Raw genomic sequence first — 55,791 nt, 5'->3', positions numbered from 1 at the left:
GGGCAGGTCGAGCACCTGGAGCGTTCGGGGGTACGGACCGCTGCCGTCCGGAGCAGGACGGGTGAGCACATGGTCGATCTGGGTGGCCAGCCAGCGGGGGGCGGCGCTGTTCCAGGTGCCGACGAGCGAACCGCCGGTCGCCGTGCCCGCATCGGTGCACCCCGCCGTGCCGGCACGGAAGGCGGAGTGGTCGGGCGAGGCGTTCAGGTCGCCCACCACCATCGCCGGGCCCGGTGCGGCGCACCAGCGCTGCAGCATCGCCAGCTCCCCGGGCCAGTACGCGATCCACTGCGGGACCGGCGACACCAGGTGCACCGCGACGAGCCTCGTGGCACCGAGGAGGCCGCCGGTCACCTCCGCCCACGGGTAGCGGGTGTCGCCGTCGAGGCGCCGCGCGGTGACGTCGCCCGCCCGCGGGGAGCTCGCGACGACGATCCCGCGGACCTCGGCCGCGGACGCCGGCACGTTGGTCCAGGTCCGCCAGCCCGGGAGCAGCCCGGACAACGCCCGCCGCATCCGGTCGCCGGCCTCGGGCAGCACCACGAGGTCGGCGCCCGCACCGAGCGCGGCGGCCGCGATCGCGCGCGGGTCGGCGTGCCCCTCGAAGGAGTTGAGCTCCAGGACGGTGAGGTCCGCACCGCCCGGCGGCGGCCCCGGGTCCGGGATCGCGCGCGGGATCACGACCGCCACCGCCAGCACCGCGACCGCGAGCACCGGGGTGAGCAGCGGCCACCAGCGCGGCCGCAGGGCCAGCAGCCCCACCCCGACGACCCACGTCGCGACGGCGAGCGGCAGGCGCAGCGCCGCGAACACGGCGAAGGGCAGCACGCGGTCGATCCCGAGCAGGTCGGGCAGGAGCACGAGCACGGCCAGGACGAGGGCGACGGCGGCGCCGAGCAGGTGACGGGTGCGGCCGGTCCGGGTGCCGCCGCCGGACGGGTCCGCGGAACCGGGGGACCGCCCGGGCAGGGGCGGTCGCTCGGTCGTGGACATCGAGGAGGATCCTAGGGGGGAGACGTCGGCGGGCCGTGAGACGACGCGACCGTCCGGAATGTGGTGATCCCGCCGCACGAATGGGTAATGCTGGACTCTCGGCAGGGAGGGGGAGCGACACGGTGGGCGATCGACGAGCGGCGGAGAAGGTGTTCCCCCTGCCCGCCGGCATCGACTGGCGCGGCGTGGTGGGCAGCGACGCCGACTCCGTGGAGCTCAAGATGCTGCTCGCCGTGGACGGCGAGCCGGTCCCCACCGAGACCGGCCGACGCCGTCGCGGCGCCCGCCGGATCTACCTGCTCGACACCCCCGAGCTCGACCTCTGTGCCGCGGGCGTGCACGTCCGGGTCCGCCGTCGCGGGCCGCGCCGCTACGACCTCGTGGTCCGGGTCCGCGACCGGGACCGGGTCACCGGACGGCGCGGTCCCGAGGAGGCCCGCGTCGAACTCGACGTGCTGCCGGGGAACCTGCTGCGTACCACCGAGCTGCGGCGCACCCTCGACCCGGACGTCGTGGCGGGCTGCTTCGACTCCGGCGATCCGCCGGGATGCCTGCTCTCGGGAGCTCAGCGGCGCTGGCTCGAGACGCTGCTGCCCGAGGGACTCTCGAGGGCCCTGCTCGACGACCTCGTCCTGCACGGACCGCTCACCACCCACCGCTACCGCGTGCCGCGGTCGCGGTTCGACGTCGGGCGGGCGTTCCTGGAGCACTGCCGCTACCCGAGCGGGCTGGAGCTGCGCGAGCTGTCGGTCAAGTGCCGACCGGCCGACGCACCCCGGGCGGCCGTCGCCCTGGCGCGGTTCCTCGCCGACCACAGCATCGAGGTCGCCCGGGGGCACCGCACGAAGACCGCGCTGTGGATCGAGGAGATCCGCGAGGGCGTCGAGTCGGCCTGATCGCGCGCCGCCGACCACTCGGCGATCGGCGGACCGCATCCTGAGAGGTCGACGGACCCGTGGCACGCCCCCACGGCGGAGCCGTTGCTCCGGACGGCCGAGGGTCGTGACCGGTGGGCGCGCGACGAGCGCCCGTGGTCGCCACGGTCTCGCCGTGCTCTCAGGTTGGCCACGGAACCGTCACGGGCACCCCTACCTTTCCGCCCCGTGACGACGACCGACGGTGCTGCGCTCCCCCTGGCCCCGGTGACCCGACAGGGTCTGCTGCGGGTCGGCCTGCACGTGCTGCTCGCCGCGTTGCCCCTGCTGGCGATCTCGGCGCACGTGTTCGGCCTCATCACGATGAACTGGTCGGCGGCGCTGCTGGTGATCCCGCTGGCCACGACGATCCTCGCGTTGTCGATCTTCGACCCGCACCCCGAGGACCGCGTCATCCTGCACGGTTTCGTCTGGGGGATCGTCGCCTGCGCGCTCTACGACGTGTTCCGGCTCGACACCGTCTACATGCTGGGCTGGTGGGCCGACTTCATCCCCACGATGGGCACCTGGATCGTCGGGCCCGGCGCGTCGACGACGACCGGCGCGTGGGTCGGCTACCTCTGGCGCTACCTCGGTGACGGCGGCGGCATCGGCGTCACCTTCTTCGTCCTCGCGGCCTTCCTCGGCCTGCACCGGCGGCCCGCGGGCGTCGTCGTCGCGGCGTCGGTCGCCTTCGCCGTGTTCCCGGTGTGGGCCGGCCTGATCGGCACGGTGTGGCTCGCCCCGCGCGGCCAGACGATGATGTTCCCGCTCACCCCGGTCACCATCACCCTCTCGCTGATCGGCCACCTGATCTTCGGCCTGATCATGGGCCTCGGGTTCGTCAAGACGCGTTCCGCGCACCGGTACTGGCCGTGGACGCCGGTCGTCGACTGGTTCGTCCCGGCCGAGGGCTCCGCCGAGGGCACGCTGCGGGTGTCCCACCCGTTCCCGACGTCGGGTCCGGTCCGGTCCGCCGCCCGGCCGGCGGTCCGGGCGGCGGCTCCCGCCCCGGCCCCGCAGCCGGAGCGGCCGCACGTGGTGCCGCCGCCCCCGCTGCCGGCCGGTCACCCCTCGGCGCCGATCCCGCGGCAGCACCCGTCGGGCCCGCTGCCGGTGGCCGGCCCGACGACGGGGTCGCACCCGCGCACCGGCTCCGGCCCGCTGCCGGTGGCCGGCCCGACGACGGGGTCGCACCCGCGCACCGGCTCCGGCCCGCTGCCGGTGGCCGCGTCGACGACGGGATCGCACCCGCGTACCGGCTCCGGCCCGCTGCCGGGCGGGGCGTCCTCGTCCCGGTCGTCGTCGGCCACCCGGTCGGGCTCGGGGTCCACGACCGGCGCGACCCGCACCGCCTCGTCGTCGGGAACGGGTGACACGGGCAACCACACGCTCGACCCGGAGACCTGGGCCCTGTGGCAGCGCCAGCTCGCGACCACCGTGAAGGGCCGGCGCACCCACCGCTGGCGCTGACCCTCTGTCGCGGGCCCCGGGAGGGCCCCACGACCCACCTCGGAGCCCATGCACCCCCACCGGCCACGATGGGACCCGTGACCCGCCGCGTGCTCCCCGTGCTGCTGCTCGTCGCCCTGCTCGCCGGGTGCGGGAGCGGCGGCCCCGTCAGCCCGGCGACCGTGGTGCGGGCGGCGATCGTGGCCACGGCCGCCGCCGGCCCGTCGCGCGTCACCGTGGAGGGCCGCACGGCGGTGGCCGGCCAGCAGATCCCGCTGCAGGGCGCGGGCGTGCTCGATCCGCGCGCCCAGGCCGCCGACCTCACGCTCCAGGTGCCGTCCCTCGGCGACGTCCGGGTCGTGTTCGCGGGCGGACGCCTCGACGCGCAGCTGCCGCCGGCGGCGTCCGGCCTGATCGGGCTCGTCGCGGGCGGGAAGCCGTGGGTGTCGGTGGACGCCGACCGGCTCGCCCGCTCCCGCTACGGCGCCCCGCTCGGCGCGCTGGGCGTCGGGACCTCGCAGAACCCGGCCCGCCAGCTCGCGTGGCTCGACGCGATCCGTGACGACGTCCGCGAGGTCGGGCCCGAGCAGGTCGCCGGGCGGGACGCCACGCACTACGCGGGCGTCGTCGACCTCGACCGCGTGCCCGGCGCGCAGGACCCGTCGACGCGGCCGGCGCTCGACCTGCTGAAGCAGCAGCTCGGCGGCTCGACCCTGCCGGTCGACCTCTGGGTCGCGGACGGCCGGCTGATCAAGGTCGCCCAGACCGTCACGGTGCCCGCGCAGGGGACCGGCGCGCCCGGCTCCACCACCACGAGCCTGACCTTCACCGAGGTCGGCGGCGCCCCCGAGGTCGTCCCGCCGCCCGCCGACCAGGTCGCCGACCTGAGCGGGCTCCTGCCCGTCGGCTAGACCCTCACCCCGGGACGCGGACGGTCGCGAGCACCCCGCGGTGGTCGGTCCCCGGCACCTCGACCACGTCGAACCCCTCCACCGCGGCCCCGCCGCCGACGAGCACGTGGTCGAGCTGTGCGCCCAGCCAGCGCGGCAGCCCGGCCGGCCACGTCGCGAGCAGTCCCTTCCCGGCGGCGTCCCCGGCGTCGGTGCACCCCGTGGTGCCGGCCCGGAAGGCGCGGATGTCCTCGGTCGCGTTCAGGTCGCCCAGCACCACGGCGGGACCGGTCCCGGGGGCGCACCACCGCGCGAGGGAGGTGAGCTCACCCGGCCACACCCCGATCAGGCCCGGCACCGGCGACGCCAGGTGTGCGCCGACCAGGCGCGTCGGGCCCAGCGCGCCGCCGGTGAGCTCCAGCCAGGGGAAGCGGGCCGGGACCGGCGTCGCCCGCACGTCCCCGAGCGACGGCCCGGCGAGGATCGCGGTCCCCATCGCGTCGGGCTCGGTCGCCGGGACCGACGACCACGACCGGTAGCCCAGCTCCGGGATCGCCGCCGCGAGGCGCTCGCGGAACGGCTCGCCGGCCTCGGGGAGCACCAGCACGTCCGGCCGGCGCTCGCGCAGCAGGGCCGCGAGGGCGGGCACGTCGGCGCTGCCGCGGTCGACGTTCTGCACCATCACGACGAGGTCGGGGCCGGGGTCGGGCGCCGGGTCGTCCGGGATCAGACGGGGGACCAGGGCGACCACCGACACGGCGCCGATCGCGAGCACCGGCACCACCGTCGGCCACCAGCGCGCCCGGATCGCGAGCGCCAGCAGGCCCAGCACCACGACCGCGAGCGTCGCCGGGGCCCGCACCAGCACGAAGCCGACGAAGGGCAGGACGCCGTCGAGCCCGAGGAGGTCCGGGACGAGCAGGAGCGCGACCACCACCACGACGACGAGGCCGGCCACGGCCCGGGAGGGCCGCGGGAGACGCCCGGACCAGCGTCGGCGGGGAACGGTGATCGGCCCGGTGGCCGCCTCGACCCCGGTGTCGGAACCGGTCACGCGCGTCCCACGACGAGCGTCGCCGTCCCCGCGTTGCCGCGGTAGCCGAGCCACGAGTCGTTCGCGTACGCGTACAGATAGCCGGGCCGCGGCAGCTCGACGACCGGGGTCCCGACGACCGCGGTGGTCCCGCGGGTCAGCGCCCCGTCCGGGTCGAGCCGGGCGTTCGCGACCGCCGCGACCATCGCCATCCGCCGCGCGTCCCCGTCCCGCGGCGCTCCGGGCGCCTCGGCCAGGCGCGTCGTGAGGCGGCGCACCACGCGGCGGTAGCCGTCGAGCACCGCGCCGGACGCGTAGTCCGGCCACGCCCGCAGCGGCCACCGGACGAAGCCCGACGGCGGGGTCGACGCGCCGTGGTCGGACCAGGAGCCGCTCGCGGCCAGCGTCCACCGGCCCGCCTCGAGGTAGAGCCCCGTCCCGGCCCACGGGTCGTCGGCGGGCACCACCGCCGAGACCGCGGATCCTGCGGGCACGAGCCGACCGGGGCGGTAGGTCGTCGCCGCGCGGCGGGCGACCGCGGAGGGGTGCACGTCCGGGGCGCCCTCGACCACGCGGGGCACCGACCGGGGCTGCGGGGAGAGCACCGACCAGAGCCCCCGGGGCCCGGGGTCCAGCGGCCCGAGCGGATCACCCGTCGTCGTGATCGGGCGGTCCCAGGTGAGCCCGACCGCGGCGGTGGCCTCGTCGGCCATCCAGCGCAGCGTGATGTCGGAGAGGGCGCGCGGACGGTCGTGCGACCCGCCGACGTCGCCGTGGGTGCCGACGAACCACTGCTGGTCGAACGAGACGTGCTCGCCCGGCGCCGGGTCGACCCACACCGCGGGCACGAACGGCCCGCGGCGCTCGTCGAGGGCCAGCGCCTGGCGGGCGTGGCGGACGTCGGGGGCGAGCGTCAGGTCGTGGAAGCCCTGCACCCGGCGGGAGACGAGGGTGGAGAGCAGCCCGAAGGTGCGGGGGACCCCGAGCGCGCCGACGGTGTCGAAGACGCCGAGGAAGGCGATCGGCGCGGTGTCGTCCGGGCCGAAGCCGGGCGCGTAGGCGAGTCCGTCGAGGCGCTCGCCGCGCTGGTAGCCGTCCAGGAACAGGCGCCGCACGACCCGGTTGCGCTCCCGGCGGGAGGCGCCCGGCGCGAACGCGACGAGTCCCGTCGCGGCGAGCATGCCGGCCAGGCTGCGCACGGTGAAGGCGCCGCGGCTGAAGCCGAGCAGCACGATCTCGTCGCCGGGCCGCCAGGTCTCCGCGAGCCAGGAGTAGGCCTCCCGCACCCGGCGGTTCAGGCCCAGCCCGAGGGCGCCCTCGAGGACGCGCGAGACCGGGTCGCCGTCGGCGCCGACCCCCGGGAAGTACTGCACGAGCTGGGAGGCGTCGGTGCGCAGCGCATCGGCGAGCAGGGAGACGTTCGTCCGGTCGGACGGGGTGTCCCAGGTGCCGTCACAGCAGACGACCAGGCGTCGTGCCGGTGGTTCCGTGGCGGCCATCGGGGCCGGAGGTTAGCGCCTCCCGCCCGCCGCCCCGGCCCGACCCGCGACTCACCAGGCCAGCGGGGAGCGGCGCGGCAGGTCGTCGGCGGAGCGCTGCTCGGGGATGGCGGCGATCGCGGCGCGCACCTGGGCCTCCCGCACGCGGGCCCGCCGGACGGCGGCGCGGTGCCGGGCCTCGGCGTCGGTCGGGTCGAACCGGGCCTCGCCGCGGATGGCGGCGATCTGTCGCTCGTCGAGGCTGCCCCGGCGGCGCAGGGTGACCATCGGGACGGCGAGCCAGGCACCCAGCGCTGCGGCGGCTGCGGCGGCGGCTCCGGTGGCGGGCTTCGACATGCGTGGTACCTCCAGGTGACGACGGACTCACCCGGGATGTCGAGCCACGCTCCATGACTGTTAGGCCACTCGGAGTATTGTCACCCGAGAGTGTGATGAGGCTCGGGGCGCCGACCCGGCGGTCGACGGTCGGCGGACCTCCGTAGGGTGCTCGGGCATGGACGCCGAGGTCGCCGACGAGGTCGCTGCCCGGGCGGTGCCGGTCGACTCCCTCGGGCTCGCCTCGTGGCGCCCCGCGCTGCGCGGGGTGCGGGTGCTGGGCGTCGGCGCCGCTGCCTACGGCGCCCGCGAGCTGCTCGAGATGGGCCGACGGATCGTCGAGTTCGCGGTCGACGAGCTCGGGGTGCGCCTGCTGGTGCTGGGGGCGAGCGAGGCCGGGGCGACGGGGCTCGACGCCGCGGCCCGCGGGATCGGGTCGCCCAGCGACGCCGTCGCCGCCCTCGGCGGCTGGGAGTACGACACCCGCGAGATGGTCGGGGTGGTGTCCTGGCTGCGGGACCGCAACGAGATGTCCGACCCCGACGACCGGGTGCGGGTCGTCGGCGCGGACCCCGTGCGCCCCGCCCGTTCGGTGAAGGTCCTCGGCTCGTACCTGCGCGACGCGGCCCCCGAGCTGCTGCCGCCGGCCCGCGACGGGCTGGCCGAGCTGCTCGACCGGGAGCCCGACGAGCGCCCGCTCAAGGCGCCGTTCCGGGACGCGGTGGTCGGCCTGCACGGCGAGATCGCGGCGGCCGAGGGCCGGCTGGTGGCCGAGACGTCGCCCTCGCGGTACGCCGAGGCCCTCGACCACGCGTGGATCCTGGCGCGGGCCGCGGAGGTCGCCGCGGCACCGCGGGGCACGCCCTTCCCGACGGCGGAGCAGGCCGAGCAGCTGGACACCACGAGCGCCCCGGTGCTGCGCGCCCGGATGGTCGCCGAGGCCGTGACGCGGGCGGCCGGGTCGGCGACGGGCACGCCCGCCGCGCTGTTCTGGGGTCACGACGAGCTGGTCCGCGTCGGCGACCCCACGACGGCGGGTCGGCACCTGCGCTCCGCGCTCGGCGACGCCTACTACGTCGTGGGCGGCTGGTTCGCCGAGGGCAGCGCGTCGGCGGTGCGCCGCCGACTGCTCCGGCCGCTGCGGCCCCGGCCGTCGTCGCACAAGCTGCCCGCGCTCGGTGGCACCGCGGAGTCCGAGCTGCGCAGCGCGCTCGGGGGGACCGACGACCTCCTCGTGGACCTGCGCGGCGCCCGCGGCGGCCTCGCCGACTGGGCGGCGAGCCCGACGACGACCCGCCGGATCGGCAGCGTCGTCGACTCCGGGCAGCTCAAGGAGCGCATCCCCGTGGTGCCGGTCCGCGAGTACGACGCGGTGGCGCTGGTCCCGCGGGTGCACCCGGCCTGGATCCGCTGACCGGACCCGGTCGGGAGTCGCCGGGTGCCGACGTCACGAGCCGTCGTCAGGACGGGGCGGCCTGCGACGGCGGGACCACGTCGTCGCCGTGGTCGGCGAGCTCGTCGCCGAAGCGCAGCGGCGGGATGTCCGGCTCCACGTCCACCCCGCTGGGGTCGCCCGCGCCGTGGGTCTGGCTCGAGCCGCGGTCGATGCCCGCCGCCCCGTCGCGCCGTACCCGGTTGGCCAAGGTTCCGTCGTCCTCCACCGAGCAGGCGTTCCCGCGACGATCACGTTCAACCCCGTGCGTGGACACACGTCGGCCACACGGTCGGGCTACGGTCGGCGCGGCACTCGATCCGCCGGGAGGCTCCGTTGCCCGACCGCAACTCCGACATCGCCTACCCCGGTCCCGGCTCCCGGCCGTTCCGCCGGGACCTCGACCCGATCGCCCCGCACGTCATCGTGCTGTTCGGCTGCACCGGTGACCTGGCCAAGCGCAAGCTGCTGCCGGGTCTGGCCTACCTCGCCGAGTCCGAGCTCGCGCCCGACATCCGGATCGTCGGCTCCGCGATGGAGGACCTGACCACCGACCAGTTCCGGGCGCTGGCCCACGACGCGGTGCAGAACTTCGGCATGCACAAGCTCGCGGAGTCCGACTGGGACGACTTCGCGACGAAGCTGACCTACGTCGGGCAGGGGGAGGGCCCCGAGGCGCTGGCGTCCGCGGTCAAGGAGGCGGGCGCGCAGCTCGGCGACCACGTCCGGCTGCTGCACTACCTGTCGGTGCCGCCGAAGGCCGCGCAGGCGGTCGTCGGGATGTTGCGCGACGCCGACCTCGTGGCGGACGCGCGCGTGGTCATGGAGAAGCCGTTCGGGTTCGACCTGCCCTCGGCGATTCAGCTGAACGACTTCGTCCACGAGGTCCTCGACGAGTCCCAGGTGTTCCGGATCGACCACTTCCTGGGCAAGGAGGCCGCGCAGAACGTCCTGGCCTTCCGGTTCGCGAACGGCCTGTTCGAGCCGATCTGGAACCGCAACTTCATCGACCACGTGCAGATCGACGTCCCGGAGGCGCTCGGGCTCGACCAGCGCGCGAGCTTCTACGAGGCGACCGGCGCGTACAAGGACATGGTGGTCACCCACCTGATGCAGGTGATGGCGTTCGTGGCGATGGAGCCGCCGACGGCACTGGAACCGCGGTCGATCAGCGAGGAGAAGAACAAGGTCTTCCGCTCGCTGCTGCCGATCCACCCCGGCGACGTGGTCCGGGGCCAGTACGGCGGCTACCGCGAGGAGCCGGGCGTCGCGCGCGACTCCGACACCGAGACGTTCATCGCGCTGCGCGTGGGCCTGGACAACTGGCGCTGGGCCGGCGTGCCGTTCTACCTGCGCACCGGCAAGCGGCTGGCCGAGGGACAGCGCATCGTCTCGATCGCGTTCAAGGAGGCCCCGCGGACGATGTTCCCGCAGGGCTCCGGCGTCGGCACCCAGGGCCCGGACCACCTGACGTTCGACCTCGCGGACTCCTCGCGGGTGTCGCTGTCGTTCTACGGCAAGCGGCCCGGCCCCGGGATGCGGCTGCAGAAGCTCTCCATGCAGTTCTCCACGCAGGAGACCGAGGAGGCCTCCGACGTGCTGGAGGCCTACGAGCGGCTGATCCTCGACGCCATGCGGGGCGACCACACGCTGTTCACCACCGCCGAGGGCATCGAGTCGCTCTGGGACCGCTCGCAGCCGCTGCTGGCGGACCCGCCGCCGGTCAAGCCCTACCCGCAGGGCTCCTGGGGGCCGAACGCGATCCACCAGCTGATCGCGCCGAACGCCTGGCGGCTGCCCTTCGAGCGGGCGTGGCGGGAGAGCAGGGGCTGAGTTCCCGACGACGTCCGGGGCCGGGTGGGCCGGCTCAGTCGGTCGACTCGGCGGCGGCCTCGGCCGTGCCCTGGTCCTCGGGCTCGAGGTCGACGTCGAACGCCGGGTCGGCCTCGTCGCCGGGCCCCGGGTGTGGCGGGTCGGCGGGGGCGTCGTCGGGCTCGAGGTCCGGGTCGCGGTCGGTGCGGTCGGTGGGGTTGCCGGGATCGGTCACCGGACCCGGCTACCCGTCCCGGCCGGGTCTCACCGCACGCCGACGGCGGCCTCGGGCCGACGCCGGTGGGCGGGCAGCGGTGCGGACGGGGACCGGCGGGCGTCGGGCAGGCCGGGAGCCGCCGGGAACGGCCTGGTCAGCGGGTCACGCCGGGCGACGGTGTTGTCGATGACGACCTTCGCGGGTGCGCCGCTGCGCTGCGCGGGCGTGCCGTCGATCGGGGTGGTGGCGCCGACCTGCTCGGCACGCCGGCGGGCGCGCTCCACCCGCGCCTGGCGCCGGCGCGTCTCGTCGCGCTCCCGCTGCAGGGAGGAGTGGTGGTGACGACCGCTGTGGCGGGACAAGAGCGATCACGTCCTGGGGGTCGGGGACCGGCTGGGGAACCCTCATGGGGCTCACCTTGGTCATCGCCCACGACACGGCCGAGCTGGTTCCGCCGTTCGGTGTCACCTTCGGTCACGCTCGCCGCTCACCCGGGGTGACCCGGGCGGGGAGCGCGTGCCGGACGGGTGTCCTCAGGCGTGGCGGGCCGGGGCGTCGTACCCGGACTGCGGGCGCTCGTCGAGCTGCGGCAGCGGGATCGGGCCGGTCTCGTCCTTCCACGAGGCGAGCGTGCGCTGGTCGGTGGTCCCGTGGACGGCGGCACTGACCAGCGGCGCGGTGAGCCACGCGGCCACGGAGGAACCGGCGGCGAGGAGGGCGTTGCTGGCGAAGGACATCGGGGACTCCTCGGTGGGGGAGCGGGTCGGTGGGGGAGCGGGTCGGCCGGGGCGTCGTCAGCCGGTGCCGCGGGTGGCGGACCGGTCGGAGGGGGTGCGACCGCGGGGGAGCAGGTCGTCCGCGGCGGGGCGCGGGGTGGGCACGGCCCGCAGCGGCAGCACGGGCGCGAGGGGGGCCGGGTCGGCGCCCTCCCGTGCCCAGGCCGCGCGGGTCCGGTCGTCGATCGAGCCGTGCCGGACCAGGGCGGCCAGCGGCGCCGCGAGCCAGAGCGCGGACGCCCCCGCCAGCGTCGTCAGGGCAGCTCGGCCTGCACGCATCTCGTCCCCCCGGATGTCGTCGACCGGTCGCACGCGATCCGATCGGTGTGGGAACAAGATAAGGGCTACCTGCCGGTCTTCACTAGCCCGTTCGTGTGAGAGCAGGCCGGGTTGCGGCGCGTCAGATCACGATTCGGTCACGGCGACACGGCGGAGATCCCTCGTCCTGGGCGGTCAGTATGTGCCGAACGGGGGATGCGGGTCGCGATCTCGTAACGACCAGGTCGCGACGGACGACGCACCCGTCACAGGCAGTGGCGGCAACGGGGCCGCCGGGGTCGGGGCGAGGGGGCAGGTCATGGGGATCGTCGCAGCGGGTGTCGTCGCGGTCGTGGTGCTGGTCGGGATCGCGGTCGTGCTCCGCGCCGGAGCCGGTGCCGAGCAGCTCGCGCCGCGCCTCTCGCCGGGCTACGCGCCCACCCTGCTCGCCCGGGCGGGCTTCCCCGCCACGGCGCACAACGTCGCCGTGCTGCACGACCACCTCGGGTCGGCCTTCCTCGACGCCGCCCGCGCGACGCTCTCCGCCGAGGCCTTCGTGGCGCTGCGCGGGCGCTGCCTCGCGGCCCGCGGGGGCGTTCCGGTGCCCGGCGGGTCCGCCCGCTCCTGGCCGCAGCGCGTGCTCGACGAGATGGCGGCCGACGGTGCCGACGTCACGGCCCTCCCGCGGCGCACGCAGGACACGCTGCTCGCCACCGCCGGCACCGGACGCGGCCTGTTCGGCGGCTCGGTCTTCGCGCCGCTGCCCGCTCTCGCCGGGGCGCCGACCGTCGTGGCCGTGCCGCGGCCGCGGACCGCGGGCCCGGTCGTCGCGCCCGTCGCCTGAGCCGGGACCCACACCCCACGACGAGCGAACGGCACTCTCGCGCACCTAGATGCTGCGAGGGTGCCGTTCGCTCGTTCGGGGGTCGGAGCGGGCCGCCGGAATCAGCCCTGCGGGCTCGGCGTCCGGTGCGGCCCGGTCGGACGGTCGTCCGGGCCCGTGACGTCGCCGGCCGGCTCGTCGTCGGGACCACGACGCGGCCGCGGCGGCCCGGCGGGGACACTGCGCTGCTCGGGCAGGGGTTCGGGCACGAACGCGTCGGCCCCGTCCGCCCCGGCCTCGCGGTCCTCGGCGTCCAGCTCCGCCAACGCCCGCGCGGCGGCCAGGCCGGCGGGCTCGTCCGGCCCGACCAGGGCGAGCACGCGGTCGTAGCCCGTCCGCGCCTCGTCGGTGCGGCCGCTGCGTCGGTCCAGGTGGGCGAGGTCCAGGGTGGCCTCGGCCTCCCGGCCCGTGTCGGCGGCCGTCCGCGCCGCGGCCACCGCCGCCCGCAGGCACCCGCGCTGGGCGTCGAAGCGGCCGGCGTCGCGCTCCAGGCCCGCCAGCAGCAGCCCGGCGTCGGAGGCGTCGCGCGGCGGCCCGTCCCGCACGACCAGTTCGAGGTGGCGGCGCCGCTCGGCCGGGTCCGCGTCGCGGTCGAGGCCGAGCCAGAAGGCCGCGCGTGACCGCAGCTCGCGCCGCGACCCGTCGTCGGGTGCGGCGGCGAGGACGGCGGCGAACCAGCGGCGGGCCTCCGCGGCCCGTCCGGCCTGCAGGGACGCGACGCCGAGCCGGTAGTACTCGGTGGCCGCGAGCGCGCGGGGCCCGTCCGCGACGGGCGGCGGGCGCAGCAGGGCGGCGGCGAGGTCGTCGAAGCCACGGGCCACGGCGAGCACGCCCACGGTGCGGCGGTCCTCGCGGTCGGCGGCGGTGCCGAGCAGGTCCCCGACCACCTCCCGCAGCCGCTCCGGGGGCTCCCACCCGTCCCGGTCGAGACGGTCGGCGGCCACCGTCAGCAGCGGGTCGGGGACGTGGTGCACGCCGTCGGGCAGACGCAGGCGACGCAGCGGGCGGGCGATCCCGCGCAGCCCGCGGCCGGTGGTGCCCGCCGCGACCAGGTCCTCCACGGCGCGCGTCAGGTCCTCGACGCCGGCGGTGGGCGCGTCGTCGGGCAGATCACGGGCGTAGGCGAGGGCGAGCCGGGCGAGCAGCGGCGTCGGGAGGGCGTGCGGGACGCCGAGCCGGGCCCAGTCCACGGCCGCCCGCAGCACGGCGGCGCGGGCCGGCGCCACCGCCCGTCGGCCGGGCCGGGCGAGCCGGGTCGCGGCGCCCCCGCGCCCGAGGAGCAGGTCGCGCGCCGGGGCGAGGTCGACGGCCGTCGCCGGCGCCCGCGAGCCCGCCCGCTCGAGCTCGGCCCGGCCGGGCCCGGAGCCGAGCCGGATGAGCGTGACCCCGGGCGCCGGCTCGGCCGCCGTCACGTCGGGGTGCAACAGGGCGTCGTCCACGGTGGCGAGCACCCGGGCGCCCTCCGGGGGGCGGGCGGCGAGCAGCGCGGCCAACAGGGCCGGTCCGATCCCGTCGAGCCAGATCACCAGCCCGTCGGCCGGGCGGTCGCGCAGGGCCTCGACCAGCGTCGGGTCGGCGGGGCCGGACAGCGGGGCGGACCCGCCGAGCGCGGCCGGGTCGGGGCGGACCACGCGGTGGTCGCCGAGGAGCAGGCGCGCCGCGCGGGCCAGGGAGAGGGTGGCGCCGCCGAGGCGGGGCGCGGCCACCACGACCACGGGGTCGTCGCCGCCCACGGCGGCCTCGATGCGGTGGTCGGCGTCGCGCTCGACGGGAGGTGCCGGCACCGGGGGATGGACGCCGAGGGCGACGAGGTCGAGCTCGCGCAGGCGGGGGAGCGGCCCGTCGTCGGGCTCAGCCCCCGAACGCCACCTCCCGGTCGCGGTCATCGCACTCCCACCCGTCGTCCTCGACACCCACACGGGTCGTCGACGAATGGGTGTTCTACCGGGCGCCGTGGCGGCGGGGAAGCCTCCTCGCGGCGTGGCCGCCGGAGTTCCGCCGGTCGGTCGACATGGCCGATCTCACCACGGCGGCCCGGCGGGGAGGGGCTATCGCGCGCGGGGGAGATCCATCGGGGTCACGCGCTGCACGGGGACGAGCGCGGCGACGAGGTGCCGGACGCGCGCGGCGTCGGAGAGGCGCTGCTCGCCCGCGGAGTCCCGGCCCACCTGCGCGGGGAGTCGGGGGGAACCGTAGTCAGCCATGCCCGGCTCGTCGTCGGCGGCGCCCACAACGTTTCAGCCCGGGCGGGCGAACCGCACCCGCGTCACCCGGACGCGCGGCGTGTCGGACCGGGGATCAGGCGGCGCGGCGGGGTAGGTGCAGCCGCACGATGCGGACCGTCACGTCGTGGAGCCCCTCGCCGTCGAGCGAGGACCGGAGCGAGTCGGCGGCGACGGCGGCGTCCGGACCGCCGTAGGGCCCGTGCGCGTCGACCTCGGCGGTCTGCGGATCGATCATGAGCACCACGTAGCCGTCGCAGTCGTCGAGCGCGGCCAGCGCCTCGACCCAGTCCGGCCCCTCGGTGCCGGCCTCCTCCCGGACCGGGCGCAGCGAGCGCTCGAGGTCGGTGCAGGGGTGGCTGGCGAACCGGTCGCCCATGACGTCCAGCTCCTTCCGTGCTACGGCCAGTGACTGGGTGGGTGACCCTCCGTGTTCCGAAGGGGTGTTGTTCCTGGCCTCGTCACCTGGAGTGACCCGGATCGGCAAGGTTCCTGACAGGAATCGGCTCGGATTCACTCGATCGTGGCAGCGGCGCGGCCGCGTCACCCGCCACCATCACCCTGACTACGCTCACGCCGTGGATCGGACCCAGGGCGCCCGGACGGTTCGCCGGGGTCCGCTCGCCCGGGAGCACGCCGAGCCGTTCGGCACCGCCGCGGTCGTGGTCATGCCCGATCGCGGCGTCGGTCCGCTGATCGCCCTCGTCCGTCGGCTCGCGCTCGCGATCGGGGCGCTCGCGGCCGCGGCGCTCATCGTCTACCTGCAGCGCGACGGCTACGTCGACAACAACACCGACGGACCGATCGGGCTGATCGACGCCTTCTACTACGCCACCGTCTCGCTCTCGACGACCGGCTACGGCGACATCGCCCCGGTCACGGACTCGGCGCGGCTGTGGACGATCCTCGCCATCACGCCGCTGCGCGTCCTGTTCCTCATCGTCCTGGTCGGCACCACCGTCGAGCTGCTCACCGAGCGCTCCCGCCAGGCGTTCCGCATCCGTCGTTGGAGGTCCCGCGTGCGCGACCACGTGGTCGTCGTCGGCTTCGGCACGAAGGGCAAGGCGGCGGTCGACACGCTGCTCGGCGACGACGCCCGCCCGGAGCGCATCGTCGTCGTCGACACCGACCGGGGCCGGCTGGACGCCGCCTCGGCGATGGGACTGGTGACGGTGCGCGGGGACGCCGCGCAGTCGTCGGTGCTGCGCACGGCCGGGCTGCCGCACGCGGCCTCGCTCATCGTCGCCACCAACCGCGACGACACGGCCGTGCTCGTCACCCTCACCGCCCGCGAGCTCGCACCGCGGATCACGATCACCGCCGCGGTCCGCGAGACCGAGAACGTGCACCTGCTGCGCCAGTCCGGCGCCGACTCGGTGGTGGTGTCGGCGGAGACGGCCGGGCGCCTGCTCGGGACCGCGACGACGAGCCCCAACGTCGTGGCGGTGGTCGAGGACCTCCTGACCCCGGACGCCGGCATGAGCCTCTCCGAGCGCGACGTCGAGGCCTCCGAGCTCGGCGGCTCGCCACGTCACCTGCGCGACATCGTGCTCGGCGTCGTGCGGGGCGGGGAGATCCACCAGATCGACTCGCCGGAGGTCGACGCCCTCGAGCGGGGCGACCGCCTCCTGTTCGTCAAGCGGGTCAGCCCCGCCAAGACCCCGAAGCCGTGAGGCGGCACTCCGGGCAGTCGGCCTGATCCGCCGTCAGGCCCGGCACCACCTGCTCCACCGGCGCCCCGCAACGCGCCCGCAGCCCGGTCGGGTCGCCGGCCTCGCCGAGGGTCACGTCGACGACGTGCCGGCGGCGGTCCTCGGTGCCCACGGCCACGAACGCCCGTTCGTGACGACGGGTCGGGTCGTCCGGGCGGCCGGGCGCGGCCGGGTCGGGGATGTCGTCGGGGAGCTCGTGCGGCGGCAGGTCGCCAGGGAACGGCGACCGCGGTCGGCGCGCGGGCATCGGGTCCATGCCCGACGTCGGGCGGGACGGGTCGGGGACGGTCATCGCGCCCTCCTCTCACCGGCCCCCACTGTCCCCGCGCGGGTCGGTGGGCGCCACCGCGTGTCGGCGGCGTGCCACCGCTGACACCGGGTGGGAGCCGTGGGGTCAGCGCCGCCGGGGCAGCGGGACCGCGGGCGCCCCGGACACCGGGGCCGCCTCGTCGTCGTGACCGCGGCGCTCCTGTTCGGGCAGCGAGCGCAGGCCCTCGAGCACCCGCGTCAGCACGTCGACGTCCGGGATCTCGGGGCGCTGCGGTGCACTCACACGGGTCACACTACGAGTTCCTCGCGCTCCGGACGAAACCGACGACCGGCCGACGGCGGGCAGCGGTCGACCGGACGCGACGAGCGCGCGGACCGGTCCCACGATCACGGACGGTGCGAACGGCGCTGCGCCGGTCGGGGCATCCGCGGTAACGCGCGCCGCCGGGCGCACGACACGGTCCACGTGACGCCGTGCCGCCGGCCGGGTCGGGGGACGAGGACACGAGGAATGGCATGAGCGTCGACGCACTGCTCCGAACCGGGGACGGCGAGCCCCCGGAGACCCCGGGTTCGCGACGGCGTCGGGGCCTGCGGGCGCTGGTGTACGTCCTCGTCGGGGTGCTGATCCTCGTGCTGCTGGCCGCCGCCGGGGTCGTGCTCGTGACCAACAAGCTCGGCGACCAGGTCGGCCGCTACCCGTCGGTGTTCGCCGGCATCGACCCGTCGTCGCGGCCCACGGCCAAGGCCGGCCAGACCTTCCTGCTCGTCGGCACCGACTCCCGCTCACCCGACGCCACCACCGGCCGCGACGCGACCGCCCCCGACTTCGTCTTCGGCGCCCAGCGCAGCGACGTGATCATGCTGGCCACGATCGCCGACGACGGCCGCAGCGCCAGCGTCGTCTCGATCCCGCGCGACTCGTGGGTCGACATCCCGGGCCGCGGCATGAACAAGATCAACGCGGCGTACTCGTTCGGCGGCCCGCCGCTGCTGATCAACACCGTCGAGCAGCTGACCCGGGTGCGCGTGGACCACTTCGCGGTCATCGACTTCGCCGGGTTCCAGCAGATGACCGACGCGGCCGGCGGGATCGACGTCAACGTCGGCATGACGACCGACTTCGGCGGCATCACGGTCCCGGCCGGGCGTCAGCACCTGAACGGCGCGCAGGCCCTCGCCTACGTCCGCCAGCGCAAGGAACTGCCGGGCGGGGACTTCGACCGGGTCCGCCGGCAGCAGAACGCGCTGCGGGCCCTCGTGTCCCAGGCCCTCTCGTCGGGCACGCTCTCCAGCCCGACCCGCGCCTACCAGCTGGTCGACACGGTGACCCAGCACGTCGGCGTGGACGACTCGCTGTCCAACACCGGCCTCGCCGAGCTGGTGTTCGGGCTGCGCGACCTGCGGGCCTCGAACATCGAGTTCCTCACGGTGCCGACCACCGGCACCGGCATGGAGGGCGCGCAGTCGGTGGTCTACCTCGACCGCCAGGCGGGCGACGACCTCTGGTTCGCGGTCAACAACGACCAGGTGACCCAGTGGGCGGCCGCACGACCGAGCGAGCGGCTCTCCGACACCCCACGATAGGTCGGGTGGGGCGAGCGCAGCGACGGCCGGCGGCTCCGGTCTGGGACGTCCTGGTCGTCGGAGGCGGTTCGGCCGGCTGCGCGCTGGCCGGGCGCCTCTCCGAGGATCCCGGGCGCCGGGTCCTGCTGCTCGAGGCCGGCCCGGCCCCCGCCGACGCCGGGTCGTACCCGGCCGAGGTGCTCGACGTCGCCTCCCTCGGGTGTGCGACCGAGGGGCACGCCCTGAACTGGGCGTTCGCCACGGAGCTCGCGGCGGGCCGGCGCGCGACGACCGCGCGCGGTCGTCTCCTGGGCGGGTCCTCGGCGATCAACGGCGCGAACCACGTCCGGGCCACCCCGGCCGACGTCGCCGGGTGGTACGGCTGGACCTGGGCCGACGCCCGGGACGCCTACGTCCGCGGCGAGGCCGACCACGACTTCGACGGTCCGGAGCACGGCCACGACGGCCCGGTGCCGGTCGAACGGCCCGCGGGGGAGCTGCTCGCCCGGCTCACCGGGCGGGTCCTGGCCGGTGCGGCGGCCCTCGGCGTCCCGCCGGAGCCGGACAAGAACGCCGGGGGACCACCCGGCGCCGGGCCCGTCCCGGCCAACGCGGTGCACGGCGTGCGGGTCAACGCGGCGATGGCGTACGTGCTGCCCGCGCTGCACCGCCCGAACCTGGCGGTGCGCGGCGACACCCCCGTGGCCCGCGTGCTCCTCGACGGCACCCGGGCGGTCGGCGTCGTCACCGCCGCGGGCGAGCGGATCGAGGCCGCCGAGGTCGTGCTCTCCGCCGGGGCCGTGAAGTCGCCGCAGCTCCTCGCCCTCTCCGGCCTCGGGCCGGCCGACGAGCTGCGGGCGGCGGGGGTCGAGGTCGTGCTCGACCGGCCGGGCGTCGGGCACGGGTGGAGCGACCACCCGTCGGTCTTCGTGCCCTTCGGCGACGACGAGGCGCTGCACCGGCGGGCGGTGTCCACCCAGGCCGTCGTGCACCTCGACGCCGCCGCGCTCGACCCGGCGCTGCCGTCCGACCCGGCGGGCGACCTCGAGGTGCTGCTGTTCGCGCGCCCGTTCGCGCCCGGCGCGGACCGGCACCTGATGTGCGCGCTGCAGCAGCCCGAGAGCCGCGGGGCCTCCGTCCTGGTGAGCGCCGACCCGGCCGCGGACCCGCGGCTCTCCCACCACTACCTGGCCTCGACGCTGGACCGGGCCCGCATGCGGGCCGTCGTGCGGTTCGCCGACGACCTGCTCGCCGCGAGCGGCCTGCCGGGCCGGACGGGCCGGGGGCGCTCCGACGCCGAGCTGGACGCGTGGATCGACGGGGCGCTCACCACCTCCTCGCACCTGTGCGGCAGCGCCGCGACCGGGCCCGCCGACGACCCGGCCGCCGTGGTCGACCCGGAGTTCCGCGTGCACGGGGTGACGGGGCTGCGGGTGGTCGACACCTCGGTGGTCCCGGTCGTCCCGCGCCGGGGGCCCGCCGCGACCGCGCTGATGCTCGGCGAGCGGGCCGCGGCCCTGCTGCGGGGGTGACGGCATCCCCTTCGTCCGGATCGTCCGCAGGTGGACGTCCGGTGACGCCCGGGTCACGTCACGGTTGCGACACGATGGGGTGATTCACGGCGTCACCGTGGCGCGGCGGGCGGAGGATGACCGGCGGCCGTGCTGCGGGGGGCGGGCCTGGTGAGGTCCGACGGGTGAAGGGCAGGCCGTGATGGCGCTGTGGGGTCGCAAGAACGAGAAGGTCCTCCGACTGTCCCGCCAGGAGCGCAAGGAGCTGCGGGCCCGCGCCCGCGAGGACGCCGAGCTGGCCGCCCGCATCCAGCGCGCCCAGCGTCGGCTCGCGCAGGCGACCGGGCCGCTGCCCGTCATCGAGCCGCGCGCCTCGCTCGACCAGCCGGCCCGCCGGTCCGAGATCGTCGACGGCTGACCCTCCTCGTCCGGGGACGCGCGCCGACTGCCACGCTGGGCGGGTGCGCCGGGTCGGGGTCCTGCTCGTCGGGGTCCTGGCGCTGCTCCTGGCCGCCTGCGGCGGCGACCCGGCGCCCGCGGCGCCGCCGGCGTTCGACCCGCCGACCGCCTTCGGCCCGTCGTCGGGAACCCTCCTGCGCGGCACCGCAGGCAGCCTCACCGGCTCCTACGGCGCCCGCCCCGAGCTGCCGGTCGCCCTCGACGGCACCACGATCTGGCTGGCCGACTCCGGCGGGCTCGCGCGCGCCGACTCCACGGGCGCCGCCGTCGCCGTTCCGCTCCCGCCGGACCGCTGGGTGAGCGGGGCGCCCCGCCCCGTCCCGACCGCGGGGCTCGTGCTGGCCGCCGCCGCGAGCACCGTCCCCGGTTCCGGCACCACCCCGCCCGGCCTGGCGCTCGAGCTGCTCGCGGTCCCGCGCAGCCAGGCCGGCGAGCCCGACCCGACGCTCGCCTTCACCGTCGCGGCTCCCCTGCCGTGGAGCGACGCGCCGCGCTCGGTGCGCACCACCGTCGCCGGCGTCGCCGCGGTGGGCGCCGGCCGCCGGGTCGCCGTGCTCACCGCGGCGACGAGCACCCGGCGCAGCAGCATCGCGGTCGACCTCGACGCCCGCCGCGTCCTGTGGGTGGCCGACGGGGTGCTCGCCGGGGCGGTCCTCGACGGGCGCGCCCCGGACGGCACCCCGCCGCCGGGGGCGACGCCGGTCGGCGACCCGGTGGTGGTCGGTGCGGCCGTGCCGCCCGGCGGCGGGGCGGGCTACTCGCCGTCGTCGGTCGTGGGCCTCGACCTCGCGAGCGGCGGTCGGCGCTGGAGCACCGACGACGGCTCGACCGCCCTGTCGGTCCACCGCGCCGGTCCCGGCACGGTCACGGTGGCGGGGCGGCGCCCGACCTCGGCCCGGGCCTTCCTCACCGTCTACGACGCCGCCGGGGGCGTCCGCAACGACGTCGACCTCGGTACGGCCACCGCCCCGCCCGAGTGCCGGTGGGACGAGGCGACGACCACCGTGTGCTCCGGGTCGAACCGGACCTTCGCGCTGGACGCCCCGACGGGCGCGCTCCTCTGGTCGCTGCCGGCGGGCGGACGGGTCGCGCCCGCGGTGACCACGGCCTGGCACGGCGCGGTGTACGGCACCACGGTGAACGGGCCGGTGGTGGTGGACGCCCGTACCGGACGGGACCGGAACCCGGCCCCGGGCGCGGCACCCGTCGTCGTGAACGCCTACCTCGGGGTGGGCGCCGGATCGGGCCTGCTGGGCGGCGTGGTGGTGACCCCCGCCATCGGGTAGCCGCCACGATGGCCGACTACGAGCACACCGCCCACCTCGAGACCGACCCCGACACCGCGTTCGCCTACCTCGCCGACGTGACCCACCTGCCGGAGTACTTCTCCGGCCTGGAGTCGGCGCGACCGACCGGGGGCGAGTCCGTCCACGTCGTCGCCGTGGTGGAGGGCGAGCGGTACGAGGGCGAGGCGTGGCTGCACAGCGACCCGGGGTCGCGCGCCCTGCGCTGGGGCGCCGACCGGCCCAGCGGCTACCACGGCGAGCTGTTCGTGCGCTCCGTCGGCGACACCGCCTCGTCGGTGACCGTCACCCTGCACACCGAGCAGGCCGACGGCCCGGGGATCGAGGCCGGCCTGGCGGGCACGCTGGCGCAGCTGAAGCAGAACCTGGACGGGCGGAGCACCGACCCGGTCGCATGACCGATCCACATGAGCAGCGTCACTCTGGCACACTGGGGTGATCCTGCTCACGTCAAGGGTCCGGTGATCATGCGCAACCCCCTCGCCGTCCTCGCACCCCGCCGCTTCGGTGCGGGTGCGCGGAACGACCTCGCCGACCCCGCGCTGCGGGTCCCCGCGCCCCGCCGGGTGCCGGGACCGGACGTCCTGGCGGGCGTCGAGTTCCTGCAGCACGGCTGCACCGGGGAGGGCGAGGACCACGCCCCCGAGGTGTCGGTGCGCGGGATCGACCCGCGCAACGACCGCGGACCGTCGGCCGCGTCGGTGCACCTCACGGCCCGTCCGGGCGCCCCGTGCCCGGACACGGTCGAGGAGCTGCTGGCCACGGCCGCGCCGGGCGACTTCCGCCTGCGCCGGCTCACCTTCGACGTCCGCCACCTCGACGAGGTGCTCGGGGCCCGTGGCGGTCGCACGCTGCTCGAGCAGCTCGTGGCGGCGCCGGCGGACCGGGTCACCAACGCCGTGTTCCGCGCGGCGGTCGACACCGACCCGGGCGGGGACCTGGACTGCGACGTCCGCGTCGTCGGCGAGGGGGACTCGGTCGCGGGCCGCTGCCGGACCGACCTCGGCCGTGCCCGGCTGACCGTGACGCCGCTGCTCACCGGGTCCGAGCGGCTCGCCCGTCGGCTGGCCGAGGCCCGGGCCCGGCCGCGCGACCGCGCCGTGCGCCGCTGCCTGGAGCACGCGCTGGCCTGCGACCTCACGGCCGTCCCGCTCGCCGCCCTGATCGGCGTGCACCCCGACGCGCCCGCCTGCGCGGTGCCGCTCACGCGCTGAGCGGCACCCGCCGTCGGGGCTCAGACGGTGTGGACGATGAGGACGTCCGTGCGGGACTTCCGCGACACGGCCTGCGGCACCGAGCCGAGGAAGCGTCCGGCGAAGCTCGCGAGGCCCTTGTTGCCGACCACGACGAGGTCGGCCTTGTAGAGCTCGGACTTCTCGACGATGGCCTCGGTCGGGTCGCCGTGCACCGCGACGGTGTCGACGTTGCGCGCCCCGGCGTGGATCGCCTCGTCGCGCGCGGCGCGCAGCGTCTCCTCGGCCGGGCTCGCGCCGATGATCTTGTAGGCCTCGTCGCCGAGCGCCCGCTCGGCCTCGGCCTGGTCGCGGTTCGACGAGGAGTCCCGCGTCTCGTACGCGCAGATGATCATCAGGCGGGCGCCGGAGTCGGCGGCCACCTCCGCGGCCCGCACGACGGCCTTGCGAGCGGACGACGAGCCGTCGGTCCCGACGGTCACGACCTTGTAGTCACCCATGTCCGCCCAGCCTCTCCTGGTCAGCGCGGTGGTCAGGTCGGCCACCCTAGTGACCGACCGGTAACGGGTGATCGCGACACCCCGGGGTCGCCACCCGGTCGAGGATCCGACAGACTGTCACCACCCGGACCGGCGTCTACCGCCGTCCGGGCCATCCGAAGACTCCAGAGGGGCAGGTGCGCGGGCCGATGGTCCTGGCGAGCGGCAGCTACTTCGTGCTGTCCCCCATCCCCCACGAGATCGTCGTGGGACTCGTGGTGTTCGCCGTGCTGTTCTTCGTGCTCAGCAAGGTGCTGCTGCCGAAGCTCGACGCGGTGTACGCCCAGCGGCACGACCGGATCGACGGCACCCTCGAGCGCGCCGAGCAGGCCCGCGCCGAGGCGCGCCGGGCCGACCAGGAGTACCGCACCCGGATCGGCGCGGCCCGCGAGGAGGCCGCCCGCATCCGCGACGCCGCCCGCGAGGAGGGGCGTCGCCACTCCGAGGAGGTGCTCGCGGCCGCCCGTGAGGAGTCCTCGCAGCTCGTCGCCGAGGGTCGCGGGGAGCTCGACGAGGAGCGCTCGCGTCTGCGCAGCGACCTCCAGCCCGACATCGCGCGGCTCTCGCGCGACCTCGCGGGGCGCATCCTCGGCCGGCAGGTCGGCGAGGACGAGTACCGCGACACCGTCGACTCCTACCTCGCGCAGCGCGCCTGAGGGCTCGACCGCACCACCAGCACGCTCACGGCACCGTCGGCCACCGGCCGGCGGTGCCGTCGTCGTTCCCGGGTCCCGACCCCGGGTCGGCGCAGTCGGATGGTCCGCTTCGTCCGTTTCCGATCACGGAATGGTCTCGATGCGGCCTCCGAGAGGGCGAAAAGGTCGTGATCCGGTAACGACGGCCACACATCCCAGCGATCCCCGGACAGAACCGTGCGGGGAGAGGGTGGACGTCGATGACGGGTCGTGGCTGGGTGCGCCGGGCGCTCCTGGGGGCGGTCATGATCGTGCTGGCGGGGCTGGGCTTCGCGGGAGTGGCGTCCGCCCAGGACACCGCGCCGGGGCCGCAGCCCTACGGCGGGCAGCTCGGGCAGATGGACCCGGGCGACGAGGTCTCCTCGGAACAGGTGCTGGAGGTCGGCATGCTGACCCTCGGCACCGTGAACGGCCTCGCGTTCGTCGCCGCCATGGTGGCCAGCCGGCTCCGCGGCCCGACGACCGCGCAGACCCGCCGCGCCCTGATCAACCGGACCGGGGCGGGCACCGTGTCCGAGTCGCGCCGTGCGCGGCGGGCCCGGTCCGTCACCCGGACCCCGCAGGTCGCGGCCGCCGGACCCGGGGCGCCGGTCGGCCCGGTCGGCCCGACCCCGGTGCCGCCGCACGCGCCCGACGGTGCGGTGCCGCAGCAGGGCGGTCCCGCGGCCCCGGAGGGCCTCGTGCCCGCCGCGCGCGGGGCCACGCCACCGCCGCGACCCGACGTGCCACGGTCGGTGCCGCTCTCGCCGCCGACCGGCGTGCGCAACCCGGTCCGCCGCTGAGGACGTCCGCCCGCGGCACCGGAGTCGGGCCTCTGCGGCGTGGCGGCCGTGCCCCGTGGGTCGGCCGCGGCGGATGTGGGGGCCTCGAGCGGCCCCGCACTAGGCCGAGCGGTGCACGTCGTTGCTCCCCATCGTCGGTGGCGGAGGCCACGACGGGAGTTACCCTCGGTCGGACCGGCTTGCCGGGCGCGACGACGCGCCCGCCCGGTCCCGCGCGGCCCGGCCGCGCCCCCACCATCGTCCCCCGAGGAGCGTCGTTGACCGGCACCGTGGCCGCCCGGCCCGACACCGAAGCCCCCGGTGCGGGTCTCTCCGCCCCCGTGCGGGAGGCCCGCGCCCGGCTGGAGCCGCCGATCGTCTCCGTGCCCGCCCCGCGCAGCGCCGAGGGCGTCGTGCCCCCACCAGCCCTCGCGTCGACGGACGACACCCCGTCCGACGAGCTGCTCACCGAGGTCGACGGGCTGACCGAGGCGCTCGAGGCCGTCGAGTCCGCCGGGGCGGACGCCCCGACCCACCGCGTGGTCTGCCGGATCGTCGAGCTCGTGGCCGAGGGGGTGCCGGAGGCCGGGTGGTCGGCCGACGAGGGCATCGACGTGGCGGTCCTGCGCGAGGCGTCCGACGCCGCCCGCGGGCTGCAGGAGCGGGCGGCCAAGCTGCTCGCCCGGCTCGACACCGAGGAGCGTCCCGGTCCCGCGGCGGCCATCGCCCCGCTCACGACGACGCTGCAGGTGGTCGTCGTGGTGGCCGACCTGGAGCAGTTCGCGCGCGCCCGCCGCTGAGGAACGCGCCCCCGAGGGCGTGACCTGGAACGCAGGACTCGCATCCGGGTCACCGTCCTGGGACGATCGCGCCATGAGCACGGTCACGGACGGGTCGCCGGAGGTCTTCCGGATGCTCTTCGTGTGCACCGGGAACATCTGCCGGTCCCCGTTCGCCCAGTTCCACACCCGGTTCCTGCTCGGTGCGCGCCTCGGTCCGTGGGCCCGGGCCTTCGCCGTCCACAGCGCCGGGACCTCGGCCGTCCGCGGCCACGGGATGCACGACGACTCCCGGGCACAGCTGACCACGCGCCGCGACCATCCCGACGTCGCCGCCTTCGCCGCGCGCCAGCTGCCCGACCGGGACGTGCTGCTCGCCGATCTCGTGCTGACGATGACCCGGGAGCACCGCTCGACCGTGCTCGGCGACGTGCCGAAGGCCCTCCCGACGACGTTCACCCTGCGCGAGTTCGCGCGCCTGCTCCGCGCGGCCGATCCGGCCGACGTCGCCGCCCTCCCGCGCCACCCGGTCCGGCGCGCGCACGCGCTCGTCGACCTCGCCCGCAACGCCCGGGGCACGGTGCCCGCCGTCTCGGCCGAGGAGGACGCGGTCCCCGACCCCGTCTCCGGCGGACCCGAGGCGCACGAGGCCGCGGCCCGCGTCATCGACGAGTCGCTGCGCGTCGTCCTCGACCTGCTGGTGCCGCCGCCCCCGCCGCGCCCGGTCCCGCCGCGCCCGGTCCCGCCCGGCGCCGCCCACCCGCGGCCGACGCCCGGCCCCGGCGGCCGGCCGCCGCAGGGCGGGCCGCCCGGCCCGGGCCCCGGTCCCGTCGGCCCGCCCGCTCCCGGCCCCGCGGCCCGGCCGGGGACGCCGGTGTCGCCGCCCGCGCCGGTCCAGCGGTCCCCGCAGGAGGCCGAGGCGCCGGCCCGCCGCAGCGACGCCGACGACCTCGTCCCCGAGCGCTCCTGAGGCCCGCGGGCTGCTCCGAAGGGGTGGCCTGGGGTGATGCTCGATGTCGGTCCGGCCACGGCGTGCAACATCCGGGGCCGCTGCGGCGATGACCGGTGCGTCCCGTAGGTCCGTGGCACCCGCCACGGCCCGGGGTGACCAGGGAGCGCGGATGGACGGGCGTGCAGCGGGACCGGACCTCCCGGTCTGGCGTGTCCTGCCGGCCCTCGCCCTCGCGGCGCTCGCCGACGCCCGGTGCGCGTCGCTCGCCCCGGCGACCTCCCCGGCCGCCGCGCCCGACCCCGTCGCCGCGGCCCGGCTCGCTCGGGGGGTGGCCGACCTGACCGCGGCGCTCGGGGACGTCCGACCGTGCGACGGCGGCCCGACGGCGGCCCCCGACCCGCACCGGGCGCTGGCCGCCACCGCCGAGGTCACCGCGCTGCTCGCCGAGGCCGCGCGGCACGTGGCGTGGACGGCCGGGTTCGCCGGTCAGGAGCAGGCGGCCGAGGTGGCCGACGCGATCATGACGACGGCGTGGGCGCTGCGGGTCCTCGCCGAACTCGGGCTGCGCGTCGTCCCGGCGCCCGACGCCGGGGAACCCGCGCCCGGTCGGGATCCTGCGCCCTGACGAGCAGGGCCCGCCACACCGCGGCGGCCTCGAGGTCGCCGCGGGTCACCGGCAGTCCCGACGCGTCCGCGACCGCGTCCACGAAGGTCGCCCCCGGCTCGACCGCCCCGGGCGGACGCACCACGTGCACCCGGAGGCGTTCGCCGCCCACGGTCACGCGGATGCCCCCGCGACCCCGCCACGGCAGGCCCACGTCGAGGTCCGGGGTGTCGAGGGCCTCGTCGAACACGACCCCGCGGCTGGACAGGAAGCTGAGCCGCCCGTGGGCCAGACGCAGGATGCCGGGCACGTGCGTGACCTCGCGGACGATCCACGCCGGCCCGATGCACCCGGGCTCGTCGACCGCGGCGACGGCGTCCGGCTCGGGGCCGCGCGGGTGCGGCAGGGCCACGGGGACGCGCGAGGCGGGGTGGGTCACGACCGGGTGGGCGCGGGACACGGACGGGTGCACGGGTGTGCCTCCCTCCGCGACGCGGGTGCCGGGGCGCAGTGTGGCGGCCGGGCCCGACGGGTGTCCATCCATCGACCACTCAACGCCCGACCAGGGGGTGTCGTCATGCTCCGCTCGGGGGAGGGTGGTGCGGCAACGGGGTGGACCTCGACCTCGGACCCTTCAGCGACGAGGCCGTACGTCCGAACGGGTGGCGGTCCGGGCACGATCCGAACAAAGCTCTCCCTGTGGTCACGCTGCGCTGGCATCATCCCGCGCATGAGTGGAGAAGGTGCTCCGTACGGAGCCAGGCCGTCGGACGGCCAGGGCGGTGCGGGGGGCTACGGCCCTCCGGGTGACTACTCGGCGCAGTCGGCGTCGGCGACCGGTCCGGGCACGGGCGGTCAGCCCGCCTACGGTCCGCCGTCGTCGGGCGGATACGCCCAGCCGGGCTACGGCGCACCCCAGCAGGGGTACGGCGCGCCCGCGTCGGGCTACGGCGCCCCGCAGGGCCACGGCGGTCAGCCGGGCTACGGGCAGCAGGACTACGGGCAGCAGGGCTACGCCGCCCCGCAGCCGGGCTACGGGCAGCAGGCGTACGGGCAGCAGGCGTACGGGCAGCAGGGCTACGGGCAGCAGGGCTACGGGCAGCCCGGTGCCGGGGTCGCTCCCGGTGCGCCCGGCTCGGTCGAGGTCGTCGGCCTGCGGGTGGGCCAGTACCTGCTCGACGCGGTCTGCATCGTCGTGCCGCTGCTCGTCGTGGCGGTCGTCGGTGGGTTCCTGGGCGCGATGATCGACGGCGGGGTCGGCTTCGTGAGCCTGCTCGTCAACCTCGTGGTGTGGGTGATCGCGGTCGGCGGCTCCTTCGGGGTGTACGCCTGGTGGCCCTCGACGCACGGCGGGCAGACCCCGGCCATGGGCTGGCTCGGTCTGCGGATCGTGCGCGAGGCCGACGGCGGCGTGCCCTCCCTCGGCGAGTGCGCGCTGCGCTGGGTGCTCCTGATCGTCGACGGCGCGTTCGCCGGGATCGTCGGCCTCATCATCATGTCCACCTCGCAGCGCAAGCAGCGCCTGGGCGACATGGCGGCCCACACCCTGGTCGTCAAGGCCTGACGGCCGGCCCACGCGGACGGCGTGCCCACTCCGTCGTCCGCGTGGGTCCCGGCGTTCCCGATCCCTCCGGGGCGCCGGTGGGTGATCCGGTGCGCCCGAACAGGCGATATCGGTCCCGTCACCCCGGCGTGGCGAAACGGACACGGCGCGCCCGACGACGACGGGGACACGAGAGCGCAGCTGGCCTCTCGGGAGACTTCAGGAGAGCGGCATGGATGCCGGACGAACGGATGCGGACCATCGGGGCGGGTACGCGCGCTGGGTGACCTGGATCGACGGGTTCCGCCACGGCGACGACCGCGGGCTCGGGTCCCTCCCGCCCATCGACGGCCGCATGGGCACCTACGTCGAGGCTCGGCTCGTCGAGCGGCTGTCGGTCGCCTTCAGCGAGCGGGTCCGGGCCTGGCAGACCGCCCTCGGCGCGCGGATCGTGGCCGCGCCGCCGGTCGACGAGGCCGAGGTGGCCGCGGTCCTGCGGGACGCCGCCCCGGGGCTGGAGCCGCTCGCGCGGGTCGCCGCGTCGGACCGCGTGCCGCGCCCGATGGCCGCCGCGATGCACGAGCTCCTCGCCCACACCCGGGCCGGTGCCCGGGACGCCGTCCGGGAGAGCGCCCGGCGGCTGCGGGAGCCCGAGCTCCAGCCGCGTCTGCAGCGCGCCGCGCGCCGCGCGCCGGCCGCCGAGGCGCCGGCCCCGGTCGTCCCCGCCCCGCGGGACCCGGGCGCGCTCGGGTCGGTCCGGCCGGTGCGCTCCGGGATGCAGCGGGTCCGCTGAGCCCACCCCGACGTCCGGTCCGGGCTCAGCCCGACCCGACGCGGGCCAGCACGGCCCGGTGGTCGGTGCCCGCGACCGCGGCCACCTCGAAGCCGACCGGCTTCGGCCCCCCGGTGACGAGCACGTGGTCGATCTGCGCCCCGAGGACCCCGGGCACCCAGGACGGCCAGGTGCCGGTGACGCCGTCGCCGGTGGCCGTGCCCGCGTCGGTGCAGTTCGCCGTGGCCGACCGGAACAGCGCGTGGTCGGCGGTCGCGTTCATGTCGCCCGCGATGATCGTGGGCCGGTCGGCGTCGCACCACTGCGCGAGCCGGCCGACGTCGCGGACCCAGCCGTAGGTGTCGCCGGGCTTCGGCGACCGCGGGTGGTCGGCGACGAAGCGCAGTCCGGACGCGACCCCGGGCGCGGAGCGCGGCAGGTCGACCACGATCGCCGGGTACGTCCCGTCGCGGTCCTGGGTCACGGTGGGCCGGCCCAGCGAGGAGCGGACGAACACGGTCATGCCGGAGGCGTCGTCCGCGTCGTCGGCGGAGTACGAGCGGTACCCGGAGCCGCCCTGGCCCTCGTCGAGCCGGGACTCCAGCCGTCGCCGCAGGTCGCCGCGGGCCTCCGGGAGGGACACGAGGTCGGGGTCCCGGGCCTGGATCAGCGCCGCGAGGTCGTCGGCGTCCGCGAGCCCGGTGTAGGTGTTCAGGGCCAGGACGACGAGGCCGCCGGAGGTCTGCTCGACCGTCGTGCCACCCAGCCCACGGCTGGCGACCTCGGCCACCCCGACCCCGCCGACGAGCCCGACCGCCAGGGCGACGACGAGCGTGCCGGACGCCGCCCGGCGCCAGGCCCCGAACGCCGCGAGCAGGGCGATCACGAACGCGACCGTCGCCAGCTGCGGGCGGAACGCGACGACCTGCACGAACGGCGAGCGCTCGTCGAGGCCGAGCGCCTCCGGGAAGAGCACCACCCCGACGATCCCGGCGAGCACCACCGCGCCGACGATCGAGGGAGCGCCGGGCACCCGCCAGCGCGACGGACGGCGTCGGCGCGGGGGCGTCGGGGGCGGACCGCCCCGCGGTGGCGCCGGCGGGGGACCCGGGGGCACGTGCCACCCGGGCGGCCCGTCGTAGCGGGCCGTAGGGGCCGGGCGGGGCGCCGCACCGCCGCGCGCCGGCCCGGGCCGGGGGGACCCGGCGTCGGGACGAGGGGGACGACCGCCCGGCGGTGGGGAGGCCCCGGGACCGCGGCCGCCGTCGGGCCCCGGTCCCTGCTCCCACCAGGCGGGTCGGGTCACCCTCGGGTGACGCGCAGGACCACGTCGTCGTTCCCGTTGTCGGTGGTGAGGTAGAGCGCGCCGTCGGGGCCGACCCGCGCGCCGCGCAGGCGACCGAACTCGCCGTCGAGCTCCGGCGGGGTCGAGACCGACACGATCCGCTGGGCGTCGGCACCGGTTCCGGGGCGCATGAACAGCAGCTTCTCACCCTTCTGCGCGGTCACCGCGAGGGCCCCGTCGAGATCGCCCCACGCGGGGCCGGAGACGAAGGCGCCGCCGCTCGTGGCGATCGTGGGGTCGCCCGAGCTCCACGCGGCCGGGACCGCGTCGGGGTAGCGGCGCAGGTCGGTCATCGGCACGCCCTCGTCGTACCCGCCCGGCGTCTCGCCGCCGCGGGCCGGGTCCCAGCCGTAGTTGCGGCCGGGGATGACGACGTTGACCTCGTCGTCGACGTCCGGGCCGTGCTCGACGCTCCAGCCGGTCCCGGTGCCCGGCTGGAAGGCGACCGCCTGGACGTTGCGGTGCCCGTAGCCGGAGACGAGGCGCTCCGCCGCGCTGCCGGACGAGGCGAAGGGGTTGCCGGCCGCCGGGCCGCCGGTCTCGGGGTCGACGCGCAGCACCTTGCCGCCGAGCGCGGTGCGGTCCTGCGGGATCGTGGCGCGCGCGGTGTCGCCGGTGCCGATCCAGAGGGCGCCGTCGGGGCCGAAGGTCGGGCGGCAGCCGGAGTGGCGCCCCGAGGGGTTGATCGGCAGGCCGCCGACCAGCGGGTCCTTCGTGCGGGTGGCGCTCGCGCCGTCGGCGGAGAGCTGCCAGGCCACCACGCGGACGTCGACGGGGCGGCCGCCCTCCTGGTGGGTCTGGCAGGTGACGAAGCGGCCGGAGTCGTCGGGGTACGCGGCCATGCCCATGAGCCCGCCCTCGCCGCGCGCGTACACGCTCGCGAGGTCGGCCCGGACCGGCGTCACGCGGCCGTCGGTGATCGTCGACAGGGTGCCCTCGCGCTGGGTGACGAGCATGCGGCCGCGGACCCAGGTGACGTCCCAGGGCTTGTCCAGGCCCTCGGCGACCCGCTCCACGCGCAGCGCGCCGGTGGCCGGCGCCGCGGTGGCGTCCGACCCGGTCGACGACGGGGCCGAGCCCGACGGGGTCGGGGCGGGGGCCGAGGAGCAGGCGGTGAGCACGACGGCCGCCAGCGCGACGGTGGTCAGCAGGGGAGCGACACGCACGGGTGAATCATGCCCGGTGGGGCGTGGGCGTCCCGTGTGGGCGGGTTCAGGGTCGGCGCCGCGCCCAGGCCGGCGGGAGGTCCGCGAGCGCCGCGGCGACCTCGGCGGCGGACCGGTAGGTGCGGGCCGGGAGGACGAGCAGCGCTGCCCGGGTCGCGAGGTCGACGCCCTGCTCGTCGGCCCGCGCGAGGACCTGCCACGGGCGGGCGGGCCAGGGTGCGTCGCGCCAGCTGGCCGCGAAGCCCCGTTCGATCTCCCGCACGCTGCGGCCTGCGGGCCCGACCCGCACCCACCCGTCGTCGGGACCGGGGGCCCGACGGGGGAGCGGGAACGGCGCCGTCTCCGGGGAGAACAGCACGCCCCCGCGTGTTCCGGGGCGGACGTCCTGCAGGCTGCTCACGATCGGGTGACGCTACGGGGGTTGCGGGTCCCCGACCAGGGAGCCCGCTCCCGTGGCGGGACGGGACCTGGGTCCCGTCCTCGTGGACCGGGAGGACGAGGATCTGCCAACCTTCGGCGGGTGCGGCGTTCGATCACCGGCGCGCCGACCACGGCGCTGTGGCAGCTCGGCACGTTCGGGCTGGCCGGCGGGATCGTCGTGGCGCTCCTGATCGTGCCGGCCCCGCTCGCGGACGCGGCGTCCGGACTCTCCTACGTCGTCACCGCGTGGATCTACCTCGGGGCGGGCCTGGTGGCGTGGTCCCGTCGGCCGGGGAGCCGGATCGGGCCCCTGCTGAGCGCGGGCGGCGGGGTGTGGCTGCTCTGCGCGCTCGCGGCCACCCGGGTCCCCGTGCTGGTCGGCCTGGGCATCGTGATCGCGACCGTGCCGGTGGCGATCCTGCTCCACGTCCTGCTGTCGTTCCCCTCGGGTCGGCTGCGCGAGCCGGCTCCGCGCGCCCTCGTCATCGGCGGGTACGTGACGACCACCGTCCTGCAGGCGCCGGTCTGGCTCTGGTCGGCCGCGTCGCCGTTCGTGGTCGCCGACCGCCCGGACCTGCTGTACGTCGGCCGGGCGGTCAACTCCACCTGCGCCTTCGTCGTGATCCTCGCGACCGCGTACCTGCTGGTGCGCCGGCTCCGGGCGGCGCCCGCCGCCGACCGCACCGTCCTCGCGCCGCTCTACCTCTACGGCGGTGGCGCCGTCGTCGCCGTGGTGGTCGCCGGCAACCTCTACCGCGTGATGTCGGCGGACCCCCGGATCGTCGACTGGTTCCAGGTGTCCGTCCTGGCCGGCGTGCCGATCGCCTTCGCCACCGGCGTCGCGCTCGGCGGCTTCGCGCGGACCGCGGCGATCGAGGAGCTGGGGGTGTGGCTGGGCAGCACCGAGCGCCGGCGCGGCGAGGTCGGGCCCGCCCTCGCGCGGGTGCTCGGGGATCCGTCGCTCACGCTGGCCTTCCGCAGCGACGACGGGGCGTGGGTCGACGGTGAGGGACGTCCCGCCACGATCCCCGACGGCCGGGAGCTCGTTCCGATCGAGCTGGGACAGCAGGCCGTGGGCGCCATCGTCCACGACCCGACGCTCCAGTCCGACCCGGAGACGGTGCGCGCGGCCGGTCGGGTGGTGGCCATCGCGGTCGACCGGGAGCGGCTCACCGCGCGGCTGCTCGCCGAGCAGGAACAGCTGCGGGAGTCCCGCACGCGCCTGGTGGAGGCGGGGGACCGGGAACGGCGCCGCCTCGCCCGCGACCTGCACGACCGGCTGCAGAGCCGCCTCGTCCTGCTCGCCCTGCGGGCGGGCACGGCCCGTCCGGAGGCCGCCGATCTCGAGGCGTTCCGGCGCGACGTCGACGAGGTCGCCGCCGAGGTCCGGCTCATCGTCGCGGGCGTCATGCCCGCCCTGCTCCTCGAACGCGGGGTCACGGCCGCGGTCGAGGAGATGCTCGGGCGCACCCCGTTGCGGACCTCGCTCGCCGTCTCCGACGACGCGGACGGGGCGCGCCTGCCGCCGTCGGTCGAGGGCACGGCGTTCCACGTCGTCGCCGAGGCCATCACCAACACCGTCAAGCACGCGGGGGCGGCCGGGCTCGAGGTCGGGCTGCATCGCGCGGACGGGGTGCTGCGGGTCTCCGTGCACGACGACGGGTCCGGCGGGGCGGCCCCGGCGGGCGGCACCGGGCTGCGGGGGCTGCGCGACCGGGTCGAGGCGCTCGGCGGCCGCCTGACGGTGGAGAGCCCCGACGAGCGGGGGACGACCCTGGTGGCGGAGATCCCGTGCGGGTCGTGATCGGCGAGGACGAGGCGCTCCTGCGGGAGGGCCTGGGCCTGCTGCTGCGCCGCGAGGGGTTCGACGTCGTGGCCGCCGTCGGCGACGCCCCGGCCGTGGTCGACAGCGCGTTGCGGCTCGCGCCCGACCTCGTCCTCACCGACATCCGCATGCCCCCGGACGGTCTCGACGACGGGCTGCGGGCGGCCCTCCGGGTCCGGGCGGTGCGGCCCGACGTCGGGCTCGTGGTGCTCTCCCAGCACGTCCAGGGGCAGTACGCCCTCGAACTGCTGGGGCCCCGCCCGCGCGGGGTCGGGTACCTGCTCAAGCAGCGGGTGGCCGACGTCGCGAACTTCGTGCGCGACCTGCGGCGGGTCGCGGCCGGCGACGTCGCGCTCGACCCGGAGGTCGTCACCGCGATGCTCGCCCGGCAGGACGACGGGGTGGAGCGGCTCTCGGCCCGGCGCCGGGAGGTGCTCGGGCTGGTCGCGGAGGGTCGCAGCAACGCCGCGATCGCACGGCGGCTCGGGATCACCGAGAAGGCCGTCGTCGCGCACGTCTCGGGGATCTACGAGGCGCTGGGCCTCACCGACCACGCCGACGACCACCGCCGGGTCCTGGCGGTCGTACGCCATCTGACGCGGTGATCACTCGTTCGGACGTACGTAACGCGACTCAGGTCGCTTGTCGATCTCCGCGCGTGATCACAGTCTTGATCACGCGTGCGACGGGGTGGTCGGGGGACCGGGTCCTGTCGCGGGGGTCTCACGAGGGGTAGCAGTCGTGGCGGGTCGTCATCGCAAGGTTTCTCGACGTCGGGTGGCGGTGGCGTCGGTCGGTGTCCCGGCCGCGCTCGCCCTGGCGCTGGGCTTCGCGCCGTCGCCCCCGGAGGTGAGCGTGCCGGTGGCGCTGTCCTCGGCGCCGTCGTGGTCGGTGTCGGCCGCGCCGAAGGTCATGTCGGGTGGGACGTCGGCACCGGCCGTGGGGTCGGCGCACGGGGTGGCGGTGGACCCGGTGTCCGGCACCGTGTTCCAGGCCGACCCGGTCGCCTCGGTGGTGCGGGTGTTCGTTCCGGACGGGCGCGGGGGGCTGCGCCAGGTGGCCACGGTCGGGGTCGGGGCGACGCCGGTGGCCGTCGTCTGGGACGCGGTGTCGAAGCGGGTCCTCACGGCGGACAAGGGGTCGGGCACCGTCTCCGCGATCGTGCCCACCGGGTCCGGCGGGTGGACCTCGGGCGGGTCGGTGCCGGTCGGGTTCGCCCCGTCGGTGGTCGCGGTCGACCGGACCGGAGCGGTGCACGCCGCCGCGAAGGAGCAGGGCACCGGACCGGTGGCGACGCTGACCCGCACCGGCTCGCCGGCGTCGTACGAGCAGGCCCCCAAGGGGTGGGCCCCGAAGTCGTGGTCGGGCTACACGGTGACCCGCGGGGACGGCTTCGTGAAGTACTCCTCGAAGACCGGGAACACCGAGTTCTGCTTCGGCACCTGCACCGACGTCGCCGTCGGGAAGCCCGGGGTGAACGGGGGCCGGGGCGGCACCGCCTACTGCATCGGCACCTGCACGAACGTGGCCAGCGGAGCCGACGGCCGGGCCGGGGAGAACGGCGGCAACGGCGGCACCGCGTACTGCCTCGGGGTGTGCACGAACGTCGCGAACGGCGGCCGCGGCGGGGACGCCACCGGCCCGAACGCGACCGGCGGGAACGGCGGCAACGGCGGCACCGCGGTCTGCTACGGCCAGTGCCGGAACCTGGCGGCCGGCGGCCGGGGCGGGGACGCCACGGCGACCGGCGCCGACGGCACCGACGGCACCGCCGCGACCCCGGACGGCACGGACGGACAGAGCGCGACCGCGACCGGCGGCCGCGGTGGCGACGGCGGACTCGTCCTCACCGGGAAGGGCCTCGGCCGTGGCGCGGGCGGTCAGGGCGGCAACGCCACCGCCACCGGCGGCACCGGCGGCGACGGCGCCGACCAGAGCGTCACCGGCGGCACCGACGCCTTCGGTAACGGGCAGGCCGCCACCGCCACCGGCGGCAACGGCGGGCAGGGCGGCAACGCCACCGCCACGGCCGGTCAGGGCGGCACCGGGGCGGGCGGCCGCGCTGCGTCGGGGACCGCGACGGCGAACCCCGGCGCCGGCGGGAAGGGCGGCGACGCCACCGCCACCGGCGGCTCCGGCGCCGCCGGGACCAGCCTGACCGAGGCCTCGGGCGCCGGCTCCATCAGCACGAGCGGCGGAGGCGGCGGCACCGGCGGCGCGGCGAGCGCCACCGGCGGCCGGGGCGGCGCCGGCGGGACCGGTACCGCCACCCGCGACGGCGCGAGCACCACGACCACCGGCCCCGGCGGTGACGGCGGGAACGCCACCGCCACCGGCGGCGCCGGAGGCGACGGCGGCTCCCTCGACCTCACCAACACCCGGCCCGGCGGCAGCGTCGACGTCATCGGCGGCCCGGGTGGCGCGGGCGGCGCCGCGATCGTGAACGCCGGACAGGCCGGTGGGCCCGGCGGTTCCGACGGCACCGCCACCGCCACCGGTGGCGCCGGCGGCCAGGGCGGCAACGCCTCCGCCACCACCGTCGACGGCACCCCCGGCACGGACGGGTCGGCCGGGTCGGACGGCGGCGACGCCGGCGCCGCGACCGCCACCGGCGGCGCGGGTGGCAACGGCGGCACCGCCACCACCAGCCCGGGCGGCACGGCGACCGACGGCGCGGGTGGTCAGGGCGGGAACGCCACGGCCGACGCCGGCGACGGCGGCGCGGGTGGCGCCGGGACCGGGACCTACGACGCCACGACGAACACCGTGGTCGCCACCGGCGGCGACGGCGGACAGGGTGGGAACGCCTCCGCCACCGCCGGCCAGGGTGGGACCGGCGCCGGCGGGTCCGCGCCGAACGGCACCGCGTCGGCCGATCCCGGCGTCGGGGGAGCCGGCGGCTCCGCCACCGCCACCGGCGGGAACGGGACGAACGGCGCCGCGGGCGCCCCGGCCACCCCGGCCGTCGGGAGCGAACAGAACTTCGGCGGCGCCGGCGGTTCCGGTCTCCCCGGCAGCGCCGGACAGAACGCGACCGCCACCGGCGGCAACGGCGGGGCGGGCGGCACCCGCACGGTCGACGGCGTCCAGGGCGAGCCGGGCGCCACGGGCACCGGCGGGGCGGCGACCGCCTCCGGCGGCGACGGGGGCTCCGGGGGCTCCGGAGGCGCCGGCGGGTCGACCGGACCGGGCGAGGTGAACCTCGGCGGGAACGGCGGGTCCGGTGGCACCGGCGGGACGGGCGGGACGGCGACCGCCACGTCGGGCACCGGCTCCAGCGCCGGCGCCGCGACCGCGACCGCAGGCACGGGCGGGACGGGCGGCACGGGCGGGGCCGGCGGGGCCGGCGGAGACAGCTCCTCCGGGCCCAGCAGCTCGCTCTCGGCCGGAGGGCGAGGTGGCGCCGGGGGCACCGGCGGGGCCGGGGGGAACGCCACAGCGACCGGTGACGGCGCGGCCGCCGCCGACCCCGGGGACGGCGGGGACGGCGGGGACGGCGGGGAGGGCGGCGACGCCGGGACCTCGACCAGCGGCTTCCCCAACAGCATCGGCGGTGACGGCGGGGCCGGTGGCGCGGGCGGTGCCGGCGGGACGGGGAGCGCCGAGAGCGGCGACACGACCACCACCTTTACCGGGGCCACCGGCTCGGGAGGCGACGGCGGAGACGGTGGCGACGCGAGCGACGTCGACACCATCGACGCGCCCGGGGCCTCGGCGGGCGGCACCGGTGGTGCGGGCGGGGCACCCGGCGGTGAGCGGGGCGCCGACGGCGCGTCGGGGACGGCCGGCTGAGCCGACCCCCACCCGCACCCGTCGTCGGGATCGCCCCGGCTGACCTGAGCGAACGGCGCTCTCGACGCATCTATGTGCGCGAGAGTGCCTCAGTGTCAGTGTCGGTGGTGCCGCTGATGGCGGTGCTGGGATCCTGGTCGCTGGTGTTCTGGCTCGGAGAGTGCCTGCCCCCTTCGTGGTGGCAACTCGAACGTTGTGCCGAGCACCAGCGGCCAGGACCGGCCGGCGTGACTTGATAGGAGCGTGGCATCGCCCCCACTGAGGTGTGTCCGCCGACCGGCCCCAGCCTGTTTGTCACCCAGGCGAAAGGGAGACCGTTCGATGGTCCTCACAGTCGGAGTCGATGTCCACAAGGGGTCGCACACCGCGGTCATGGTCGACCAGGTCGGCGCCCGGCAGGCCAGCAAGACCGTCAAGGCCACCGACGCCGGTCATCTCGAGCTGACCGTCTGGGCTCGCGCCCAGGCCACCCAGCTCACCGGCAGCAAGCCCGGCGAGACCGGCGGGGTGTGTTGGGCGGTGGAGGACTGTCGGCATGTCTCCACCCGCCTGGAGCGGGCGCTGCTCGCGACCGGGGCGCGGGTGGTGCGGGTGCCCCCGAAGTTGATGGCCGGCACCCGGGCCTCGGCGCGCACCCGCGGCAAGTCCGACCCGATCGACGCGCTGGCGGTGGCCCGCGCGGCGCTCCGCGAGCCCGACCTGCCCGTCGCCGAGCACGACCCGGAGTCCCGGGAGCTCAAGCTGCTGGTCGACCATCGGGAGAGCCTGCTCGGTGAGCGCACCGCCAAGGTCAACCGGCTGCGCTGGCACCTGCACGGACTCGACCCCGAACTGCACCTGCCCGCCCGCGGCTTGGGCAGCCTGCGCCGGCTGGACTGGCTCACCGCTCACCTCGCCGAGGCCCACACCGGGCTGGCCGCCGAGCTCGCCGCCGAACTGATCGGCGACATCCGCCGGGTCACCGTCCGGATCCGGGCCCTGGAACGCGAGATCACCGCGCGCACGCAGGCGCTGGCGCCGCAGCTGCTCGACCTCGACGGCTGCGCCGCGCTGACCGCCGCGAAGATTCTCGGGGAGACCGCGAACATCACCCGGTTCCGCTCCGAGGCCTGCTACGCCATGCACGCCGGCGTCGCCCCCGTCCCGGCCTCGTCCGGTCGCAGCGACCGTCACCGCCTGGCCCGCGGCGGGAACCGGCAACTCAACGCCGCACTCCACCGCATCGCCCGCACCCAAGCCCGCATGCCCGACAGCCTCGGCCATGCCTACTACCAACGACGCATCGCCGGCTCCGACCAGGACAAGGACGCCATCCGAGCCCTCAAACGGCGCCTTGCCCGAGTCGTCTACAACCTCCTACAACCCACAGTCCACGATCACGAACGAGCCGCCGCTTGACATAGGAGCAACGTTCGCCGAATCCGGGGCGTGCGAAGGTGGAGGACGTGACGGGCACCACCACGCTCATCGAGTCCCTGCGGCAGGTGGTCGGGGAGGTCAAGCACCGCCCGATCGACCTCGCGGCGCACGCCAACGACGCGAGCCACTACCTGCTGCACCCGCAGGCCGTGGTGGTGCCGGACGGCGCGGCGGAGATCGCGGCGCTGCTGCAGCTCGGCGTGCGGGACCGGCTGCACCTCACCTTCCGCTCGGGCGGCACGTCGTTGTCCGGCCAGGGCGTCTCCGACGGCGTCCTCGTGGACACGCGCCGGCACTTCCGCGACATCGACGTCCTCGACGACGGGCGCGCCGTGCGCCTGCAGCCGGGCCTCACGGTCAACGAGGTCAACGCCCGGCTCGCGCCGTACGGCCGCAAGATCGGGCCCGACCCGGCGTCGTCGGCCGCGTGCACCATCGGCGGCGTCGTCGCGAACAACTCCTCGGGCATGAGCTGCGGCACCGAGTTCAACACGTACTCGACGCTGCGCAGCCTCACCCTCGTGCTGGCGAGCGGCACGATCCTCGACACCGGGCGGCCCGACGCCGACGACGAGCTGCGCCACCGCGAGCCCGCGCTGTACGAGGGTCTCGACCGGCTGCGGGCACGGGTCACCGGGAACCCGCACTCCGTCGAGCGGCTGCGCCACCTGTTCTCGATGAAGAACACGATGGGCTACGGGCTGAACTCGTTCCTCGACTTCGAGCGGCCGATCGACGTCCTCGCCCACCTGCTCGTCGGCTCCGAGGGGACGCTCGGGTTCGTCGCGGACGTGGTGCTCGAGACGCTGCCGGTCCTGCCCCACGCGGCGACCTCGATGCTCGTCTTCGCGAACACGAGCGACGCCACCGACGCACTGCCCGCCCTGCTCGACGCCGGGGCGAAGACCCTCGAGCTGCTCGACGCCCGCGCGCTCGTCGTCGCCCAGTCCGACCCGCGGGCGCCGTCGACGGTGCAGGAGCTCGCCGTCGACGGGCATGCCGGTCTGCTCGTCGAGTTCCAGACCGCCACCGCCGAGGAACTGGACCACGTCCAGGCCGACGCCGAGCCGGTGCTCGCGCAGCTGCCGCTCACCCGCGACGCGGGCCTCACCCGCGAGCCCACCGCCCGCGCGTCGCTGTGGGCGCTGCGCAAGGGCCTCTACACGGCGGTCGCGGCCGCACGCCCGAGCGGGACGACGGCGTTGCTCGAGGACATCTCGGTGCCGGTCCGGACGCTGCCCTCGACCTGCGACGGGTTGACGGAGCTGTTCGACCGCCACGGCTACGAGGGCTCGGTGATCTTCGGGCACGCGAAGGACGGCAACGTCCACTTCCTGGTCAACGAGCGCTTCGACGACCCCCGCGAGCTGGAGCGCTACCGCGTCTTCACCGACGAGATGGTCGACCTCGTCCTCGCCCAGGACGGCACGCTGAAGGCCGAGCACGGCACCGGCCGGATCATGACGCCGTTCGTCCGCCGCCAGTACGGCGACGAGCTGTACGGCGTGATGCAGGAGGTCAAGGCGCTCTGCGACCCGACTGGTCTGCTCAACCCCGGCATCATCCTGTCCGACCGGCCCGACGCCCACCTCACCGATCTCAAGACGGTGCCCACCGTCGACCACGAGGTCGACGCCTGCGTCGAGTGCGGCTACTGCGAGCCGGTCTGTCCGTCCCGACGGGTCACGACGACGCCGCGCCAGCGCATCGTCCTGCGGCGCGCCGCGGCGAAGGACCCGGCGCTGGCGGCGGAGATCGAGGCCGACTACGCCTACGACGCCGTCGACACCTGCGCCGCCGACGGCATGTGCGCCACCGCCTGCCCGGTGCGGATCAACACCGGCGACCTGATGAAGCGGCTGCGGAGCGAACGGCACTCGGACCGGGCGCAGCAGGCCGGCCGCACGGTGGCGGAGCACTGGCAGGGGGTCTCCGGCACCGCCCGGGTCGCCCTGAAGCTCGCGGCGACGGTGCCCGGGCTGACGGCCGCCGCGTCGGCCGCGGCCCGGACGGTGCTCCCGACCGACCTCGTCCCGCTCTACTCCCGCGAGGTCCCGCCCGGTGCCGACACCCGGCCCGACCCGACCTACCCGACGAACCCCGACGTCGTGTTCTTCCCGACCTGCCTGCACCAGGTGTTCGCGCCGGAGTCGGGGGACGGTGCGGCCCACGCCTTCCTGCGCCTGGCCGAGCGCGCGGGCGTCGTCGTCGCCGTGCCGGAGGGCATCGGGCAGATGTGCTGCGGCGTGCCGTGGGAGTCGAAGGGGTTCACCGAGGGCAGCCGGGCCATGGCCGCGACCGTCGTCGACGGGCTGTGGGGCTCCACGCAGCAGGGTCGCCTGCCCGTGGTGGTCGACGCGTCGTCGTGCACCCACGGGCTGGAGGGGATCGCGAAGCTCCTGCCCGACGACGCCCGCGTCCCGTCGCTGCGGTTCGTCGACGCGGTCAGCTACACCGCGCACGAGATCCTGCCGAAGCTCACCGTCGGGACGAGGGCCGCCTCGCTGACGCTGCACCCCACCTGCTCGACGACCCACCTCGGCATCGGCGACGACCTGCGGCTGCTCGCCGAGGCGGTGGCCGACGAGGTCGTGGTGCCGACGGCGTGGGGCTGCTGCGGTTATGCGGGCGACCGCGGGATGCTCCACCCCGAGCTCACCGAGGGCGCGACCGCGGAGCAGGCCGCCGAGGTCCGCGCCCACCCGACGGAGCTGTACGCGAGCTGCAACCGCACCTGCGAGATGGGCGTCTCGAAGGCGACCGGGCAGACCTACCGGCACGTCCTGGAACTGCTCGACGAGAGGTGCGCTCCGCGCCCGTGAGTACTCATCCGTGCCCTGGCACGGATGAGTACTCACGAGGGCGCAGCCCACCTCACCCGGTAGGTCACCGGCCAGCGCTTGCCGGTCAGCAGGAACTGCGCTCCATCCCCCGTCGCTCCGCTCGCCCCGTCCGTGCCGGGGATCGCCGCGATGCCGTTCAGCACGGCATCCGCGTCGCCCCGGGTGGACGCGGGACGCAGCGCGGCCGCGTCGACCACCGTCGTCACCCGTCCCGACGCCGGGTCCACGCCCACGATCTCGTCGGTCTGCCACACGTTGGCCCAGATCGTGGTCGGGGTGCACTCCAGCTCGTTGAGCATGCGGACCCCGGTGTCGACCGTGCGGCGCGGCGCGAACGTCGCCGGGTCGCGGAACACCAGGGTCGACGATCCGTCCGAGGTCACCAGGTCGGTCGCCGTGTGGCAGATGCCCCAGCCCTCCCGATCGTTCGGGAACGTCGCCGTGACCGCGAGCGTCGCCGGATCGCGCCGGTAGACCACGCCGTCCCGCCAGGTCAACTGCCAGATCGCGGTCGGCGTCACGGTGATGCCCTCGCCGAACTGCTCGGGCGGCAGGTCGATTGCCCGGCGGACCGCCCCCGTCGTCGGGTCGGTCTCGCGCAGCTGGGACTGCCCGACGAGCCCCGTGCCCTCCCAGAGGCTGTCCCCGGCGATCTCGAAGCCCTGGGTGAAGGCGGCCGGATCGTGCGGCATCGTCCCGAGCACCTGCACGGTCATCCGGGTGACGGACGGGTCTGCGGGAGCCGGGGCCGACGAGCAGCCGGCGGACAGGAGCGAGACGAGGACCAGCGCGAGGAGCCACCGCACGCCCGGGAGACTCCCACGCCCGGGGCCAGGCCGGGGTCAGGCACAATCGGACGAGTGCAGGACCTCGCCGACAGCGCCACGCCCACCACCGTGCTCGCCGCCGCCGTCGACCTCGCGCGCGCCGCGGCGGTCGAGGCCGCCGACGGCGAGTCCGCGCAGGTCGGCGCGCACCTCGAGGTCGTCCGCGAGGACGACACCGCCGCCACCCACTACTTCGCCGCCGACAAGCCCGGCTACCGCGGCTGGACCTGGGCGGTCACCGTCATGGGCGTCGACGACGTGACCCTCGGCGAGGTCGCGCTGTTGCCCGGCGCCGACGCCGTCGTCGCGCCCGAGTGGATCCCGTGGACCGAGCGGGTGCGTGCCGAGGACCTCGCCCCCGGCGACCTGCTGCCCGTCGACGAGGACGACGAGCGCCTCGTCCCGGCCCACGCGGCCCTCGACGACGACGAGCCCGGGGCCGAGGAGGTCCGCGCGGTCGCCGACGAGCTCGGCTTCGGCCGCCCGCGCGTGATGAGCCCGGAGGGCCGGTTCGACGCCGCCGAGCGCTGGACCGGCGGCGACTTCGGCCCGGGCGCGGAGATGGCCCGCGCGGCGTCGGCCCACTGCGGGACCTGCGGCTTCTACCTCTCGCTCGGCGGCTCGCTGCGCGGCGCGTTCGGGGTCTGCGGCAACGGCAACGTCCCGGCCGACGGGCACGTGGTGCACGCCGAGTACGGCTGCGGCGGGCACTCCGAGCTCCAGGTCGACACCGGCTCGGTGGTGATGGTCGCGGAGCTGGTCTACGACGACGGGGTCGAGATGGACCCCGTACCCGCGACCGACTGACGTCGGCCGACGGTGTCGGGGGACCCGTTCGGCACCGCCGCCCTGCGGCACGCGGTCCGCACCGCGTGGGCGGCCTCTCCGGCGCGCCTGCGGGAGGACGCCAACGCCGAGGAGGACCTCGTGCGCGGCGGCTACCGCGGCCGCTGGTTCACCGAGCTGGCGCAGAACGCGGCCGACGCGGGCGCGGCGGCGGGTCGGCCGGCGCGGCTGCGGGTGCGCCTGCACGACGGTGAGCTGCGGGTCGGGAACACCGGCGCACCGCTCGACGCCGACGGGGTCGTGGCCCTGGCGTCGCTGCGCGCGTCGGCGAAGCGCGGCGGGGGCACCGTCGGGCGCTTCGGCGTCGGCTTCAGCGCCGTCCTCGACCTGACCGACGAGCCGCGGGTCGTCTCCACCGGCGGCGGTGTCGCGTTCTCCCGGGCCCGGACCCGGGAGGAGGTCATGGCGGCCGGTGGGGCGCTCGCCGCGGAGGCGGAGCGCCGCGGCCCAGACGGCGTCCCCGCGCTGCGGCTGCCGTGGCCGGTCGCGGAGGACCTCGACCCGGACGTCGTGACGGAGGTCCGGCTCCCGCTGCGCGATCCCGCCGTCGACGTCCTGCGCTCGGCCCGGGAGCAGGCGCCCGACCTGCTGCTGGCGCTGCCCTGGCTGGCCGCCGTCGAGGTGGCGGGGGAGACGGTCGAGCGGGTCGAGGGCGACGACGGCCGGGTGCGGATCGCCGACGTCACGTGGACCGTCCTCCCGATCGCCGGCGAGCTGCCCCCCGACCTCCGCCGGAGCGCCGCCCTCGCGGTGGAGGACCGCGGCCGCACCGGGTGGGAGGGCCTGTGGGCGTACCCCGCACCCGGCCCGGACACCCTCCACGCGCCCACCGCGACCGCCGAGACGACGACGCTGCCCGCCCGCCTCGTCGTCACCGTGCCGCTCGACGCCGACCGCCGCCGGGTGCGCCGGGGCCCGGTCACCGACCACGTCCTGCGCGCGGCGGCCGCCCGCTACCCGGACCTCGTGCGCCGCGTCGACCCGGCGGAGCGCACCGCCCTCGTCCCCGACGCCGCCCTGCCCGCGTCGGAGGTCGACGCCGTCCTGCGCGAGGGTGCCCTCGCCGCCCTGCGCCGCGCGGCCTGGCTGCCCGGCGCGGCCGGACCCGACGTCGTGCCGGCCCGCGCGTCCGCCCTCCCCGATCCGGCCCCCGCGCTCGTCGCGGCCCTCGCCGACACCCTCGACGGCCTCACCGACCGGCCCTGGACCGCGGCGCTCGGCGACCTCGGCGTCGCCCGGCTCGACCCCGCGGCGCTCGTCGACCGGCTGACCGGGCTGCGCCGCCCGCCGTCCTGGTGGCGGGCCCTCTACGCCGCGCTGGCCGCCCTCGAGGGGCTCGACCGCACCGAGCTGGCCGCGCTGCCGGTCCCGCTCGTCGACGGCCGCCTCGCGCTCGGACCCCGCGGCCGGCTGCTGCCGGGCCCGGAGCTCGCCGACCTCGACCTCGAGGGCCTGGACCTGCACGTGGTGCACCCCGACGCGGTCCACCCGCTGCTCGAGGCGCTCGGCGCCCGCCGGGCCGACGGCCCGGCCCTGCTCGACGAACCGGAGGTCCGGGAGGCCGTCGAGCGCTCCGTCGACGACGCCGACGCCGGCCTCGACGTCGACCCGCTCGCGCGCCTGGTCCTGGCGGTGATCACACCCGGGACCGCCGGGTTCGGGGCCCTGGCCCTGCCCGAGCACGACGGCGGGTACCGGCGCGCCGACGAGCTCGTCCTGCCCGACGGCGCGCTGCGGGCCGTGCTGGGGGAGGACTCGCCGGTCGGGGTGCTCGCCGACCGGGCCGCGGCCGCGTACCCGCGCGCGGCGCTGCTCGCGGTCGGGGTGCTCGACGGGTTCGCGGTGCTGCACGACGACGCCCCGACCGGCCCGGACCACGACCTCGACGAGGAGGAGACGTGGTGGGCCGAGGAGGTCGACCCCGAGCCGGGCCGGGGCGGCGCCGGGACGGCCGAGGCCGACGGCGCCCCGACGCCGCCCAGCTCGCTCGTCGCGGTCCGCGACCTCGAGCTCGTCGCCGACTGGGCCGCCGCCTGGCCGGTGCTCGCCGCGGACCGGGAGGTGCGGGCCGCCCTCGTCCGGCTGCCGGGGGAGCCCGTGCCGTACACCGCCTGGTGGCTCGCCCGGCACGGACGGCTCACCGGCCGGCGGCCCGGGGCCTGGCGGCTGCCCGGAGCCGTCGTCGACGCGGCCCTGGAGGCCCTGTACGACCCGGCGCCGGTCGACCTCGACGCCGGGTTCCTGACGGCGGTCGGGGTGCGCACCGACCTGCGGGTCGCGGGGCCGGCGGAGGCCGACGACCTGCTCGCACGCCTCGCCGACCCGGCCCGCGTCGTCCCCGCCGCGGCGGCGCTCGCGGCCCACACCGCGCTCGGCGAGGCCGTCCACGCCCGTCGGCTGGACGTCGCCGACGTCGACCCGCCGGACCGGGTCCGCACCGCCGGCGGCGCCGTGGTGACCGCCGACCCCGACCGGGACCCGACGCCGGTCGTCCTCGACCGCCCCTGGCTGCTGGGTGCCGTCGCCGCGAGCTGCGTGGTGCCGGTGGCCGCCCGCCACGCGGCGGCGCTCGCCGAGCTGCTGGACCTGCCGGTGGCGTCCGAGGTCGTGCACGGCGAGGTCCGGTCGCCGGGCACCGCCACGGCGTGGAGCGCGCTCGTCGACGCCGCCGTGTGGGCGGCCGCCGCCGGCCGGGAGCTGCCGGACGGCGAGGTCGTGGTGCACGAGCGGCTGCGGGTCGCGGTGACCGTCGACGGCGCCACCCGCGAGATCTTCCCGGTCGTGTGGGTCGCGGACGGCACGCTGCACACCGACGACCCGGTGCGGGCGCTGCTCGCGTGATCCACAGCGGACCCACAGCCGCCGGCGGCACACTCACCGCGTGGAGCGACCAGCCCGCGTCCTCGTCGTCGAGGACTCCGAGCCCATTCTCGAGTCGGTCACGGCGGCGTTGACCGGGGAGGGCCACGAGGTCCTCGCGCGCGCCGACGGCGGGTCGTTGGAGTCCGACCTCGGCGCCTTCACCCCCGACGTGGTGGTTCTCGACGTGATGCTCCCCGGGCGGGACGGCTACGCCCTGCTGCCGGCGATCCGGGCGACGAGCGCCGCGGTGATCCTGCTGACGGCCCGCAGCGGCGTCGCGGAGCGGGTCCGGGGGTTGCGGGCCGGCGCCGACGACTACCTGGTCAAGCCGTTCGCGCTGGCCGAGCTGATCGCCCGCGTCGAGGCGCTGCTGCGGCGCAGCGGGGGCGTGGGCGACGCGGTCGCGGTGGCCGACCTCGTCGTCGACCCCGACGCCGGGCGGGTGACGCGCGGCGGGGCGGACGTCGCCGTGACCGCGACCGAGCTGCGTCTGCTGCACGACCTCGTCGCCCACCGCGACCGGGTCCGCTCCAAGTCGCAGCTCCTCGCGGCCGTGTGGGGCTGGGAGGAGTACGACCTCAACGTCGTCGAGGTCCACGTCAGCGCCCTGCGCCGCAAGCTCGGCGAACCGCGGCTGATCCACACCGTCCGCGGGCAGGGCTACGTCGTGCGCGACGACGGGGCGGGGCCGTGAGACCCGGGTCGCTGCGCCGCCGGGTCACCCTCACCTCGGTGGCGGTGGTCGCCGCCGTCGTCGTGATCGTGGCGGTGGTCTCCGACGTCCTGTTCGCGGCGCAGACGAGCTCGGAGGCCCGGACGACGCTGAACGGCCGGGCCCTGCAGGCCGTGCAGCTGGCCGACCAGGGGCTGTCGCCGGAACAGATCGTGCGGCGCTCGGAGGTGGGCGGCGGGGTCGCGGTGGTGGTCCGCGGGCCGGGGGGCGAGGTGCTCGCCGGTCGGGCGGTCCCCGGGGACGCGCGGCGCGCGGTGACGCGGACGCTGCGCGGCGGGACGTCGGTCACGCTCGTCGCGGACCCCTCGCTGGAGGGCGCGGCCGAGGGCCGGCTGCGCCGGATCCTGCTCCTCGTCGGCGGGATCGCGATCGTCGTCGCGGCGGGGGCGCTGCTGCTGACGACCCGGCTGGCGCTCGCACCGCTCGACGCGATGACCTCCCTCGCCCGTTCCATCGCGGGGGGCCGGCGGGGCCGCCGGCTCGCCCCGGAGCGCCGGGACACCGAGCTCGGGCGGGCCGCGGCGGCGTTCGACGAGATGCTCGACGCGCTCGAGGGCGCCGAGGCGCAGGCCCGGGCCTCGGAGGCCAGCACCCGCCGGTTCGTCGCCGACGCCGCCCACGAACTGCGGACGCCGCTGGCCGGGATCGCCGCGACCGCCGAGGCGGGCACCGCTCCCGGGCTCGACCCCGACGCCCGCGAACGCCTCGCCATGCTCCTGGTGCGCGACGCGCGGCGGGCCGGCCGGATCGTCGACGACCTGCTCACCCTCGCCCGCTACGACGCCGGCCTGGCCCCGGAGCGCGAGCGGGTGGACCTGGTCGACCTGGTGCGCGCCGAGATCGACCGGGACGCGGTGCGCCATCCCGACGACCCCGTGGCGCTGGACGCGGCCGGCCCGGTGCCCGCGGAGGTGGACGTCGAGCTGATCGGCCAGGCCGTGACGAACCTGCTCGTCAACGCCCGGCGGCACGGCGGGAGCCCCGTGCAGGTCACCGTGCGACCGGGCCGGATCGAGGTGCGCGACTCGGGTGCGGGGGTGCCCGACGACGAGCGTGAGCGGATCTTCGAGCGGATGGTGCGCCTCGACGAGGCCCGGGGCGGGGCGACCGGCGGGGGCGGGGGCGCGGGCCTCGGGCTCGCGATCGCGCGGGAGGCGGCCCGGTCGCACGGCGGGGACCTCGTCTGCGCCGGTCCCGACGACGGGCCCGGGGCGCGCTTCGTCCTGACCCTTCCGCTGAACGTCTCCTGAAGCCGCCGCCCGGCGACCCGGCGTTCTCAGCGCCCGCACAGCCGGCCCGCCGACCGTCGTCGGTGGGTCGGCACTCCGCCGGCCACGACCGTCCGGAGGTTCCCCATGCACCGTCTGACCAGGCCCGTCGTCATCGGCGTGAGCGCCCTCGCGCTCTGCGGCGTGGGCGCCGGAGTGGCGCTCGCGAGCCCGAGCGAGACCCCGTCCGTCGTCGGGGAGGCCGGGCACCACGCGAAGCACCCCGGGGAGCACGGCGAGTTCACCGGCGCGGGGAAGGCGCACCGGACGATCGACTACCAGCGCGGCACCGTCACCGCGGTGAACGGCACGACGTTCACCGTGCGCAGCAAGGACGGGTTCACGGCGACCTACTCGTTCGCGCCGAAGGTCCGCGTGCACAAGGACCGCCAGGACGCGACGCCCGCGCAGGTGGTCACCGGCGACCGCGTGTTCGTGGCCGCGGACCGGGAGCCCACGGGACTGCAGGCGGTCCGGGTGCGTGACCGGGGTCCGGCTCCGGCGCCCACCACCGCTCCTGCCCCCGCTCCCGCCGGTTCCTGAAGAGCGGCTGAGCCGGCACCCCGCGGTCTTGGGGGTGCCGGCCCGGCCGGAGGAGCGTGCTCGTCGTGACCGTCGTCGGAGATGCCGCCGCCACGCGTCGGCTGCTGGACCGCTTCGGGTTCGGCGCGCGCCCGGGCGAGCTCGACGCCGCCGTCGGGCAGGGCTTCTCCGCCACCCTCGACGCGCTGCTCGCGCCGGCGGCCGATCCCGGTCCGCCGCCGCCGGCGCTGGGCGTCGTCACCGACCGCGGGAAGCCGGGCACCCCGGAACGCAAGGCCGCGCAGCAGCAGCGGAGCACCGGGCAGGACGCGCTCACGCGCTGGTGGCTGGACCGGATGTGGTCCACCGGCGCCCCGCTGGTCGAGCGGCTCACGTGGTTCTGGCACGGCCACTTCGCGACCAGCGCGCAGAAGGTGAACCAGCCCGCCTACCTGCTGGCGCAGAACGAGACGCTGCGCCGGCTCGGGACGGGAGACTTCGGGTCGCTGGCGCAGGCGATGGTGGTCGACCCGGCGATGCTCGTGTGGCTCGACGGCCGGACCAACCGGGTGGGGTCGCCCAACGAGAACCTGGCGCGGGAGTTCATGGAGCTCTTCGCGCTCGGCGTCGGGCACTACTCCGAGACCGACGTCCGCGAGGCCGCCCGGGCCCTCACCGGCTGGACCGTCGACGCCGACGCCGGGACCGCCCGGCTCGTCCCCCGGCGCCAGGACACCGGCCCGAAGACGATCCTCGGGCGGACCGCGGCGTTCGACGCGCCGTCGCTCGTGGACCTGGTCGTCGCCCGGCCCGAGTCCGCGGCGTTCGTGGCCGGTCGGATGTGGTCGCGGCTCGTGTCGACCACCCCGCCGTCGCCGGCCGTGCTCGGCGCGCTGACGGACGCGTACGGCCCGGGCCGCGACCTGCGGGCGCTGCTGCGGGCGATCGCCACGTCGGCGCCCTTCCACGACAGCGGGACCACGCTGGTCAAACAGCCCGTGGAGTGGGCGGTGGGGCTCATGCGGGCGGTCGGCGCGCAGCCCGGCACCGTCACGACGGCGCCGCGCGGTCGTCGTCGGGCGGGCGATCCCGTGCACCAGCACCTCGACGCGCTCGGGCAGGTGCCGTTCCGGCCGCCGAGCGTCGGCGGCTGGCCGGCGGGCACGGCCTGGCTCACCCCGTCCGCGCAGCTCGACCGGATGGCCCTGGCCCAGGCCGTCGTCGCGCACGCCACGATCCCGCCCGGACCCGCCGGACCGAACGCGCAGATCGACTGGGCGCGGCGGACGCTCGGCGTCGACGCCTTCGGCCCGCGCAGCACCGACGCCCTGCGCGACGTCGCCGGTGGCGACCCGCGGGCCGTCCTCACCGTCGCCGCCCTCACCCCGGAGTACGTGATCAGCGCATGAGCAACCGACTCCCCGACGTCACCCGGCGCCGGTTCCTCACCTGGTCCGGTGTGGCCGCGGCCGCGGTCGGTCTCACGGCCGGAGCGACCCAGGTGCCGTGGTCGTCGCTGCTCGGTTCGGCGGCCCGCACGCCGCTGCAGCCGGGGCAGGGCGTGCTCGTCGTCGTGACCCTCTACGGCGGCAACGACGGGCTGAACACCGTGGTGCCCGCCTCCGACGACGCCTACCAGTCCAACCGGCACGAGCTCGCCTATTCACCGTCCGAGGTCCTCGACATCGGGGAGGGACTCGGGCTGAACCCGGGGATGGCGGGCCTGCACGGGCTGTTCGGGCAGGGCGACGTCGCGATCGTGCGGGGGGTCGGCTGTCCCGAGCCCGACCACAGCCACTTCCGGTCGATGGCGATCTGGCAGACGGCCTCCCCGGTGTCGCCCACCGGTGCGGGGTGGCTGGGCCGCTGGCTAGACGCGACCGGCGACGACCCGCTGCGGGCGGTCTCCATGGACTCGGTGCTGCCGCCGATGCTCACCGGGGCGTCCACGGCGGCGTCGACGCTCCCCGCCGCCGGGCTGTCGTTGCCCACGGGGCCGACCGGGGCGGCCTTCCGGGCCCTGGCCGGCGTGGACGCCGGGGACGACGTGCTGCGCGCGCGGGTGGCCCGGTCGGGGCGCGACCTAGCGCAGGTGGAACAGGTGCTCGGCCCGACGCTCACGGCCACGCGACGGACCGGCAGCACGGGGAACGACGCCGGGGCCGCCGGGCCGCAGTCCCAGCTCGCCGACCAGCTGCAGACCGTCGCGGCGCTGGTCGAGGCCCGGGTCCCGACCCGCGTCTGGTCGGTCTCGCTCGGCGGCTTCGACACGCACGCCGACGAGCGGAGCACCCAGCAACGGCTGCTCGCGGAGCTCGACGGGGCGCTGACGCCGTTCGTGCAGCGGCTGGGCACCACGGACGCGGGGCGGCAGGTGGTGACGATGGTGTACTCCGAGTTCGGCCGCCGGGTGCTCGCCAACGCCAGCCAGGGGACCGACCACGGCACGGCGAACCCGGTGTTCCTGCTCGGTGCGCCAGTCGTCGGGGGCCTGTACGGCGAGCAGCCGAGCCTGACCGACCTCGACGCCGGCGATCTCCGGGCGTCGACCGACTTCCGCGACGTCTACGCGACGGTGCTGGGCGGGGTGCTGGCGGAGGACCCGGGTCGGGTGCTGGGTCCCGGTCGGACGCCGATGCCCGGGGTGCTGGCCACCTGAGATCGTGTCCGTTTCGTGATGTAGGCGGTTCTGGCCCGTCTCGGGCGCGTGAGGGTGACGTGGGGCAGGTTCTGGGCCTCGGATCCCTGCCTCGTGTGCCTCTCGCGGTGTCCGTGGGTGGTCGCGCCGATTCGTGGCCGCCCGTGACTGTCGGGGGTTCGAACTACAGTTCGGGTGTGCCACGCGCACAAGAAGGAGGCTCTGATGTAGGCGGAGTCCTGTTTCTTGTGTTGCTCCATCGGAGATGAAGGTTGTGGCCCTTCGGAGTCGACCTACGGGGGAGGCTCCAAACCGCCCACTGCTGCGTTAGCTGAAGACTGTCGTGGTGAGCGATGTGGGAAAAGGCACCGTGTGAGGTGTCAGGTGGGGATCGGGAAGACGCTGCGTCGTAGCCTGTGAAGTGTCGTAATTAGTGTGGATGGCATCAGAACCGGGACGTTCGAACAATCCTGGGATGAGGCTGGCGGGAGCCCGTTTATTGGCCAGTCGGTGCCCGGCATGTAGGCGGCGTGAGCCCGGTCTGCTGCTCCGGTGGGGAACGTGGGAAGGCGTGCACCGATACTGCCATCTCTGCGGTGGCGAGAGGGAGAATCCCGACCGACTGAAACCGGGAGGGACTGAGTACCGATGCGGTGGGCGCCGGCGGACCGACTCGTAGTAGCTGTGAATCTCCTGCTTGACGCGGTGGGAGTGGAGCGAAGGGGTCGGGCCATCTGTGGTTTGTTCGTTCGATCAACCGGAATCTAGCCGGGAGGAATCGCAGTGAGCGAACTGAAGTCCTCGGGCAAGTCGTTCGTCATTTCGAAGTGGGAGGTGCAACAGGCCTGGGAGCAGGTGCGATCCAATAAGGGTGCAGCGGGGGTGGATGGCTGCTCGGTCGAGGAGTTCGAGAAGGATCTGCGGGGAAACCTCTACAAGATCTGGAATCGGATGTCCTCGGGTAGCTATCTACCTTCGCCGGTGCTGGCGGTGGAAATCCCGAAAGCTCACGGCGACGGGACACGGGTCCTGGGTATTCCGACCGTGGCGGACCGGGTGGCGCAAACTGTGGTGGCACGGAGGCTGGAGAAGTCGGTCGAACCGATCTTCCACCCGGACTCCTACGGCTACCGCCCGCGCCGCTCGGCCCTCGATGCGGTCGAGACCTGCAGGAAGCGCTGCTGGAAGACCGACTGGGTGATCGATCTGGACATCCAGAAGTTCTTCGACAGCGTCCCGTGGGACCTCGTCATCAAGGCGGTCGAGGCGCACACCGACCAGCGATGGGTCGTCCTGTATGTCACGCGTTGGCTGCAAGCACCCATTCAGACTCGTGACGGTGACCTCGTCGCTCGCGACCGTGGAACGCCGCAAGGGTCGCCGGTGTCACCGGTGCTCGCGAACATGTTCCTGCACTACGCGTTCGACACGTGGATGGACCGGGCCTTTCCCGGTATCTCCTTCGAGCGCTACGTCGATGACGCGGTCGTGCACTGCACGAGCCGCGAGCAAGCCGAGACAATGGTCGCGGCGATCGGCGAGCGCATGGAACAGGTCGGGTTGCGTCTGCATCCCGACAAGACACGGATCGTTTACTGGCTCTTCCGGAATCAGAGTGCGAGGGCGCCGCAGTGCAGTAGAGATCTGATCCGGTAGTTGATCATGTTGCGGAAGCCCAAGGCGTTGCGTCGGAGGGCTTCGAGTCGGCCGTTGATCGCCTCGGTCGGCCCGTTCGAGGCCCGGTGGTCGAAGTAGGCCAGGACGTCGTCGCGGCGCCGGTGCAGCGTCCGGCCGAGGGTCGCCAACTCCTCGAGCCCGTCGGGTAGCCCGGTCCGGAGCCGGTCGATCACCGCGGTGAGCAGCGCCTTGCCGCGGGCACGATCATGCTGTTCGTAGGCGGCGATGATCTGCTGGTAGGCCCACCAGGTCACCTCGACCGCGACGTGCTCGTCGAACGCGAACACGGTCTCCAGACGGGCTCGTTGCCGCTCGGAGAGCAGCCCAAGACGAGTGCGCAGGGTCCGCCGGACGCGGTAGAGCGGGTCCCCGGTGCGGCCGCGGTGGCCCATCGTGTCCTGCTGGACGCGTTGGCGGCACAGGTCGAGCTTGTGCCCGGCCAGCGCGACCACGTGGAACGGATCCATGACCGTGACCGCGTCCGGGAGGGCTTCGGTGGCGGCGTTCTTGTAGCCGCCGAACCCGTCCATGGCCACGATCCGGACCTGGTCGCGGAAGGCCTGCGAGCGGGCCTCGAGCCAGCTGGTCATCGCCGCCGCAGAGCGTCCGGGGACCATGTCCAACAGCCGAGCAGGACCTGTACCTGCAAGAACAGCGGTCAGGTCAGTGATCACGGTGACAAACCCGTCCGCCTCAGCGGTACGGACGTGGGCCCACTTGTGCTCGTCGACCCCGATCACCTCGACCCCGGCCAGCCGGGCGGGACCGGCGGTGAGCAGCAAGGCGGTGGTCGCGGCGACGGCGATGTCGTTGACGGTGTCCCAGCTGCGGCCGAGCTCGCGGGCGACCGCGGCGACGGTGGTCTTGTCCAGCATCAGCCGGCGCAGGATGAAGCTCGCGCAGCGTTTCGTGGTCGAGGCGCCGGCCCGCGCGAGTCGGCTGGTGTCGTGGACGAAGACTGCCCGGGCGCAGCCGTCGTGGCGGCACTCGTAGCGCGGGACACGGACGCGCAGCTCAAGCGGGTGGCCGACCACCGGGACGTCACTGACCCGACGCTCGGTGCTGTCGCGGTACACCCCGGCCAGCCCGCAGCCCGGGCACCGTCCTGCCCCGTCGACGAGCAGTTCGCACCACAGCACCGTGGTCTCCCCGGTCAGCGCGGCGTCGACGATCCGGACCCCGAGCTCGACGGTGCGGATGATCGTGTCGGCCACGATCTGGGCGGGCAGGGTCGTAGGCTGCGACATCGGGTCCCCGAGATGTTGGCGCTGGTTGGCGTAGGAACCGCCATCATCAACTTCTCGGGGCCCGCCTCACCGCAGCGACACGACCCCACCGCACCGGTCGATCACGTCCTCAGCTGCACTCCATTTCCGGAAGAGCCAAATGCCAGGACGGGAACCGGCGTCGCTCCGCGGAGCATACGTCGTTCACGTTCCTGGGGTTCACCTTCCGTCAACGCGAAGCCAAAGGTCGCGGCGGGCGGACCTTCTCTGGGTTCCTTCCCGCGATCAGCAAGGCTGCCCTCACACGGATCAGTGCGCAGGTGCGGTCCTGGCGACTGCACCGGCACATACGCCTGAGTTTCTCCGAACTCGCGCACTGGGTGAATCCGATGGTGCGAGGATGGATGCAGTACTACGGGGCGTTCTACCGCTCCGCGCTGTATGGCCTGTTCGCCCGCATCAACGCCTACCTGGTGCGATGGATCCGCAAGAAATACAAACGACTGCGAGCGCAGAAGGCGGCCGTCCGGTGCTGGCTGGGGATCATCGGAAGGTATCCCCGCCTGTTCGCGCACTGGAAATGGGTCGCCAGCGTTCCTCCGGCCCGATGAACAAGATGGCAAGAGCCCGGTGACAAGAGATTGTCACGCCGGGATCTGTGGGAGCCCGGGGGTGAGATTCCCCCGGGCCACCCGACATCATGGCGATTGAGGCGGGACACGAGGGTGGTGGCGGGGTGTTCGACACCCCGCTGCCGGCGGTGTCCTGGGCCGACCCGCGGGACCTGCCCGGGCAGGAGTGTGAGGCCGGTCTGGTGGCGTGGCAGGCGCGGTTGACCCACGACGAGTGGCGCCGCTCCTGCTGGATGCTCGAGACCGCCCGGGCTCGCGCGGACACCGTGGAACGGTGGCCGGAGCCGGATCCGCGGGTGATCGCCGCCCGTCTGGGGTGGTCGGTGACGATGGCCTCCTCCCGCCTGGAGACCGCGCAGGGTGCGCTGGAACGCCTGCCGCGCCTCGGCGACGC

The 55,791-nt window shown here is 76.0% G+C and carries 56 protein-coding genes (2 of these 56 running past the window's edge); 35 read left to right on the top strand and 21 right to left on the bottom strand.

Going from position 1 to position 55,791, the window contains the following annotated elements; translation table 11 throughout:
• Nucleotides 1–993: the 5' portion of an endonuclease/exonuclease/phosphatase family protein gene (locus ACQPYX_RS26105; RefSeq protein ID WP_433800198.1), read on the bottom strand. Its footprint begins 90 nt before the window's first position; 993 of the gene's 1,083 nt are visible here — the first part of the coding sequence; the start codon lies at nt 991–993; its stop codon lies beyond the left edge, outside the window.
• Between the two features lie 122 nt (nt 994–1,115).
• Between ACQPYX_RS26105 and ACQPYX_RS26100 the strand changes: the two genes are divergently transcribed.
• The 3 genes from ACQPYX_RS26100 (at nt 1,116) to ACQPYX_RS26090 (ending at nt 4,270) form a co-directional block, all read left to right on the top strand.
• Nucleotides 1,116–1,889, top strand: coding sequence for a hypothetical protein (locus ACQPYX_RS26100; RefSeq protein WP_433800197.1), 774 nt, complete (start codon nt 1,116–1,118; stop codon nt 1,887–1,889).
• A 207-nt stretch (nt 1,890–2,096) separates the two neighbouring features.
• A complete protein-coding gene (locus tag ACQPYX_RS26095) occupies nt 2,097–3,380 on the top strand; it encodes a hypothetical protein (protein WP_433800196.1) in 1,284 nt (427 codons plus the stop codon).
• Between the two features lie 77 nt (nt 3,381–3,457).
• Nucleotides 3,458–4,270, top strand: coding sequence for a hypothetical protein (locus ACQPYX_RS26090; protein ID WP_433800195.1), 813 nt, complete (start codon nt 3,458–3,460; stop codon nt 4,268–4,270).
• A gap of 4 nt (nt 4,271–4,274) precedes the next feature.
• Here the strand turns inward: ACQPYX_RS26090 and ACQPYX_RS26085 are convergent, their stop codons facing one another.
• The 3 genes from ACQPYX_RS26085 to ACQPYX_RS26075 are packed head-to-tail and all read right to left on the bottom strand — an operon-like array spanning nt 4,275 to nt 7,117.
• Nucleotides 4,275–5,303 (bottom strand): endonuclease/exonuclease/phosphatase family protein, encoded by a 1,029-nt coding sequence (locus tag ACQPYX_RS26085; protein ID WP_433800194.1) that lies wholly within the window; start codon nt 5,301–5,303, stop codon nt 4,275–4,277.
• A complete protein-coding gene (locus ACQPYX_RS26080; RefSeq protein WP_433800193.1) occupies nt 5,300–6,781 on the bottom strand; it encodes a DUF2235 domain-containing protein in 1,482 nt (493 codons plus the stop codon). The genes ACQPYX_RS26085 and ACQPYX_RS26080 overlap by 4 nt, the downstream gene beginning before the upstream one ends.
• A 51-nt stretch (nt 6,782–6,832) precedes the next feature.
• Nucleotides 6,833–7,117: a hypothetical protein gene (locus ACQPYX_RS26075; RefSeq protein ID WP_433800192.1), complete on the bottom strand. Its 285-nt coding sequence runs from the start codon at nt 7,115–7,117 to the stop codon at nt 6,833–6,835.
• 157 nt (nt 7,118–7,274) lie between these two features.
• Between ACQPYX_RS26075 and ACQPYX_RS26070 the strand changes: the two genes are divergently transcribed.
• Nucleotides 7,275–8,510: an erythromycin esterase family protein gene (locus tag ACQPYX_RS26070; protein ID WP_433800191.1), complete on the top strand. Its 1,236-nt coding sequence runs from the start codon at nt 7,275–7,277 to the stop codon at nt 8,508–8,510.
• 46 nt (nt 8,511–8,556) lie between these two features.
• Here the strand turns inward: ACQPYX_RS26070 and ACQPYX_RS26065 are convergent, their stop codons facing one another.
• Nucleotides 8,557–8,739 carry a hypothetical protein gene (locus tag ACQPYX_RS26065; RefSeq protein WP_433800190.1) on the bottom strand — a complete coding sequence of 61 codons (183 nt, stop codon included), beginning with the start codon at nt 8,737–8,739 and terminating at the stop codon, nt 8,557–8,559.
• Nucleotides 8,740–8,864: 125 nt separating this feature from the next.
• Here ACQPYX_RS26065 and zwf point away from each other — a divergent pair, with 125 nt between their 5' ends.
• On the top strand, nt 8,865–10,361 hold the full coding sequence (gene zwf, locus ACQPYX_RS26060) for a glucose-6-phosphate dehydrogenase (protein ID WP_433800189.1): 1,497 nt from the start codon (nt 8,865–8,867) through the stop codon (nt 10,359–10,361).
• 34 nt (nt 10,362–10,395) lie between these two features.
• Here the strand turns inward: zwf and ACQPYX_RS26055 are convergent, their stop codons facing one another.
• The 4 genes from ACQPYX_RS26055 to ACQPYX_RS26040 all read right to left on the bottom strand — a co-directional run bounded on the left by ACQPYX_RS26055 (nt 10,396) and on the right by ACQPYX_RS26040 (nt 11,612).
• Nucleotides 10,396–10,575 (bottom strand): hypothetical protein, encoded by a 180-nt coding sequence (locus ACQPYX_RS26055; RefSeq protein ID WP_433800188.1) that lies wholly within the window; start codon nt 10,573–10,575, stop codon nt 10,396–10,398.
• Between the two features lie 29 nt (nt 10,576–10,604).
• Nucleotides 10,605–10,919: a hypothetical protein gene (locus tag ACQPYX_RS26050; RefSeq protein WP_433800187.1), complete on the bottom strand. Its 315-nt coding sequence runs from the start codon at nt 10,917–10,919 to the stop codon at nt 10,605–10,607.
• A 171-nt stretch (nt 10,920–11,090) separates the two neighbouring features.
• A complete protein-coding gene (locus ACQPYX_RS26045) occupies nt 11,091–11,294 on the bottom strand; it encodes a hypothetical protein (protein WP_433800186.1) in 204 nt (67 codons plus the stop codon).
• 57 nt (nt 11,295–11,351) lie between these two features.
• A complete protein-coding gene (locus tag ACQPYX_RS26040; RefSeq protein WP_433800185.1) occupies nt 11,352–11,612 on the bottom strand; it encodes a hypothetical protein in 261 nt (86 codons plus the stop codon).
• Nucleotides 11,613–11,910: 298 nt separating this feature from the next.
• On the opposite strand from ACQPYX_RS26040, the gene ACQPYX_RS26035 reads away from it, so the two are divergent.
• Nucleotides 11,911–12,435, top strand: coding sequence for a hypothetical protein (locus ACQPYX_RS26035; protein ID WP_433800184.1), 525 nt, complete (start codon nt 11,911–11,913; stop codon nt 12,433–12,435).
• Nucleotides 12,436–12,536: 101 nt separating this feature from the next.
• Here the strand turns inward: ACQPYX_RS26035 and ACQPYX_RS26030 are convergent, their stop codons facing one another.
• The 3 genes from ACQPYX_RS26030 to ACQPYX_RS26020 all read right to left on the bottom strand — a co-directional run bounded on the left by ACQPYX_RS26030 (nt 12,537) and on the right by ACQPYX_RS26020 (nt 15,075).
• Complete coding sequence (locus ACQPYX_RS26030) at nt 12,537–14,360, bottom strand: hypothetical protein (RefSeq protein WP_433800183.1); 1,824 nt, start codon at nt 14,358–14,360, stop codon at nt 12,537–12,539.
• 162 nt (nt 14,361–14,522) lie between these two features.
• Nucleotides 14,523–14,678, bottom strand: coding sequence for a hypothetical protein (locus ACQPYX_RS26025; RefSeq protein ID WP_433800182.1), 156 nt, complete (start codon nt 14,676–14,678; stop codon nt 14,523–14,525).
• A gap of 94 nt (nt 14,679–14,772) precedes the next feature.
• A complete protein-coding gene (locus ACQPYX_RS26020; RefSeq protein ID WP_433800181.1) occupies nt 14,773–15,075 on the bottom strand; it encodes a hypothetical protein in 303 nt (100 codons plus the stop codon).
• A 199-nt stretch (nt 15,076–15,274) separates the two neighbouring features.
• Here ACQPYX_RS26020 and ACQPYX_RS26015 point away from each other — a divergent pair, with 199 nt between their 5' ends.
• On the top strand, nt 15,275–16,369 hold the full coding sequence (locus ACQPYX_RS26015) for a potassium channel family protein (RefSeq protein ID WP_433800180.1): 1,095 nt from the start codon (nt 15,275–15,277) through the stop codon (nt 16,367–16,369).
• Here ACQPYX_RS26015 and ACQPYX_RS26010 read toward each other — a convergent pair.
• Both ACQPYX_RS26010 and ACQPYX_RS26005 read right to left on the bottom strand, forming a co-directional pair.
• A complete protein-coding gene (locus ACQPYX_RS26010) occupies nt 16,341–16,700 on the bottom strand; it encodes a hypothetical protein (RefSeq protein WP_433800179.1) in 360 nt (119 codons plus the stop codon). The two genes, ACQPYX_RS26015 and ACQPYX_RS26010, sit on opposite strands and share 29 nt — an antisense overlap.
• Nucleotides 16,701–16,802: 102 nt before the next feature.
• Nucleotides 16,803–16,961: a hypothetical protein gene (locus ACQPYX_RS26005; RefSeq protein WP_433800178.1), complete on the bottom strand. Its 159-nt coding sequence runs from the start codon at nt 16,959–16,961 to the stop codon at nt 16,803–16,805.
• Between the two features lie 233 nt (nt 16,962–17,194).
• Here ACQPYX_RS26005 and ACQPYX_RS26000 point away from each other — a divergent pair, with 233 nt between their 5' ends.
• From ACQPYX_RS26000 to ACQPYX_RS25975, 6 genes are all read left to right on the top strand, one after another.
• Complete coding sequence (locus ACQPYX_RS26000) at nt 17,195–18,265, top strand: LCP family protein (protein WP_433800177.1); 1,071 nt, start codon at nt 17,195–17,197, stop codon at nt 18,263–18,265.
• Between the two features lie 5 nt (nt 18,266–18,270).
• Nucleotides 18,271–19,776: a mycofactocin dehydrogenase MftG gene (gene mftG / locus ACQPYX_RS25995; RefSeq protein ID WP_433800176.1), complete on the top strand. Its 1,506-nt coding sequence runs from the start codon at nt 18,271–18,273 to the stop codon at nt 19,774–19,776.
• A 181-nt stretch (nt 19,777–19,957) separates the two neighbouring features.
• Nucleotides 19,958–20,173, top strand: a complete 216-nt coding sequence (locus ACQPYX_RS25990) for a hypothetical protein (RefSeq protein ID WP_230757982.1) — start codon at nt 19,958–19,960, stop codon at nt 20,171–20,173.
• Between the two features lie 43 nt (nt 20,174–20,216).
• Complete coding sequence (locus ACQPYX_RS25985) at nt 20,217–21,500, top strand: hypothetical protein (protein WP_433800175.1); 1,284 nt, start codon at nt 20,217–20,219, stop codon at nt 21,498–21,500.
• A gap of 8 nt (nt 21,501–21,508) precedes the next feature.
• Entirely contained in the window at nt 21,509–21,916 is a 408-nt protein-coding gene (locus ACQPYX_RS25980; protein ID WP_433800174.1) for an SRPBCC family protein, read from the top strand.
• 69 nt (nt 21,917–21,985) lie between these two features.
• Complete coding sequence (locus ACQPYX_RS25975) at nt 21,986–22,732, top strand: hypothetical protein (protein ID WP_433800173.1); 747 nt, start codon at nt 21,986–21,988, stop codon at nt 22,730–22,732.
• Between the two features lie 20 nt (nt 22,733–22,752).
• Here ACQPYX_RS25975 and ACQPYX_RS25970 read toward each other — a convergent pair whose 3' ends face one another.
• Entirely contained in the window at nt 22,753–23,256 is a 504-nt protein-coding gene (locus tag ACQPYX_RS25970; protein ID WP_433800172.1) for a universal stress protein, read from the bottom strand.
• A gap of 143 nt (nt 23,257–23,399) precedes the next feature.
• Between ACQPYX_RS25970 and atpF the strand changes: the two genes are divergently transcribed.
• From atpF to ACQPYX_RS25945, 5 genes are all read left to right on the top strand, one after another.
• Complete coding sequence (gene atpF, locus ACQPYX_RS25965) at nt 23,400–23,906, top strand: F0F1 ATP synthase subunit B (RefSeq protein ID WP_433800171.1); 507 nt, start codon at nt 23,400–23,402, stop codon at nt 23,904–23,906.
• Between the two features lie 239 nt (nt 23,907–24,145).
• Nucleotides 24,146–24,727: a hypothetical protein gene (locus tag ACQPYX_RS25960; RefSeq protein WP_433800170.1), complete on the top strand. Its 582-nt coding sequence runs from the start codon at nt 24,146–24,148 to the stop codon at nt 24,725–24,727.
• A gap of 257 nt (nt 24,728–24,984) precedes the next feature.
• Nucleotides 24,985–25,506 (top strand): hypothetical protein, encoded by a 522-nt coding sequence (locus ACQPYX_RS25955; RefSeq protein ID WP_433800169.1) that lies wholly within the window; start codon nt 24,985–24,987, stop codon nt 25,504–25,506.
• Between the two features lie 73 nt (nt 25,507–25,579).
• Nucleotides 25,580–26,455: a hypothetical protein gene (locus tag ACQPYX_RS25950; RefSeq protein WP_433800168.1), complete on the top strand. Its 876-nt coding sequence runs from the start codon at nt 25,580–25,582 to the stop codon at nt 26,453–26,455.
• Nucleotides 26,456–26,606: 151 nt separating this feature from the next.
• Nucleotides 26,607–27,062, top strand: a complete 456-nt coding sequence (locus tag ACQPYX_RS25945) for a hypothetical protein (protein ID WP_433800167.1) — start codon at nt 26,607–26,609, stop codon at nt 27,060–27,062.
• On the opposite strand, the gene ACQPYX_RS25940 is transcribed toward ACQPYX_RS25945, so the two are convergent.
• Nucleotides 26,956–27,513, bottom strand: coding sequence for a hypothetical protein (locus ACQPYX_RS25940; protein WP_433800166.1), 558 nt, complete (start codon nt 27,511–27,513; stop codon nt 26,956–26,958). The genes ACQPYX_RS25945 and ACQPYX_RS25940 overlap by 107 nt on opposite strands.
• Nucleotides 27,514–27,771: 258 nt before the next feature.
• Between ACQPYX_RS25940 and ACQPYX_RS25935 the strand changes: the two genes are divergently transcribed.
• Together ACQPYX_RS25935 and ACQPYX_RS25930 are read left to right on the top strand one after the other, a co-directional pair.
• The gene (locus ACQPYX_RS25935) at nt 27,772–28,605 is read left to right on the top strand and encodes an RDD family protein (protein WP_433800165.1); all 834 of its coding nucleotides are present in this window, start codon (nt 27,772–27,774) and stop codon (nt 28,603–28,605) included.
• A gap of 211 nt (nt 28,606–28,816) precedes the next feature.
• On the top strand, nt 28,817–29,377 hold the full coding sequence (locus ACQPYX_RS25930; RefSeq protein ID WP_433800164.1) for a hypothetical protein: 561 nt from the start codon (nt 28,817–28,819) through the stop codon (nt 29,375–29,377).
• Nucleotides 29,378–29,402: 25 nt separating this feature from the next.
• Here the strand turns inward: ACQPYX_RS25930 and ACQPYX_RS25925 are convergent, their stop codons facing one another.
• The 3 genes from ACQPYX_RS25925 to ACQPYX_RS25915 form a co-directional block, all read right to left on the bottom strand.
• Nucleotides 29,403–30,389 carry an endonuclease/exonuclease/phosphatase family protein gene (locus tag ACQPYX_RS25925; protein ID WP_433800163.1) on the bottom strand — a complete coding sequence of 329 codons (987 nt, stop codon included), beginning with the start codon at nt 30,387–30,389 and terminating at the stop codon, nt 29,403–29,405.
• Nucleotides 30,390–30,658: 269 nt separating this feature from the next.
• The gene (locus tag ACQPYX_RS25920) at nt 30,659–31,867 is read right to left on the bottom strand and encodes a PQQ-dependent sugar dehydrogenase (protein WP_433800162.1); all 1,209 of its coding nucleotides are present in this window, start codon (nt 31,865–31,867) and stop codon (nt 30,659–30,661) included.
• A 46-nt stretch (nt 31,868–31,913) separates the two neighbouring features.
• Nucleotides 31,914–32,267, bottom strand: a complete 354-nt coding sequence (locus tag ACQPYX_RS25915) for a hypothetical protein (protein WP_433800161.1) — start codon at nt 32,265–32,267, stop codon at nt 31,914–31,916.
• A gap of 120 nt (nt 32,268–32,387) precedes the next feature.
• On the opposite strand from ACQPYX_RS25915, the gene ACQPYX_RS25910 reads away from it, so the two are divergent.
• The 5 genes from ACQPYX_RS25910 to ACQPYX_RS25890 all read left to right on the top strand — a co-directional run bounded on the left by ACQPYX_RS25910 (nt 32,388) and on the right by ACQPYX_RS25890 (nt 42,145).
• Nucleotides 32,388–34,091 carry a sensor histidine kinase gene (locus tag ACQPYX_RS25910; protein WP_433800160.1) on the top strand — a complete coding sequence of 568 codons (1,704 nt, stop codon included), beginning with the start codon at nt 32,388–32,390 and terminating at the stop codon, nt 34,089–34,091.
• The gene (locus tag ACQPYX_RS25905) at nt 34,079–34,717 is read left to right on the top strand and encodes a response regulator (RefSeq protein ID WP_433800159.1); all 639 of its coding nucleotides are present in this window, start codon (nt 34,079–34,081) and stop codon (nt 34,715–34,717) included. The genes ACQPYX_RS25910 and ACQPYX_RS25905 overlap by 13 nt, the downstream gene beginning before the upstream one ends.
• A 172-nt stretch (nt 34,718–34,889) precedes the next feature.
• Complete coding sequence (locus ACQPYX_RS25900; RefSeq protein WP_433800158.1) at nt 34,890–37,904, top strand: YncE family protein; 3,015 nt, start codon at nt 34,890–34,892, stop codon at nt 37,902–37,904.
• 321 nt (nt 37,905–38,225) lie between these two features.
• Nucleotides 38,226–39,302, top strand: coding sequence for an IS110 family transposase (locus ACQPYX_RS25895; protein WP_433799434.1), 1,077 nt, complete (start codon nt 38,226–38,228; stop codon nt 39,300–39,302).
• A 47-nt stretch (nt 39,303–39,349) separates the two neighbouring features.
• Nucleotides 39,350–42,145 (top strand): FAD-binding and (Fe-S)-binding domain-containing protein, encoded by a 2,796-nt coding sequence (locus tag ACQPYX_RS25890; protein ID WP_433800157.1) that lies wholly within the window; start codon nt 39,350–39,352, stop codon nt 42,143–42,145.
• A 32-nt stretch (nt 42,146–42,177) separates the two neighbouring features.
• On the opposite strand, the gene ACQPYX_RS25885 is transcribed toward ACQPYX_RS25890, so the two are convergent.
• A complete protein-coding gene (locus ACQPYX_RS25885) occupies nt 42,178–42,972 on the bottom strand; it encodes a glutaminyl-peptide cyclotransferase (RefSeq protein WP_433800156.1) in 795 nt (264 codons plus the stop codon).
• A gap of 54 nt (nt 42,973–43,026) precedes the next feature.
• Here ACQPYX_RS25885 and ACQPYX_RS25880 point away from each other — a divergent pair, with 54 nt between their 5' ends.
• The 8 genes from ACQPYX_RS25880 to ltrA all read left to right on the top strand — a co-directional run bounded on the left by ACQPYX_RS25880 (nt 43,027) and on the right by ltrA (nt 53,518).
• On the top strand, nt 43,027–43,800 hold the full coding sequence (locus ACQPYX_RS25880; protein ID WP_433800155.1) for a DUF3027 domain-containing protein: 774 nt from the start codon (nt 43,027–43,029) through the stop codon (nt 43,798–43,800).
• 12 nt (nt 43,801–43,812) lie between these two features.
• Complete coding sequence (locus ACQPYX_RS25875; RefSeq protein ID WP_433800154.1) at nt 43,813–46,680, top strand: sacsin N-terminal ATP-binding-like domain-containing protein; 2,868 nt, start codon at nt 43,813–43,815, stop codon at nt 46,678–46,680.
• Nucleotides 46,681–46,720: 40 nt separating this feature from the next.
• On the top strand, nt 46,721–47,395 hold the full coding sequence (locus tag ACQPYX_RS25870) for a response regulator transcription factor (RefSeq protein ID WP_433800152.1): 675 nt from the start codon (nt 46,721–46,723) through the stop codon (nt 47,393–47,395).
• Nucleotides 47,392–48,684 (top strand): ATP-binding protein, encoded by a 1,293-nt coding sequence (locus ACQPYX_RS25865; RefSeq protein ID WP_433800151.1) that lies wholly within the window; start codon nt 47,392–47,394, stop codon nt 48,682–48,684. Before ACQPYX_RS25870 ends, ACQPYX_RS25865 begins: the two co-directional genes overlap by 4 nt.
• Before the next feature lie 105 nt (nt 48,685–48,789).
• Nucleotides 48,790–49,245 (top strand): hypothetical protein, encoded by a 456-nt coding sequence (locus ACQPYX_RS25860; protein WP_433800150.1) that lies wholly within the window; start codon nt 48,790–48,792, stop codon nt 49,243–49,245.
• 65 nt (nt 49,246–49,310) lie between these two features.
• Nucleotides 49,311–50,633 carry a DUF1800 domain-containing protein gene (locus ACQPYX_RS25855; RefSeq protein WP_433800148.1) on the top strand — a complete coding sequence of 441 codons (1,323 nt, stop codon included), beginning with the start codon at nt 49,311–49,313 and terminating at the stop codon, nt 50,631–50,633.
• Entirely contained in the window at nt 50,630–51,883 is a 1,254-nt protein-coding gene (locus ACQPYX_RS25850; RefSeq protein ID WP_433800147.1) for a DUF1501 domain-containing protein, read from the top strand. The genes ACQPYX_RS25855 and ACQPYX_RS25850 overlap by 4 nt, the downstream gene beginning before the upstream one ends.
• A gap of 762 nt (nt 51,884–52,645) precedes the next feature.
• Nucleotides 52,646–53,518 (top strand): group II intron reverse transcriptase/maturase, encoded by an 873-nt coding sequence (gene ltrA, locus ACQPYX_RS25845; RefSeq protein WP_433800146.1) that lies wholly within the window; start codon nt 52,646–52,648, stop codon nt 53,516–53,518.
• Here the strand turns inward: ltrA and ACQPYX_RS25840 are convergent.
• The gene (locus tag ACQPYX_RS25840; RefSeq protein WP_433798860.1) at nt 53,473–54,786 is read right to left on the bottom strand and encodes an ISL3 family transposase; all 1,314 of its coding nucleotides are present in this window, start codon (nt 54,784–54,786) and stop codon (nt 53,473–53,475) included. The two genes, ltrA and ACQPYX_RS25840, sit on opposite strands and share 46 nt — an antisense overlap.
• 113 nt (nt 54,787–54,899) lie before the next feature.
• Here ACQPYX_RS25840 and ACQPYX_RS25835 point away from each other — a divergent pair, with 113 nt between their 5' ends.
• Both ACQPYX_RS25835 and ACQPYX_RS25830 read left to right on the top strand, forming a co-directional pair.
• Nucleotides 54,900–55,376: a group II intron maturase-specific domain-containing protein gene (locus tag ACQPYX_RS25835; protein WP_433803807.1), complete on the top strand. Its 477-nt coding sequence runs from the start codon at nt 54,900–54,902 to the stop codon at nt 55,374–55,376.
• 125 nt (nt 55,377–55,501) lie between these two features.
• A protein-coding gene (locus ACQPYX_RS25830) for a DUF222 domain-containing protein (protein WP_433800145.1) crosses the window boundary here: on the top strand, nt 55,502–55,791 show its beginning. 2,074 nt of this gene lie beyond the right edge of the window; only the first 290 of its 2,364 coding nucleotides appear in the window; the start codon lies at nt 55,502–55,504; its stop codon lies off the right edge, out of view.

Source organism: Actinomycetospora sp. CA-084318 (assembly GCF_050955885.1).
Classification (GTDB): domain Bacteria; phylum Actinomycetota; class Actinomycetes; order Mycobacteriales; family Pseudonocardiaceae; genus Actinomycetospora.
This window is presented reverse-complemented; position numbering and strand designations above follow the sequence as displayed.

What these genes read in the sequence shown, in the direction of transcription:
- ACQPYX_RS26080 (WP_433800193.1), bottom strand. Translation starts at nt 6,781, where the DNA reads ATGGCCGCCACGGAACCACCGGCACGACGCCTGGTCGTCTGCTGTGAC.
- ACQPYX_RS26075 (WP_433800192.1), bottom strand. Translation starts at nt 7,117, where the DNA reads ATGTCGAAGCCCGCCACCGGAGCCGCCGCCGCAGCCGCCGCAGCGCTG.
- ACQPYX_RS26070 (WP_433800191.1), top strand. Translation starts at nt 7,275, where the DNA reads ATGGACGCCGAGGTCGCCGACGAGGTCGCTGCCCGGGCGGTGCCGGTC.
- ACQPYX_RS26045 (WP_433800186.1), bottom strand. Translation starts at nt 11,294, where the DNA reads ATGTCCTTCGCCAGCAACGCCCTCCTCGCCGCCGGTTCCTCCGTGGCC.
- ACQPYX_RS26040 (WP_433800185.1), bottom strand. Translation starts at nt 11,612, where the DNA reads ATGCGTGCAGGCCGAGCTGCCCTGACGACGCTGGCGGGGGCGTCCGCG.
- ACQPYX_RS26035 (WP_433800184.1), top strand. Translation starts at nt 11,911, where the DNA reads ATGGGGATCGTCGCAGCGGGTGTCGTCGCGGTCGTGGTGCTGGTCGGG.
- ACQPYX_RS26030 (WP_433800183.1), bottom strand. Translation starts at nt 14,360, where the DNA reads ATGACCGCGACCGGGAGGTGGCGTTCGGGGGCTGAGCCCGACGACGGG.
- ACQPYX_RS26025 (WP_433800182.1), bottom strand. Translation starts at nt 14,678, where the DNA reads ATGGCTGACTACGGTTCCCCCCGACTCCCCGCGCAGGTGGGCCGGGAC.
- ACQPYX_RS26020 (WP_433800181.1), bottom strand. Translation starts at nt 15,075, where the DNA reads ATGGGCGACCGGTTCGCCAGCCACCCCTGCACCGACCTCGAGCGCTCG.
- ACQPYX_RS26010 (WP_433800179.1), bottom strand. Translation starts at nt 16,700, where the DNA reads ATGACCGTCCCCGACCCGTCCCGCCCGACGTCGGGCATGGACCCGATG.
- ACQPYX_RS26000 (WP_433800177.1), top strand. Translation starts at nt 17,195, where the DNA reads ATGAGCGTCGACGCACTGCTCCGAACCGGGGACGGCGAGCCCCCGGAG.
- ACQPYX_RS25990 (WP_230757982.1), top strand. Translation starts at nt 19,958, where the DNA reads ATGGCGCTGTGGGGTCGCAAGAACGAGAAGGTCCTCCGACTGTCCCGC.
- ACQPYX_RS25980 (WP_433800174.1), top strand. Translation starts at nt 21,509, where the DNA reads ATGGCCGACTACGAGCACACCGCCCACCTCGAGACCGACCCCGACACC.
- ACQPYX_RS25975 (WP_433800173.1), top strand. Translation starts at nt 21,986, where the DNA reads ATGCGCAACCCCCTCGCCGTCCTCGCACCCCGCCGCTTCGGTGCGGGT.
- atpF (WP_433800171.1), top strand. Translation starts at nt 23,400, where the DNA reads ATGGTCCTGGCGAGCGGCAGCTACTTCGTGCTGTCCCCCATCCCCCAC.
- ACQPYX_RS25960 (WP_433800170.1), top strand. Translation starts at nt 24,146, where the DNA reads ATGACGGGTCGTGGCTGGGTGCGCCGGGCGCTCCTGGGGGCGGTCATG.
- ACQPYX_RS25950 (WP_433800168.1), top strand. Translation starts at nt 25,580, where the DNA reads ATGAGCACGGTCACGGACGGGTCGCCGGAGGTCTTCCGGATGCTCTTC.
- ACQPYX_RS25945 (WP_433800167.1), top strand. Translation starts at nt 26,607, where the DNA reads ATGGACGGGCGTGCAGCGGGACCGGACCTCCCGGTCTGGCGTGTCCTG.
- ACQPYX_RS25935 (WP_433800165.1), top strand. Translation starts at nt 27,772, where the DNA reads ATGAGTGGAGAAGGTGCTCCGTACGGAGCCAGGCCGTCGGACGGCCAG.
- ACQPYX_RS25930 (WP_433800164.1), top strand. Translation starts at nt 28,817, where the DNA reads ATGGATGCCGGACGAACGGATGCGGACCATCGGGGCGGGTACGCGCGC.
- ACQPYX_RS25895 (WP_433799434.1), top strand. Translation starts at nt 38,226, where the DNA reads ATGGTCCTCACAGTCGGAGTCGATGTCCACAAGGGGTCGCACACCGCG.
- ACQPYX_RS25860 (WP_433800150.1), top strand. Translation starts at nt 48,790, where the DNA reads ATGCACCGTCTGACCAGGCCCGTCGTCATCGGCGTGAGCGCCCTCGCG.
- ACQPYX_RS25850 (WP_433800147.1), top strand. Translation starts at nt 50,630, where the DNA reads ATGAGCAACCGACTCCCCGACGTCACCCGGCGCCGGTTCCTCACCTGG.
- ACQPYX_RS25840 (WP_433798860.1), bottom strand. Translation starts at nt 54,786, where the DNA reads ATGTCGCAGCCTACGACCCTGCCCGCCCAGATCGTGGCCGACACGATC.